Annotated in this window: 54 protein-coding genes (1 of these 54 only partly in view); 20 read left to right on the top strand and 34 right to left on the bottom strand. The window is 66.0% G+C overall.

Going from position 1 to position 56,060, the window contains the following annotated elements:
• Positions 1-608: the 5' portion of a sulfate adenylyltransferase subunit CysD gene (gene cysD, locus HMPREF2886_RS06225; protein WP_033970541.1), read on the bottom strand. It extends 310 nt beyond the left edge of the window; only the first 608 of its 918 coding nucleotides appear in the window; its start codon is at positions 606-608; the stop codon falls past the left edge of the window.
• Positions 609-951: 343 nt separating this feature from the next.
• Here cysD and mltB point away from each other — a divergent pair, with 343 nt between their 5' ends.
• Positions 952-2,055 carry a lytic murein transglycosylase B gene (gene mltB / locus HMPREF2886_RS06220; RefSeq protein ID WP_033970539.1) on the top strand — a complete coding sequence of 368 codons (1,104 nt, stop codon included), beginning with the start codon at positions 952-954 and terminating at the stop codon, positions 2,053-2,055.
• On the opposite strand, the gene HMPREF2886_RS06215 is transcribed toward mltB, so the two are convergent.
• A complete protein-coding gene (locus HMPREF2886_RS06215) occupies positions 2,042-2,800 on the bottom strand; it encodes a Nif3-like dinuclear metal center hexameric protein (RefSeq protein ID WP_033970537.1) in 759 nt (252 codons plus the stop codon). The genes mltB and HMPREF2886_RS06215 overlap by 14 nt on opposite strands.
• Positions 2,801-2,916: 116 nt before the next feature.
• Between HMPREF2886_RS06215 and algW the strand changes: the two genes are divergently transcribed.
• Positions 2,917-4,086: a Do family serine endopeptidase AlgW gene (gene algW, locus HMPREF2886_RS06210; protein WP_033970535.1), complete on the top strand. Its 1,170-nt coding sequence runs from the start codon at positions 2,917-2,919 to the stop codon at positions 4,084-4,086.
• A 42-nt stretch (positions 4,087-4,128) separates the two neighbouring features.
• On the opposite strand, the gene hisC is transcribed toward algW, so the two are convergent.
• From hisC to HMPREF2886_RS06160, 10 genes are all read right to left on the bottom strand, one after another.
• Positions 4,129-5,184, bottom strand: a complete 1,056-nt coding sequence (gene hisC / locus HMPREF2886_RS06205) for a histidinol-phosphate transaminase (protein ID WP_033976418.1) — start codon at positions 5,182-5,184, stop codon at positions 4,129-4,131.
• A gap of 2 nt (positions 5,185-5,186) precedes the next feature.
• Positions 5,187-6,509 carry a histidinol dehydrogenase gene (gene hisD, locus HMPREF2886_RS06200; RefSeq protein ID WP_033970531.1) on the bottom strand — a complete coding sequence of 441 codons (1,323 nt, stop codon included), beginning with the start codon at positions 6,507-6,509 and terminating at the stop codon, positions 5,187-5,189.
• 125 nt (positions 6,510-6,634) lie between these two features.
• A complete protein-coding gene (hisG, locus tag HMPREF2886_RS06195; protein WP_003094331.1) occupies positions 6,635-7,270 on the bottom strand; it encodes an ATP phosphoribosyltransferase in 636 nt (211 codons plus the stop codon).
• A gap of 17 nt (positions 7,271-7,287) precedes the next feature.
• Complete coding sequence (gene murA / locus HMPREF2886_RS06190; RefSeq protein WP_003094332.1) at positions 7,288-8,553, bottom strand: UDP-N-acetylglucosamine 1-carboxyvinyltransferase; 1,266 nt, start codon at positions 8,551-8,553, stop codon at positions 7,288-7,290.
• A gap of 20 nt (positions 8,554-8,573) precedes the next feature.
• Positions 8,574-8,813, bottom strand: a complete 240-nt coding sequence (locus HMPREF2886_RS06185) for a BolA family protein (protein ID WP_003094334.1) — start codon at positions 8,811-8,813, stop codon at positions 8,574-8,576.
• A 116-nt stretch (positions 8,814-8,929) separates the two neighbouring features.
• Complete coding sequence (locus tag HMPREF2886_RS06180) at positions 8,930-9,238, bottom strand: STAS domain-containing protein (RefSeq protein WP_033970530.1); 309 nt, start codon at positions 9,236-9,238, stop codon at positions 8,930-8,932.
• A complete protein-coding gene (locus HMPREF2886_RS06175) occupies positions 9,235-9,882 on the bottom strand; it encodes an MlaC/ttg2D family ABC transporter substrate-binding protein (protein ID WP_003094337.1) in 648 nt (215 codons plus the stop codon). The genes HMPREF2886_RS06180 and HMPREF2886_RS06175 overlap by 4 nt, the downstream gene beginning before the upstream one ends.
• 11 nt (positions 9,883-9,893) lie before the next feature.
• Positions 9,894-10,367 (bottom strand): outer membrane lipid asymmetry maintenance protein MlaD, encoded by a 474-nt coding sequence (mlaD, locus tag HMPREF2886_RS06170; protein WP_003094339.1) that lies wholly within the window; start codon positions 10,365-10,367, stop codon positions 9,894-9,896.
• On the bottom strand, positions 10,368-11,165 hold the full coding sequence (gene mlaE / locus HMPREF2886_RS06165; protein ID WP_003094341.1) for a lipid asymmetry maintenance ABC transporter permease subunit MlaE: 798 nt from the start codon (positions 11,163-11,165) through the stop codon (positions 10,368-10,370).
• Positions 11,165-11,974, bottom strand: a complete 810-nt coding sequence (locus HMPREF2886_RS06160; protein WP_003094343.1) for an ATP-binding cassette domain-containing protein — start codon at positions 11,972-11,974, stop codon at positions 11,165-11,167. The genes mlaE and HMPREF2886_RS06160 overlap by 1 nt, the downstream gene beginning before the upstream one ends.
• Before the next feature lie 413 nt (positions 11,975-12,387).
• Here HMPREF2886_RS06160 and kdsD point away from each other — a divergent pair, with 413 nt between their 5' ends.
• The 10 genes from kdsD to HMPREF2886_RS06110 all read left to right on the top strand — a co-directional run bounded on the left by kdsD (position 12,388) and on the right by HMPREF2886_RS06110 (position 19,474).
• Positions 12,388-13,368, top strand: coding sequence for an arabinose-5-phosphate isomerase KdsD (gene kdsD / locus HMPREF2886_RS06155; protein ID WP_170868904.1), 981 nt, complete (start codon positions 12,388-12,390; stop codon positions 13,366-13,368).
• The gene (locus HMPREF2886_RS06150; RefSeq protein ID WP_003094350.1) at positions 13,368-13,907 is read left to right on the top strand and encodes a KdsC family phosphatase; all 540 of its coding nucleotides are present in this window, start codon (positions 13,368-13,370) and stop codon (positions 13,905-13,907) included. Before kdsD ends, HMPREF2886_RS06150 begins: the two co-directional genes overlap by 1 nt.
• An 8-nt stretch (positions 13,908-13,915) precedes the next feature.
• A complete protein-coding gene (gene lptC / locus HMPREF2886_RS06145) occupies positions 13,916-14,488 on the top strand; it encodes an LPS export ABC transporter periplasmic protein LptC (RefSeq protein WP_003094353.1) in 573 nt (190 codons plus the stop codon).
• Positions 14,475-15,002 carry a lipopolysaccharide transport periplasmic protein LptA gene (lptA, locus tag HMPREF2886_RS06140; RefSeq protein WP_003120916.1) on the top strand — a complete coding sequence of 176 codons (528 nt, stop codon included), beginning with the start codon at positions 14,475-14,477 and terminating at the stop codon, positions 15,000-15,002. Before lptC ends, lptA begins: the two co-directional genes overlap by 14 nt.
• A complete protein-coding gene (gene lptB, locus HMPREF2886_RS06135; RefSeq protein ID WP_003094355.1) occupies positions 15,002-15,727 on the top strand; it encodes an LPS export ABC transporter ATP-binding protein in 726 nt (241 codons plus the stop codon). Before lptA ends, lptB begins: the two co-directional genes overlap by 1 nt.
• A 225-nt stretch (positions 15,728-15,952) precedes the next feature.
• Positions 15,953-17,446, top strand: a complete 1,494-nt coding sequence (locus tag HMPREF2886_RS06130; protein ID WP_033970527.1) for an RNA polymerase factor sigma-54 — start codon at positions 15,953-15,955, stop codon at positions 17,444-17,446.
• Positions 17,447-17,523: 77 nt separating this feature from the next.
• Entirely contained in the window at positions 17,524-17,832 is a 309-nt protein-coding gene (hpf, locus tag HMPREF2886_RS06125) for a ribosome hibernation-promoting factor, HPF/YfiA family (protein ID WP_003094359.1), read from the top strand.
• A 13-nt stretch (positions 17,833-17,845) separates the two neighbouring features.
• Positions 17,846-18,310 carry a PTS IIA-like nitrogen regulatory protein PtsN gene (ptsN, locus tag HMPREF2886_RS06120; protein WP_003098853.1) on the top strand — a complete coding sequence of 155 codons (465 nt, stop codon included), beginning with the start codon at positions 17,846-17,848 and terminating at the stop codon, positions 18,308-18,310.
• A 1-nt stretch (position 18,311) separates the two neighbouring features.
• Positions 18,312-19,172 (top strand): RNase adapter RapZ, encoded by an 861-nt coding sequence (gene rapZ / locus HMPREF2886_RS06115; RefSeq protein WP_003094361.1) that lies wholly within the window; start codon positions 18,312-18,314, stop codon positions 19,170-19,172.
• Between the two features lie 29 nt (positions 19,173-19,201).
• Positions 19,202-19,474: an HPr family phosphocarrier protein gene (locus HMPREF2886_RS06110; protein ID WP_003094362.1), complete on the top strand. Its 273-nt coding sequence runs from the start codon at positions 19,202-19,204 to the stop codon at positions 19,472-19,474.
• 96 nt (positions 19,475-19,570) lie between these two features.
• Here HMPREF2886_RS06110 and HMPREF2886_RS06105 read toward each other — a convergent pair whose 3' ends face one another.
• The 6 genes from HMPREF2886_RS06105 to pmbA all read right to left on the bottom strand — a co-directional run bounded on the left by HMPREF2886_RS06105 (position 19,571) and on the right by pmbA (position 24,884).
• Entirely contained in the window at positions 19,571-20,503 is a 933-nt protein-coding gene (locus tag HMPREF2886_RS06105) for a ZIP family metal transporter (RefSeq protein WP_003120918.1), read from the bottom strand.
• Positions 20,504-20,521: 18 nt separating this feature from the next.
• Positions 20,522-21,133 carry a superoxide dismutase gene (locus tag HMPREF2886_RS06100; protein WP_033970525.1) on the bottom strand — a complete coding sequence of 204 codons (612 nt, stop codon included), beginning with the start codon at positions 21,131-21,133 and terminating at the stop codon, positions 20,522-20,524.
• Between the two features lie 12 nt (positions 21,134-21,145).
• Positions 21,146-21,595, bottom strand: a complete 450-nt coding sequence (locus HMPREF2886_RS06095; RefSeq protein WP_003094369.1) for a hypothetical protein — start codon at positions 21,593-21,595, stop codon at positions 21,146-21,148.
• A 27-nt stretch (positions 21,596-21,622) separates the two neighbouring features.
• Positions 21,623-22,999 (bottom strand): class II fumarate hydratase FumC, encoded by a 1,377-nt coding sequence (fumC, locus tag HMPREF2886_RS06090; protein ID WP_033970524.1) that lies wholly within the window; start codon positions 22,997-22,999, stop codon positions 21,623-21,625.
• Positions 22,992-23,387 (bottom strand): hypothetical protein, encoded by a 396-nt coding sequence (locus HMPREF2886_RS06085; protein WP_003094374.1) that lies wholly within the window; start codon positions 23,385-23,387, stop codon positions 22,992-22,994. Before HMPREF2886_RS06085 ends, fumC begins: the two co-directional genes overlap by 8 nt.
• Positions 23,388-23,534: 147 nt before the next feature.
• Complete coding sequence (gene pmbA, locus HMPREF2886_RS06080; protein ID WP_033970523.1) at positions 23,535-24,884, bottom strand: metalloprotease PmbA; 1,350 nt, start codon at positions 24,882-24,884, stop codon at positions 23,535-23,537.
• 98 nt (positions 24,885-24,982) lie between these two features.
• On the opposite strand from pmbA, the gene yjgA reads away from it, so the two are divergent.
• Positions 24,983-25,507 (top strand): ribosome biogenesis factor YjgA, encoded by a 525-nt coding sequence (gene yjgA / locus HMPREF2886_RS06075; protein WP_033976414.1) that lies wholly within the window; start codon positions 24,983-24,985, stop codon positions 25,505-25,507.
• 30 nt (positions 25,508-25,537) lie between these two features.
• On the opposite strand, the gene tldD is transcribed toward yjgA, so the two are convergent.
• The 8 genes from tldD to mreB form a co-directional block, all read right to left on the bottom strand.
• Positions 25,538-26,980 (bottom strand): metalloprotease TldD, encoded by a 1,443-nt coding sequence (gene tldD / locus HMPREF2886_RS06070; protein ID WP_003098866.1) that lies wholly within the window; start codon positions 26,978-26,980, stop codon positions 25,538-25,540.
• Between the two features lie 2 nt (positions 26,981-26,982).
• Positions 26,983-27,831: a carbon-nitrogen hydrolase family protein gene (locus tag HMPREF2886_RS06065; protein ID WP_070746974.1), complete on the bottom strand. Its 849-nt coding sequence runs from the start codon at positions 27,829-27,831 to the stop codon at positions 26,983-26,985.
• Between the two features lie 49 nt (positions 27,832-27,880).
• Entirely contained in the window at positions 27,881-31,711 is a 3,831-nt protein-coding gene (locus tag HMPREF2886_RS06060; protein ID WP_070746994.1) for a YhdP family protein, read from the bottom strand.
• A 14-nt stretch (positions 31,712-31,725) separates the two neighbouring features.
• Positions 31,726-33,183 carry a ribonuclease G gene (gene rng / locus HMPREF2886_RS06055; RefSeq protein WP_003094386.1) on the bottom strand — a complete coding sequence of 486 codons (1,458 nt, stop codon included), beginning with the start codon at positions 33,181-33,183 and terminating at the stop codon, positions 31,726-31,728.
• Between the two features lie 33 nt (positions 33,184-33,216).
• Positions 33,217-33,822, bottom strand: a complete 606-nt coding sequence (locus tag HMPREF2886_RS06050; protein ID WP_003145924.1) for a Maf family protein — start codon at positions 33,820-33,822, stop codon at positions 33,217-33,219.
• A gap of 89 nt (positions 33,823-33,911) precedes the next feature.
• A complete protein-coding gene (gene mreD, locus HMPREF2886_RS06045; protein WP_003094389.1) occupies positions 33,912-34,406 on the bottom strand; it encodes a rod shape-determining protein MreD in 495 nt (164 codons plus the stop codon).
• On the bottom strand, positions 34,406-35,446 hold the full coding sequence (mreC, locus tag HMPREF2886_RS06040) for a rod shape-determining protein MreC (protein ID WP_083318527.1): 1,041 nt from the start codon (positions 35,444-35,446) through the stop codon (positions 34,406-34,408). Before mreC ends, mreD begins: the two co-directional genes overlap by 1 nt.
• 31 nt (positions 35,447-35,477) lie before the next feature.
• Complete coding sequence (mreB, locus tag HMPREF2886_RS06035; protein ID WP_003094393.1) at positions 35,478-36,515, bottom strand: rod shape-determining protein MreB; 1,038 nt, start codon at positions 36,513-36,515, stop codon at positions 35,478-35,480.
• 239 nt (positions 36,516-36,754) lie between these two features.
• Here mreB and gatC point away from each other — a divergent pair, with 239 nt between their 5' ends.
• The 5 genes from gatC (at position 36,755) to HMPREF2886_RS06010 (ending at position 40,919) form a co-directional block, all read left to right on the top strand.
• Complete coding sequence (gene gatC / locus HMPREF2886_RS06030; protein ID WP_033970520.1) at positions 36,755-37,042, top strand: Asp-tRNA(Asn)/Glu-tRNA(Gln) amidotransferase subunit GatC; 288 nt, start codon at positions 36,755-36,757, stop codon at positions 37,040-37,042.
• Positions 37,043-37,057: 15 nt separating this feature from the next.
• The gene (gene gatA / locus HMPREF2886_RS06025) at positions 37,058-38,512 is read left to right on the top strand and encodes an Asp-tRNA(Asn)/Glu-tRNA(Gln) amidotransferase subunit GatA (protein WP_079387597.1); all 1,455 of its coding nucleotides are present in this window, start codon (positions 37,058-37,060) and stop codon (positions 38,510-38,512) included.
• A 91-nt stretch (positions 38,513-38,603) separates the two neighbouring features.
• Positions 38,604-40,064: an Asp-tRNA(Asn)/Glu-tRNA(Gln) amidotransferase subunit GatB gene (gatB, locus tag HMPREF2886_RS06020; RefSeq protein WP_256562490.1), complete on the top strand. Its 1,461-nt coding sequence runs from the start codon at positions 38,604-38,606 to the stop codon at positions 40,062-40,064.
• Between the two features lie 59 nt (positions 40,065-40,123).
• A complete protein-coding gene (locus HMPREF2886_RS06015; RefSeq protein ID WP_003116225.1) occupies positions 40,124-40,501 on the top strand; it encodes a septal ring lytic transglycosylase RlpA family protein in 378 nt (125 codons plus the stop codon).
• Positions 40,502-40,532: 31 nt separating this feature from the next.
• The gene (locus tag HMPREF2886_RS06010; protein ID WP_033970516.1) at positions 40,533-40,919 is read left to right on the top strand and encodes a carboxymuconolactone decarboxylase family protein; all 387 of its coding nucleotides are present in this window, start codon (positions 40,533-40,535) and stop codon (positions 40,917-40,919) included.
• Between the two features lie 125 nt (positions 40,920-41,044).
• On the opposite strand, the gene HMPREF2886_RS06005 is transcribed toward HMPREF2886_RS06010, so the two are convergent.
• From HMPREF2886_RS06005 to HMPREF2886_RS05970, 8 genes are all read right to left on the bottom strand, one after another.
• Positions 41,045-41,836 carry a YfaP family protein gene (locus HMPREF2886_RS06005; RefSeq protein ID WP_042165360.1) on the bottom strand — a complete coding sequence of 264 codons (792 nt, stop codon included), beginning with the start codon at positions 41,834-41,836 and terminating at the stop codon, positions 41,045-41,047.
• Positions 41,837-41,840: 4 nt separating this feature from the next.
• Positions 41,841-43,490, bottom strand: coding sequence for a YfaQ family protein (locus HMPREF2886_RS06000; RefSeq protein WP_079394937.1), 1,650 nt, complete (start codon positions 43,488-43,490; stop codon positions 41,841-41,843).
• Positions 43,487-48,037, bottom strand: a complete 4,551-nt coding sequence (gene magD / locus HMPREF2886_RS05995) for an alpha-2-macroglobulin MagD (protein ID WP_070746970.1) — start codon at positions 48,035-48,037, stop codon at positions 43,487-43,489. Before magD ends, HMPREF2886_RS06000 begins: the two co-directional genes overlap by 4 nt.
• Positions 48,038-48,063: 26 nt before the next feature.
• Complete coding sequence (locus HMPREF2886_RS05990; protein WP_079752150.1) at positions 48,064-48,702, bottom strand: DUF1175 domain-containing protein; 639 nt, start codon at positions 48,700-48,702, stop codon at positions 48,064-48,066.
• Entirely contained in the window at positions 48,699-50,468 is a 1,770-nt protein-coding gene (locus HMPREF2886_RS05985) for a DUF2138 domain-containing protein (protein ID WP_070746967.1), read from the bottom strand. Before HMPREF2886_RS05985 ends, HMPREF2886_RS05990 begins: the two co-directional genes overlap by 4 nt.
• A 38-nt stretch (positions 50,469-50,506) precedes the next feature.
• Positions 50,507-51,316 (bottom strand): YfaP family protein, encoded by an 810-nt coding sequence (locus tag HMPREF2886_RS05980; RefSeq protein WP_033970511.1) that lies wholly within the window; start codon positions 51,314-51,316, stop codon positions 50,507-50,509.
• A 162-nt stretch (positions 51,317-51,478) separates the two neighbouring features.
• A complete protein-coding gene (locus tag HMPREF2886_RS05975) occupies positions 51,479-52,039 on the bottom strand; it encodes a response regulator transcription factor (protein ID WP_003094419.1) in 561 nt (186 codons plus the stop codon).
• A 25-nt stretch (positions 52,040-52,064) separates the two neighbouring features.
• The gene (locus HMPREF2886_RS05970; RefSeq protein ID WP_003094421.1) at positions 52,065-53,333 is read right to left on the bottom strand and encodes an ATP-binding protein; all 1,269 of its coding nucleotides are present in this window, start codon (positions 53,331-53,333) and stop codon (positions 52,065-52,067) included.
• A 276-nt stretch (positions 53,334-53,609) separates the two neighbouring features.
• Here HMPREF2886_RS05970 and HMPREF2886_RS05965 point away from each other — a divergent pair, with 276 nt between their 5' ends.
• On the top strand, positions 53,610-54,320 hold the full coding sequence (locus HMPREF2886_RS05965) for an SIMPL domain-containing protein (RefSeq protein ID WP_003094423.1): 711 nt from the start codon (positions 53,610-53,612) through the stop codon (positions 54,318-54,320).
• 252 nt (positions 54,321-54,572) lie between these two features.
• Positions 54,573-56,060 (top strand): ABC transporter substrate-binding protein (locus tag HMPREF2886_RS05960; RefSeq protein ID WP_070746965.1); only part of this gene is annotated, 1,488 nt, incomplete at its 3' end.

Below are 56,060 nucleotides of genomic sequence, written 5' to 3'. Positions count from 1 at the left end.
GGGATGCCTTCCAGGTAGATGTATTGCCAGATGTCCAGCTCGGTCCAGTTGGACAGCGGGAAGACGCGGATCGACTCGCCCTTCTTCACCTTGCCGTTGTAGATGTTCCACAACTCGGGACGCTGGTTCTTCGGGTCCCAGCGGTGCTTGCCGTCGCGGAACGAATAGACCCGTTCCTTGGCCCGCGACTTCTCCTCGTCGCGGCGCGCGCCGCCGAAGGCAGCGTCGAAACCGTACTTGTCCAGGGCCTGCTTGAGTCCCTCGGTCTTCATCACGTCGGTGTGCTTGGCGCTGCCGTGGGTGAACGGGTTGATGCCCTGGGCGACGCCGTCCGGGTTGACGTGGGTGATCAGGTCCAGGCCCATTTCCTCGACCATTCGATCACGGAACCTGTACATCTCCTGGAATTTCCAGCGGGTGTCCACGTGCATCACCGGGAAGGGCAGCTTGCCGGGGAAGAAGGCCTTGCGGGCCAGGTGCAGCATGACCGCGGAATCCTTGCCGATCGAGTACAGCATCACCGGGTTATCGAACTCGGCGGCCACCTCGCGGATGATGTGGATGCTTTCCGCCTCCAGCTGTTTCAGGTGCGTCAGTTTGTCGACCATGGCTACTCACGGAATTGCTTATGGACGGCCGTCGGGCCGTAGACGAACGCGCACTCTATCACAGCGCAAGGCTCTAAAAGATTCGCCATTTATACCGAAAAAATATACCCATATAGCCATCCGCGCTCAGCCTCGCAGCCGGCGCAAACACTGATGTCGAGAGGTTTTCCAGGGGCGTTTCGCAGACCGGGCGGACAAAGCTGTGACGGCGTCGTCCCGGACCGGACAAAGCCGTCGCCGCGACCGCGAGCAGACGGTCCGCCCCCTTTCGGCGGCTCGACTTGTACGCCAGCGGCACTGCGCTAGCATAGCGGGCATCGTCATTCCGCCAAGAAGACCCCAGATGCGCCGTACCGCCCTCGCCCTGCCCCTGTTCCTTCTGGTCTCAGCATGCAGCAGCGAACCGACGCCACCACCGAAATCCGCCGCCAAACCCCAGGCCCGCACCGTCATTTCACCCCGCCCCGTACGCCAGTCGGTGCAACCGATACTGCCGTTGCGCGGCGATTACGCGAACAATCCGGCGGCACAGCGCTTCATCGACAGGATGGTCAGCCAGCACGGTTTCAACCGCCAGCAACTGCACGACCTGTTCGCCCAGACCCAGCGCCTGGACTGGGTGATCCGCCTGATGGACCGGCAAGCCCCGACCTATACCCCACCCAGCGGACCGAACGGCGCCTGGCTGCGCTACCGGAAGAAGTTCGTCACGCCGGGCAACGTACAGAACGGCGTGCTGTTCTGGGACCAATACGAAGCCGACCTGCAACGGGCATCGCGCGTCTACGGCGTGCCGCCGGAGATCATCGTCGGCATCATCGGCGTGGAAACCCGCTGGGGGCGTGTGATGGGCAAGACACGGATCATCGATGCGCTGTCCACCCTGTCCTTCTCCTACCCTCGCCGCGCGGAATTCTTCAGCGGCGAACTGGAGCAATTCCTCCTCCAGGCGCGCAAGGAAGGCACCGACCCGCTGGCCCTGCGCGGTTCCTATGCCGGCGCCATGGGTTACGGCCAGTTCATGCCGTCTTCATTCACCAAGTACGCGGTGGACTTCGATGGCGATGGGCATATCGACCTGTGGAATCCGCGTGACGCCATCGGCAGCGTCGCCAACTATTTCAAGCAGCACGGCTGGGTCAGCGGCGATCGCGTGGCGGTTCCCGCCAGCGGCCGGGCGCCCTCGCTGGAGGATGGCTTCAAGACGCTGTACCCGCTGGACGTGCTCGCTTCCGCCGGACTGCGCCCGCAGGGTCCGCTCGGCGGCCACCGGCAAGCCAGCCTGCTGCGCCTGGACATGGGCAGGAACTACCAGTACTGGTACGGCCTGCCGAACTTCTACGTGATCACCCGCTACAACCACAGCACCCACTACGCGATGGCCGTCTGGGAACTGGGCAAGGAAGTCGACCGGGTGCGTCACCGCTCCGTCGTCAGGCAGGATTAGGACAGTCGATGAACAAGTGCTCGATGGCGAAGCGCTTGCCCAGGTAGTCGCCCAGCGCCTGTACCCCGTAGCGCTCGGTGGCATGGTGTCCGGCGGCGATGAAGCTGATGCCGTTCTCCCGCGCGCTGTGCACGGTCTGCTCGGAAACCTCGCCGGTCAGGTAGGCATCGACGCCAGCGGCGATCGCCTGGTCGATATAGCCCTGGGCGCCGCCGGTGCACCAGGCAATGCGCCGGATCGGCTGCCCGGCGTCGACCAGAAGCGGCTCGCGCCCCAGCGCATCACGCACATGGCGGGCGAAATCGGCAGGCTGCATCGGCTCGGCAAGCGAACCGAGGAGAACGATGGAGCGCGGATCGCCCGGTTCCAACGGCCCTTCCACGTCGAAGCCGAGCTGCCGGGCGAGCTGCACGTTGTTGCCCACCTCCGGGTGCAAATCCAGCGGCAGGTGGTAAGCGAGCAGACTGATATCGTTGTTCAGCAGGGTCTTCAGGCGCCGCTGCTTCATGCCGACCAGACACGGGTTCTCGCCCTTCCAGAAGTAGCCGTGATGCACCAGCACCACGTCCGCGTCGGCCTCCACGGCAGCATCCAGCAGCGCCTGGCTGGCAGTGACCCCGCTGACGATCCGCCGCACCTGCGGCCGGCCTTCGACCTGCAGGCCGTTCGGGCAGTAGTCCTGGATGCGCGCGGCATCCAGATAACGGTCGGCCTCTTCGACCAGGGTGTTCAGGGCGATAGCCATGCAAATTCCTCTTCATTCAGGCAGGGCGCGCCGCTCCTCTAATGGACGGCTTCCCCCTATAATGGGCGCCACCTTATCGGCCGCTTTTCGGCCTCGCAACCCCAAGGACTTTCCCGATGCCCAAGGCCCTGCGTTTCCTCGGCTGGCCCGTGCTGGTCGGCGTGCTGCTGGCCCTGCTGATCATCCAGCACAACCCCGAGCTGGTCGGCCTGCCACGCCAGGAGGTGCACGTCGAGCAGGCGCCTCTGCTCAGCCGCCTGCAGGAAGGCCCGGTGTCCTATGCCAACGCGGTGAGTCGAGCGGCTCCGGCAGTGGCCAACCTGTACACCACCAAGATGGTCAGCAAGCCCTCCCACCCCCTGTTCGACGACCCGATGTTCCGCCGCTTCTTCGGCGACAACCTGCCACAACAGAAGCGCATGGAGTCGAGCCTCGGCTCGGCGGTGATCATGAGCGCGGAAGGTTACCTGCTGACCAACAACCACGTGACCGCTGGTGCCGACCAGATCATCGTGGCCTTGCGCGACGGCCGCGAGACCATCGCCCAGTTGGTCGGCAGCGACCCGGAAACCGACCTGGCCGTGCTGAAGATCGACCTTAAGAACCTGCCGGCGATGACCCTCGGCCGCTCCGACGGCATTCGCACCGGCGACGTCTGCCTCGCCATCGGCAACCCGTTCGGCGTCGGCCAGACCGTGACCATGGGCATCATCAGCGCCACCGGACGCAACCAGCTCGGCCTGAACACCTACGAAGACTTCATCCAGACCGACGCGGCGATCAACCCCGGCAACTCCGGTGGCGCACTGGTGGACGCTGCCGGCAACCTGATCGGCATCAACACGGCGATCTTCTCCAAGTCCGGCGGTTCCCAGGGTATCGGCTTCGCCATCCCGACCAAGCTGGCCCTGGAGGTCATGCAGTCGATCATCGAGCACGGCCAGGTGATCCGCGGCTGGCTCGGCGTCGAGGTCAAGGCGCTGACCCCGGAACTGGCGGAGTCGCTGGGCCTCGGCGAAACCGCCGGGATCGTCGTCGCCGGTGTCTATCGCGACGGCCCGGCGGCGCGCGGCGGCCTGCTGCCGGGCGACGTGATCCTGACCATCGACAAGCAGGAAGCCAGCGACGGCCGCCGCTCGATGAACCAGGTGGCGCGCACCCGTCCGGGACAGAAGATCAGCATCGTGGTGCTGCGCAACGGACAGAAGGTCAACCTGACCGCCGAGGTCGGCCTGCGTCCGCCGCCGACACCGGCTCCACAGCAGAAACAGGACGGCGGCGAGTGATCCCCGCCATTGAAAACGGCGCCCTCGGGCGCCGTTTTCGTATCACTTCAGGAAGTGCAGGGCGTCCAGTAGCGCCTGGTTCTGCTCCGGACTGCCGATGGTGATACGCAGGAACTGGTCGATCCGCGCCTGCTTGAAATGGCGGACGATCACTCCCTGCTCGCGCAGGGTCGAGGCGATCTGCCCGGCATCGTGCCGCGGATGACGGGCGAAGACGAAGTTGGCGGCCGACGGTAGCACCTCGAAGCCCAGCGCCTGTAAAGAGGCGCTCAACGCCTCGCGGCTATCGATCACTGCCTGGCAGGTCCGACGGAAATAGGCGTCGTCCTCGAAAGCCGCCGCCGCGCCGGCGATCGCCAGGCGATCCAGCGGGTAGGAATTGAAGCTGTTCTTGATCCGCTCCAGCGCCTCGACCAGATCGGCATGGCCGACCGCCAGGCCGACCCGCAGGCCGGCCAGGGAGCGCGACTTGGACAGCGTCTGGGTGACCAGCAGGTTCGGGTAGCGATCGACCAGGGCGATGGCGCTCTCCCCGCCGAAGTCGACATAGGCCTCGTCGACCACCACCACCGAATCCGGCGACGCCTTCAGCATCGCTTCGATGGCGTCCAACGGCAGCAGGCAGCCGGTCGGCGCGTTCGGATTGGGGAAGATGATTCCGCCGTTGGGCCGCGCGTAGTCTTCGACGCGGATGCGGAACCTTTCATCCAGCGCGATCTTCTCGTGCGCGATCCCGTACAGGCCGCAATAGACCGGGTAGAAGCTGTAGGTCACGTCCGGGAACAGCAGCGGCAGGTCGTGTTGGAACAGGCCATGGAAAATGTGCGCCAGCACCTCGTCGGAGCCGTTGCCGACGAACACCTGGTTGGCCTGTACGCCGTAGTGCGCGGCGACCGCCTGCTTCAACCGCTCGCCGTTGGGATCGGGATACAGGCGCAGGTCGTCGTTGAGTTCCGCCTGCATCGCGGCGAGCGCCAGTGGCGACGGACCGTAGGGATTCTCGTTGGTGTTCAGCTTGACCAGCCGCGACAGCTTCGGCTGCTCGCCCGGCACATAGGGCACCAGGTCCTTGACGAAGGGACTCCAGAATTTGCTCATGCTCAGGCCTCCTTCTCGTCGAGGATGCGGTATTCGGCACTACGCGCGTGGGCGGTCAACGACTCGCCGCGAGCCAGCACCGAGGCGGTGCGACCGAGGACCGAAGCGCCCTCGGCCGAGCAGTTGATGATCGACGAACGCTTCTGGAAGTCATATACCCCCAGCGGCGAAGAGAAACGCGCGGTACCGGAGGTCGGCAACACGTGGTTCGGGCCGGCGCAGTAATCGCCCAGGGCCTCGGCAGTGTAGCGGCCCATGAAGATCGCGCCGGCATGGCGGATCTCCGGCAGCCAGCTTTCCGGATCGGCCACCGACAGCTCCAGGTGTTCCGGGGCGATGCGGTTGGCGACCGCACAGGCCTGGGCCTGGTCGGCGACCTGGATCAGCGCGCCGCGCCCCTCCAGGGAGGTGCGGATGATCTCGGCGCGCTCCATGGTCGGCAGCAGGCGAGCGATGCTGTCCGCGACGCGGTCCAGGAACGCCGCGTCCGGACTGACCAGGATCGACTGGGCGTCTTCGTCGTGTTCGGCCTGGGAGAACAGGTCCATGGCGATCCAGTCGGGATCGGTCTGGCCATCGCAGACCACGAGGATTTCCGAGGGACCGGCGATCATGTCGATGCCGACCTGGCCGAACACGTGACGCTTGGCGGTAGCCACGTAGATGTTGCCGGGGCCGACGATCTTGTCCACCCGCGGCACGCTTTCGGTGCCGTAGGCCAACGCGGCCACGGCCTGCGCCCCGCCGATGGTGAAGACACGGTCGACGCCGGCGATGCAGGCGGCGGCGAGGACGATCTCGTTGATCTCGCCGCGCGGGGTCGGTACGACCATGACCACTTCGGACACCCCGGCAACCTTGGCCGGGATCGCGTTCATCAGCACCGAGGACGGGTAGGAGGCCTTGCCGCCCGGCACATAGAGCCCGGCGCGGTCCAGCGGGGTGACCTGCTGGCCGAGTACCGTGCCATCGGCCTCGGTGTAGCGCCAGGAACCCTGCTTCTGCTTCTCGTGGTAGCTGCGCACGCGCTCGGCGGCGACTTCCAGGGCTTCGCGCTGGGCTACGGTGATACGGGTGAGAGCCAGCTCCAGGCGCTCGCGCGGCAGGATCAGGTCGGCCATCGAGGCGGCCTGGAGGCCGTCGAAGCGCTGGGTGAACTCCACCACGGCGGCGTCGCCACGGCTGCGTACGGCGGCGATGATGTCGAGGACGCGCTGGTTGACCGAGTCGTCGGAGACACTTTCCCAGCTCAGCAGATGATCCAGATGACGCCCGAAGTCCGGATCAGCGGCATTGAGTCGACGGATAACGAAGGGAGCGGTCATAGCGAGCCTCTTTTATGGATGGCGTTGTCTCGGGCGCCGCTAGACTACCAAGCCCACCGTGCGGGCACCCGAGAAAATTTGGCTATGACACGGATAGGCAGGTGCGGCGCGGAGCCGCACGGGTATCAGTGACGGTGTCGCGCCTCGACGGCGTCGCGCAGGGTATCGATCAGCGACTGGATGCGGCCGTGCTGCATCTTCATCGAGGCCTTGTTGACCACCAGGCGCGAGCTGATCGTGGCGATCAGCTCCTGGGGCTCCAGGCCGTTGGCGCGCAGGGTGTTGCCGGTATCCACGACGTCGATGATCTTGTCGGCGAGCCCGACCAGCGGCGCCAGCTCCATCGAGCCGTACAGCTTGATCACGTCGACCTGGCGGCCCTGCTCGGCGTAGTAGCGCTTGGCGACATTGACGAACTTGGTGGCCACCCGCAGGCGTCCCTTGGGTTCAGGCGCGCCAATGGCGCCGGCGGTCATCAGCTTGCAGTTGGCGATACGCAGGTCCAGCGGTTCGTAGAGTCCCTGGCCGCCGTACTCCATCAGCACGTCCTTGCCGGCCACGCCGAGATCGGCGGCACCATGCTCGACGTAGGTCGGTACGTCGGTGGCGCGTACGATGAGCAGGCGCACATCGGGCAGGGACGTCGGGATGATCAGCTTGCGGCTCTTGTCCGGGTTCTCCGACGGCACGATGCCCGCCGCTGCGAGCAGCGGCAGGGTATCGTCGAGAATCCGGCCCTTGGACAAGGCGATGGTCAGCATTTGCGCGACAGCCTCCGCTAGCCCGGTACGCGGCGGATCTTGGCGCCGAGCAGCTGGAGTTTCTCTTCGATGCACTCGTAGCCACGGTCGATGTGGTAGATGCGGTCGATCAGGGTGTCGCCTTCGGCCACCAGGCCCGCGATCACCAGGCTCGCGGATGCGCGCAGGTCGGTCGCCATGACCGGAGCGCCCTTGAGCTTGGGTACGCCGGTGACGATGGCGGTGTTGCCTTCGACGAGGATTTGCGCGCCCATGCGGTTCATTTCGTAGACATGCATGAAGCGGTTCTCGAAGACCGTCTCGATGACCGCGCCGGTGCCTTCGGCAACCGCGTTCATGGAGATGAACTGGGCCTGCATGTCGGTGGGGAACGCCGGGTACGGCGCGGTGCGCACGTTGACCGCCTTCGGCCGGTTGCCCTTCATGTCCAGCTCGATCCAGTTGCTGCCGGTGCTGATGTGGGCACCGGCCTCTTCCAGCTTCTGCAGGACCGCCTCGAGGATGGTCGGGTCGGTATCCTTCAACTTCACCCGGCCGCCGGTCGCGGCCGCGGCCACCAGGTAGGTGCCGGTCTCGATACGGTCGGGCAGTACGTCGTAGCGAGCGCCGCCGAGGCGCTTCACGCCCTCGATGACGATGGTATCGGAGCCAGCGCCCTGGACGTTGGCGCCCATGGCGTTCAGGCAGTTGGCCAGGTCGACCACCTCCGGCTCGCGAGCGGCGTTCTGCAGCACGGTGCGGCCGTTGGCCAGCGCGGCGGCCATCATCAGGTTCTCGGTGCCGGTCACGCTGACGGTATCGAAGAAGAAGTGACCGCCACGCAGGCCGCCGGCCGGCGCCTTGGCCTTGATGTAGCCGCCTTCGACCTCGATCTGCGCGCCCATGGCCTCGAGACCGCGGATATGCAGGTCGACCGGACGCGAACCGATCGCGCAACCGCCCGGCAGGGCCACTTCGGCCTCGCCGAAGCGCGCCAGCATCGGGCCCAGCACCAGGATCGAGGCACGCATGGTCTTCACCAGTTCGTACGGCGCGACCAGGGTCTTGATGCTGCTGGCGTCGACTTCGACGTTGAGCTTCTCGTCGATGATCGGCTGCACGCCCATGCGGCCGAACAGTTCGATCATGGTGGTAATGTCGTGCAGGTGCGGCAGGTTGCAGACGGTGACCGGAGTATCGGCCAGCAGGGTCGCGGCCAGGATCGGCAGCGCCGAGTTCTTCGCGCCGGAAATGCGGATTTCGCCATCGAGGCGGTTACCGCCGGTAATAATCAGTTTATCCATTGCAATGATCCCCCGTGGGCTCAGGAACGCTCGGCCCAGGCGGCGCGGCTGAAGAATTTCATGGTGACGGCATGGATGCTGCCATCGGCGATCCAGGCGTTCAAATGGGCGTAGACCTGCTGCTGACGCTTGACCGGGCTCTGGCCGGCCAGTTCGTCGCTGATCAGATTCAGTTGGAAATTGCACCCTTCGCCCTCGACTTCCACCTGGGTGCCGGGGAGTTTCTCCTGGAGAAGGCTCTTAACGTCTTCGGCCTGCATGCTCAACCTCAATCGGGCGCCCTACGCGCACGGTCGGCCATCATACAAAAAAGCCCCCCGCCTGCGAACCCCAGGAAGGGACGCGCAGACGGAGGGCCGCTCGTTCCGCCGGCCGGTCATTCCTGCAACGGCAGGATCTCCAGAAGGCTGCTGACCTTGGCAATCTCCCGCATGTCGTCCGGCAACGCCCTGACGCTCAGGACCTTGCCGGCCTTGCGCGCGTCGCGCATGAAGGCCAGCAACAGGGAAATGCCCACGCTGCTGGAGCGCTCCACCGCCGAACAGTCGACAACCAGTTCCGCCGCCGGGCTGGTGCGGATCAGCCGACCGCCCTGCTCGCGCAACGCCGGCCCGCTGCTGTAGTCGAGCACGCCGGCGAGCTGCAGTTCGCCGGCCGCGCCTTCGCGCAGGCTGGCCTGGCTCATTTCGCCCCGGCCTCTTCCGCTTTCGCGGTTTCCTTGGCCTTGGCGACCACCTCGCCCCAGCCGGCGATGGTCTTCTCGAGGTCGTTGCGGTTCTTCTGCATGGTGTCGGCGAACTGGTCGCGGAACAGCTTGCCGATGTTGATGCCGTTGATGATCACGTTGCGGACCTTCCAGCCACCGGCCAGGTTGGTCATGGTGTAGGAGACGGGATAGACCGTGCCCTTGCTGTCACGGATCTCCATGTTGACGCTGGCACGATCGTCGCTCGGCTTGGCCGAGCTGGGCAGCACGCGGATGTCCTGGTTGTCGTATTCGAGCAGCGCGTTACCGTAGAACTGCATCAGGCTGTTCTTGAACACTTCCTCGAAGCGCTTGATCTGCTCGGGAGAGGCCTGGCGCGAGTACTTGACGGTCATCACGCTCTTGGCGATGCCCTCGGCATCGACCACCGGCCCGAGGATACGGTCGAGAGTGGCGTAGAGCTTTTGCGGATCGGCCTTGTAGGCGGCCTTGTTGGCCTTGATGTCGGAAAGCAGTTCGTCGACCGTGCCCTGCACCACCTGTTGCGGGGTCGGCGCCGCCATGGAAAGCAGCGGGAAAGCCGCCAGGAACACCAGCAGGCCGCGACGCAGAAGAGTCAGCATGGAAGAAAACCTCACTTTTTGGCTTCGTCTTTGTTAACCGAGTTCAGCAGGAACTTGCCGATCAGGTCTTCCAGCACCAGCGCCGACTGGGTGTCGTGGATGGTGCTGCCATCCTTCAGAACATCCTCGTCGCCACCGACGCTGATGCCGATGTATTTCTCGCCCAGCAGGCCGGCGGTCAGGATCGACGCCGTGGAATCGACCGGCAGGTTGTTCACGTTCTGGTTGATCTCCATGGTCACGCGACCAGTGTAGCTGTCGCGATCCAGGTCGACCGCCGTCACCTTGCCGATCGTCACGCCGGCCAGGGTGACCTTGCCGCGCACGGTAACACCGGCGATGTTGTCGAAGTAGGCGTAGACCTTGTAGGTGTCGCCGGCGTTGCCCACGCTCAGGCCGCTGACCCGCAGGGCCAGCAGCAACAGGGCCAGGAGGCCGGCCAGGAGGAACAGGCCGACACCGATTTCCAGGGTGCGGGTTTGCATTCAGAAATCTCCAAACATCAAAGCAGTCAGAATGAAGTCGAGCCCCAGCACCGCCAGGGAGGCATAGACCACGGTCCGAGTCGTCGCCCGGCTGATTCCTTCCGAGGTCGGCTCGCAGTCGTAGCCTTGGTAGACCGCGATCCAGGTCACCACGAAGGCGAATACGATACTTTTGATCACGCCGTTGAGCACATCCTCGGTGAACTGCACGCTGTTCTGCATGTTCGCCCAGAACGACCCCTCGTATACGCCCAGCCAGTCGACCGCGACCATCGCCCCGCCCCAGATGCCGACCACGCTGAAGATCGCGGCGAGCAACGGCATGGAGATGAAACCGGCCCACAGGCGCGGCGCGACGATGTACTTGAGCGGGTCGACACCGATCATTTCCAGGCTGGAAAGCTGTTCGGTGGCCTTCATGTTGCCGATTTCCGCGGTAAGCGCAGAGCCGGCGCGGCCGGCGAACAGCAGGCCGGTCACCACCGGCCCCAGTTCACGCAGCAGGGTCAGGGCCACCATCTGCCCGACCGCCTGCTCGGAACCATAGGAAATCAGGATGTTGTAGCCCTGCAGGGCCAGCACCATGCCAATGAACAGGCCCGAGACGACGATGATCGCCAGCGACAGCACGCCTACCGAATAGAGTTGCTTCACCAGCAGGTGCAAACCGGTGCCTGGAGTGCGCCGGCCGAGCAGGGCATGGCCGAGGAACAGGGTCGAGCGGCCGAGCGCGGCGACCACGTCCAGGCCGGCGCGGCCGAACAGGCGGATACGCTCGAGGGGAGAGACTCTACGCATCAGCGCTCTCCCAGCAGGTCGGCCCGGTAGTCGCGGGCCGGATAATGGAACGGAACGGGGCCATCCGGGATTCCCTTGACGAACTGGCGGATACGAGGATCGTCGGTTTCCTTGAGGACATCCGGCGTCCCATGGCCAAGTACCCGGCCGTCGCCGACGATATAGATGTAGTCGGCGATACTGGCGGTCTCGGCCAGGTCGTGGGAAACCACGATGCTGGTGATGCCGAGGGCATCGTTGAGCAGGCGGATCAGGCGCACCAGGACGCCCATGGCGATCGGGTCCTGCCCCACGAACGGCTCGTCGTAGAGCAGGATCTGCGGGTCCAGGGCGATCGCCCGGGCCAGGGCGACGCGGCGCTTCATGCCGCCGGAAAGCTCGTCCGGCATCAGTTCCACGGCGCCCCGCAGGCCGACGGCCTGAAGCTTCATCAGGACGATGTCGCGGATCATCTCTTCCGGCAGCTGGGTATGCACGCGCAGCGGAAACGCGACGTTTTCGAAGACGTCGAGATCGGTGAACAGCGCCCCGCTCTGGAACAGCACGCCGAACTGCTTGCGCATGTCGAACAGGTCGCCGCGCGAAAGCTGCGGCAGGTTCTGCCCGTTGACCCAGACCTCCCCCTTCGATGGACGCAACTGGGAGGCGATCAGCCGCAGCAGCGTGGTCTTGCCGCAACCGGACGGGCCCATGATGCCGGTCACCTTCCCGCGCGGGATACGCACATCGATGTTGTCGAAAATCGCCCGCGATCCGCGCTTGAAGGTCAGGCCCTTCAACTCGACCGCGTAGGCACTATCGGTGCTCATCAGGACTCCTTGCGATGCGGCCCGTCCATGCTGGACGCCTTGCCCCGTTGCCGAGGCACGCATCCCGGAGGGGCCGAATGGGCGCGGACTATAGCACTGCGGCGGGTTCTGGCCCAAGGCCTGGCACCGTGCCGTTCAGCTTGGATTCAGCTTGTTCGGAGCGTTCTCTCAGCCCTTTAGGACATATCGCACACTTCAGGTTCACCGCGGACAGAAAAAAATCGCGCCGATGTCGAATATATCGACATTTATGCAGTCATAGCGCGGAGTGCAGATAACGGCGGCGTAACAGAGCATTGCAGTCCATACAACATTGCGCCGCGGGGGATGCGGACCGACTTCACAGCATGGCTGGTGTAAGCGGGGCACGCTTTCCCGTTATAATCCCGCCTTTAATCCAGGCGCCACATTCGTTGAACATGAGCCAGAACCTCGATTTCATCCATTCCGCCCAGCGCACCATCGGCCTCGAGCGCGACGCGGTAGACAGCCTGTTGGCGCGGATTGGCGACGATTTCGTCAAGGCCTGCGAACTGCTGCTGGCCGGCAAGGGCCGGGTCGTCGTCGTCGGCATGGGCAAGTCCGGTCACATCGGCAAGAAGATCGCCGCTACCCTGGCCAGCACCGGCACCCCCTCCTTCTTCGTGCATCCGGCCGAGGCCAGCCACGGCGACATGGGCATGATCACCAAGGACGACGTGGTCCTCGCCCTGTCCAACTCCGGCTCGACTGCCGAAATCGTCACCCTGTTGCCTCTGATCAAGCGCCTGGGCATCACCCTGATCAGCATGACCGGCAACCCCGAGTCGCCCCTGGCCAAGGCTGCGGAAGTGAACCTGGACGCCAGTGTCGGCCAGGAAGCCTGTCCACTGAACCTGGCCCCGACCTCCTCCACCACCGTAACCCTGGTCCTCGGCGACGCCCTGGCGATCGCCCTGCTCGAAGCCCGTGGCTTTACCGCGGAAGACTTCGCCTTCTCGCACCCGGGCGGTGCGCTGGGCCGCCGACTGCTGCTGAAGGTGGAAGACGTCATGCACATCGGCGAAGGGCTGCCGCAGGTGCTGCTCGGCACCTCGCTGACCGGCGCGCTGATGGAGATGACCCGCAAGGGCCTGGGCATGACCGTAGTGCTCGACGAACACGGCAAGCTTGCCGGCATTTTCACCGATGGCGACCTGCGTCGCGCCCTGGATCGGGGCATCGACGTCCGCCAGGTCACCATCGACCAGGTGATGACCGTCCACGGCAAGACCGTCCGCGCCGAGATCCTCGCCGCGGAAGCCCTGAAGATCATGGAAGACAACAAGATCGGCGCACTGGTGGTGGTCGACGCGGACGATCGTCCGGTCGGCGCCCTGAACATGCACGACCTGTTGCGCGCAGGAGTGATGTAATGAGCGATACCCATTCGGCCGCGGAACTCCCGGTCCGGGCCCGCCGGATACGCCTGGCGATCTTCGACGTCGACGGCGTGCTGACCGACGGCAAGCTGTATTTCCTCGTCGACGGCAGCGAGTTCAAGACCTTCAACACCCTGGACGGACATGGCATCAAGATGCTCATCGCCTCCGGCGTGCGCACCGCCATCATCACCGGCCGCGACACTCCGGTGGTCGAACGACGCGCGCGCAACCTGGGCATCCAGCATCTCTATCAGGGCCGGGAAGACAAGCTCGCCGTCCTCGACGAACTTCTCGGCGAACTCGGACTAGGCTATGAGCAAGTCGCCTACCTTGGCGACGACCTGCCCGATCTGCCGGTGATCCGCCGCGTCGGCCTGGGCATGGCGGTAGCCAGTGCCGACCCGTTCGTGCGCCAGCATGCCCATGGCGTCACCGCGGCCCGCGGCGGCGAAGGCGCCGCCCGCGAGTTCTGCGAACTGATCATGCGCGCCCAGGGTACGCTCGAAGCCGCCCAGGGCGCCTATCTGTAGAGCCGACCATGCCGAAGACACTACGCCAGAAACTGCTGCTCGCCCTGATCGCCCTGTTGCTGATCGTCGCGGGCTACTACTGGAACGTCGGGCTCGAGCTGTTCAACGAACAGCCGACCCGCCCCGGCCAGGACAATACCATCGACTACTATGCCGAGAATGCCCATAGCCTCCAGTACCAGGAGGACGGCAGCCTCGACTACGAGATGACCGCGGTGAAGCTGGAGCACCAGAAAGCCACGGACATCACTTTCGTCACCACCCCCGACCTGCTGCTCTTCCGTGGCAACGTGCAACCCTGGCACATCCAGAGCGCCCGCGCCGAAGTCGGACCGAAAGGCAAGGAGGTCGAACTCATCGACGACGTGCGCGTCGCACGTACCGATGCCAAGGGCCAACCAAGCATCCTGACCACCACTCGGCTGACCGTATTCCCCGACAAGAATTATGCACAGACCGAGCAAGCCGTTAAAATCGACGCGGCCAATGGAGTGACGACGGCTGTTGGAATGAAAGCGTATCTGAAAGACAGCCGGATGCACCTGCTGTCCAACGTAAGAGGTCAGCATGAGGTTCGTTAATACCCTCCCCCTTATTTTCGGTCTGACTGCCGCCCTTGGCAGCTCCATGGCCTTGGCCCTGCCTTCGGACCGCGAACAACCGATCCGCGTCCAGGCCGATAGCGCCGAACTGGACGACAAGCAGGGCGTCGCGGTCTACCGCGGCGACGTCGTGGTGACCCAGGGCAGCACCAAGCTGACCGGCAACACCGTGACCCTGAAGCAGGACAAGAACGGCGACATCGAGGTCGTGACCTCGGTCGGCAAGCCTGCCTACTACGAGCAGAAACCCGCTCCGGACAAGGACGTGACCAAGGCCTATGGCCTGACCATCCAGTACTTCGTCACGCAGAACCGGGTCGTGCTGATCGACCAGGCCAAGGTGATCCAGGAAGGCAACACCTTCGAAGGCGAGAAGATCGTCTACGACACCCAGCGCCAGATCGTCAACGCGGGTCGTGCCACCGGCTCCCAGGTGACCAGCCCGCGCCCGCGCATCGACATGGTCATCCAGCCGAAGAAAAAGGCCCAGTAATGGCAACGCTCAAAGCCCAGCACCTGGCCAAAAGCTATAAAGGCCGGCAAGTCGTCCGCGACGTCAGCATGTCCATCGATAGCGGGCAGATCGTCGGCCTGCTCGGTCCGAACGGTGCCGGCAAGACCACCTGCTTCTACATGATCGTCGGCCTGGTCCAGGCCGACCAGGGCGTGGTCCGCATCGACGAGCAGAACGTCACCCACCTGCCGATGCACGGGCGCGCCCGGGCCGGCATCGGCTACCTGCCGCAGGAAGCCTCGATCTTCCGCAAGTTGTCGGTATCCGACAACATCATGGCGATCCTCGAGACCCGCAGCGACCTCGATCGCAACGGCCGCAAGGAAGCCCTGGAAGGCCTGCTGCAGGAGTTCCACATCCACCACATCCGCGACAACCTCGGCATGAGCCTGTCCGGCGGCGAACGACGCCGGGTGGAAATCGCCCGCGCCCTGGCCAGCGCGCCGAAATTCATCCTCCTCGACGAGCCCTTCGCCGGCGTGGACCCGATCTCGGTCGGCGACATCAAGCAGATCATCCATCACCTCAAGGCGAAGGGTATCGGCATCCTCATCACCGACCACAACGTCCGCGAGACCCTGGACATCTGTGAAACGGCGTATATCGTCAATGATGGGCAGTTGATCGCGGAGGGGGATGCCGAGAGCATCCTCGCCAACGACCTGGTCAAGGAAGTCTACCTGGGGCACGAGTTCCGCCTCTGAAGAAATCTCCTAGCGCGCCCTCCGGCCCCGCCGGAGCGGTTCCGCTCGCCCGCGGTTTCGCAACCGCGAGTGCCGCCTGGAGCGGATGATTTATTCAGAGCAACCCTAGGCAAAGTACGAAAATTCAGGCATATAATTTGCTTCCTGGCGGTGCCGCCACCTCGGCACCCGTAGTAGTGGATGGTGCCATCCGGTACCAGCGAATAAGGTACTAAGCCCTCAGCCATGAAACCATCGCTAGTCCTCAAGATGGGCCAGCAGCTGACGATGACGCCGCAGCTGCAACAGGCCATACGCCTCCTCCAGCTATCCACCCTGGACCTCCAGCAGGAAATCCAGGAAGCGCTGGAATCCAACCCCATGCTCGAACGCCAGGAAGACGGCGACGACTTCGATAATAGCGACCCCCTCGCCGATGGCGCCGAACAGGCGGCCAGCGCGCCCCAGGAGAGCCCCCTCCAGGAAAGCGCCACGCCCAGCGTCGAAAGCCTCGACGACGACCAGTGGAGCGAACGCATTCCCAGCGAGTTGCCGGTGGATACCGCCTGGGAAGACATCTACCAGACCAGCGCCAGCAGCCTGCCCAGCAACGACGATGACGAATGGGACTTCACCGCGCGCACCAGCAGCGGCGAGAGCCTGCACAGCCACCTGCTCTGGCAGGTCAACCTGGCACCGATGTCGGACACCGACCGGATGATCGCGGTGACCATCATCGATAGCATCAACAACGATGGCTATCTCGAAGAGTCCCTCGAAGAAATCCTCGCCGCCATCGATCCGGAACTGGACGTCGAGCTCGACGAAGTGGAAGTCGTGCTGCGCCGCATCCAGCAACTGGAACCCGCCGGCATCGGCGCTCGCAACCTGCGCGAGTGCCTGCTGCTGCAACTGCGCCAGTTGCCGTCCACCACGCCCTGGCTGAACGAAGCGCTGCGCCTGGTATCCGACTACCTCGACCTGCTCGGCGGCCGCGACTACAGCCAATTGATGCGGCGCATGAAGCTCAAGGAAGAGGAACTGCGCCAGGTCATCGAGCTGATCCAGTGCCTGCATCCCCGGCCCGGTTCGCAGATCGAATCGAGCGAAGCCGAATACATCGTCCCCGACGTCATCGTGCGCAAGGACAACGAGCGCTGGCTGGTCGAGCTGAACCAGGAGGCGATGCCGCGCCTGCGCGTCAACGCCACCTACGCCGGCATGGTCCGCCGCGCCGACAGCAGCGCCGACAATACCTTCATGCGCAACCAGTTGCAGGAAGCCCGCTGGTTCATCAAGAGCCTGCAGAGCCGCAACGAAACGCTGATGAAGGTCGCCACCCAGATCGTCGAGCACCAGCGCGGTTTCCTCGACTACGGCGAAGAAGCCATGAAGCCGCTGGTCCTGCACGACATCGCCGAAGCGGTGGGCATGCACGAATCGACCATTTCGCGGGTCACCACGCAGAAATACATGCATACGCCGCGCGGCATTTTCGAGCTGAAATATTTCTTTTCAAGTCACGTCAGCACCGCCGAAGGCGGGGAATGCTCGTCCACCGCAATCCGCGCGATCATCAAGAAACTGGTGGCCGCGGAAAATGCGAAAAAGCCATTGAGCGACAGCAAGATCGCTGGTTTACTGGAGGCACAGGGCATTCAAGTGGCTCGCCGCACCGTCGCCAAATACCGCGAATCCCTGGGCATAGCCCCTTCGAGCGAGCGCAAGCGACTGGTGTGACGTTGATCCACGCCAAGGTGTTCCGGAGGCAGGTTGCTAACCTGCCACTTACACACGGGCAACAAGGAGAACGCGGTATGCAAGTCAACATCAGTGGCCATCAACTGGATGTGACCGACGCCCTGCGCGACTATGTCGGCGAAAAACTGAGCCGTCTGGAGCGCCATTTCGACAAGATCACCAATGTTCAGGTGATCATGGAGGTCGAGAAACTGAAGCAGAAGATCGAAGCCACCCTGCGCATCGCCGGTGGCGAGATCGTAGCCAATGCGGAACATGAGGACATGTACGCGGCCATCGACCTGCTGATCGACAAACTCGACCGTCAACTGATCAAACACAAAGAGAAGTATCTCGAACGGCAGCAAGGCGTAGGCGCCCGCTGATCTCCCCTCCCCTATGATCCGACTTGAGCAAATCCTGACCCCCGGCCGTTCCCTCGTGAACGTGCCGGGCGGCAGCAAGAAACGCGTACTCGAACAAATCGCCAACCTGGTAGCCAGGGAGCTGCCGGAGTTCGACGCCCAGACCATCTTCGAAAACCTGGTGGCCCGGGAAAAACTCGGTTCCACCGGCTTCGGCAATGGCATCGCCATTCCGCATTGCCGCCTGTCTGGCTGCCAGAGCCCCATCAGCGCCGTGCTGCACCTGGATGCCCCCGTGGACTTCGACGCGCTGGACGGCGCGCCGGTCGACCTGCTCTTCGTCCTGCTGGTACCGGAGGCCGCTACCGAAGAACATCTCGAACTGCTCCGGCAGATCGCCGCCATGCTCGACCGTGCCGACGTACGCGACCGCCTGCGCAGCGCTCCCACTGCCGAAGCGCTTTATCAGATCGTGGTAGACGTACAGAACGGGCAATGACATGCGCCTGATCATCGTCAGTGGCCGCTCGGGCTCGGGCAAGAGCACCGCCCTGAACGTCCTCGAAGACAACGGCTTCTATTGCATCGACAACCTTCCCGCCAGCCTGCTTCCCGACCTGGCGCAGCGCGCCCTGTTGCACACGGAGCTACTGCAGCCACAGGTGGCGGTGTCGATCGACGCCCGCAACCTGCCCAGCCAGTTGCAGCGCTTCCCCGAACTGTTGCAGGAAGTGCGGGACAACCACATCAACTGCGATGTGCTGTATCTCGACGCCGACGACGAGACGCTGCTCAAACGGTTCTCGGAAACCCGCCGGCGCCACCCGCTGACCACCGACACCCGTTCGCTGGCGGAGGCGATTGGCGACGAGAGCCAATTGCTCGGACCGATCGCCGACCTCGCCGACCTGAAGCTGGACACCACCAGCCTCAACCTCTATCAACTGCGCGACACCATCAAACTGCGCCTGTTGAACAAGCCGGAACCGGGCACCGCGTTCCTCGTCGAATCCTTTGGTTTCAAGCGCGGTATGCCAGTCGACGCCGACCTGGTGTTCGATGTGCGCTGCCTGCCGAACCCCTACTGGAAGCCCGAGTTGCGCGATCATTCGGGGCTGGAGCCGGAAGTCCGCGAGTATCTGGCCGCCCAGCCGGACGTCGAGGAAATGTACCAGGACATCGTCGGCTACCTGAACAAATGGCTGCCGCGCTTCGCCGCCAGTAACCGCTCATATGTAACAGTTGCGATAGGCTGTACCGGCGGGCACCATCGTTCGGTCTACCTCGCCGAGCGGATTGGCGCTGCACTCAGGGATTCCCTGAAGAACGTGCAGATTCGCCACCGCGATCTCAGCAGCTAGCCCATAACAAGAAGGACAGACTCCCCAAGATGCCCGCCCTCGAGATCACCATCATCAACAAGCTCGGTCTGCACGCCCGCGCGGCGGCCAAGTTCGTCGGCGTCGCGGGGCGCTACCCCTGCCAGGTCCGGGTCGGCCGCAATCCTGAAAGCTGCGTCGACGGCAAGAGCATCATGGCCGTGATGATGCTGGCTGCCGGCAAGGGCACCAACCTGCACCTGCATACCGAAGGCGAACAGGAAGACGAGGCGTTGAACGCGCTGGTCGAACTGATCAACAACAGGTTCGACGAGGGCGAGTAGGCTCTTCCCAGCGACAACGAAAAAGCCGCCAACTGGCGGCTTTTCTTTTCCGGCGATTGCGGCCGGCGTCAATTCAGCGCGGTTCGGATGAGTTCCCTAGCCCAGCGCGGTATCCAGCACCATCATCAGGCAGAAGCCGAACACCAGGCCCAGCGTAGCCTCGGCGGCATGTCCCTGGCGGTGGGACTCGGGAATGATCTCGTGGGTGACCACGAAGAGCATCGCTCCCGCCGCGGCGGCCAGCCCCCAGGGCAGGAGCAGCGCGGAGAGGCCGACCAGCCAGGCGCAGAGCACCGCGAACAGCGGCTCGACCAGGCCCGACGCGGCACCGACCAGCATCGCCTTGAAACGCGACATACCGACTCCGGCCAGCACCAGCGCCACCACCAGCCCTTCCGGCACATCCTGCAGAGCGATGCCCAGGGCGAGGCCGTTGGCCTCGTCCAGGCCGGCACCGGCCGATACGCCAACCGCCATGCCTTCGGGGATGTTGTGCAGGACGATGGCCGTGACGAACAACAGGATGCGCGGGGGAATGCCACCGGACAGTGGCGCGCCCTCGCAACCGGGATGGACGTCCGGCATCAGCCGGCCGAGGATGAACAGCCCCATCACGCCGACCGCCAGGCCGAAGCTGACCAGGAACCCCGCGCCGAACTTCGAGTAGCCGAGGTCGCCGGCCGCGGATAGCGCCGGCATGATCAACGAGAAGGCCGTCGCCGAAAGCATCACGCCGGCACCGAAGCCTAGCAGCGCATCCGACAGGCGCGCCGGCATGGTCTTCACCACCAGCACCGGCATCGCCCCGAGAGCGGTACCGAAGGCGCAGAGCAGGCCGCCTTTCAACGCCAGCACGATGGGCGCCGGCAGGTTGAGCTCGGCCAGCAACAGCGCGTGGCGGCCGAGCAGGTAGCCGCCGCCGATGAAGATCAGCAGGCCCAGCAGGTTGCGCAGCGTCCGCCCGTTACCTTCGGCGATGCCATGGAGCAACGCCTTCATCGCTGCACCGCCAGGCTGCCGGCCAGCCATCTCGCATCGCGGGTAACATCAGGCCAGGGCTTGCGCATAGCGACGCGCGACCTCCCGCCAGTCGATCACGTTGTAGAAAGCGCCGATGTATTCCGGGCGGCGGTTCTGGTACTTCAGGTAATAGGCGTGCTCCCATACGTCCAGGCCGAGGATCGGCGTATTGCCGTTCATCAGCGGGCTGTCCTGGTTGCCGCTGCTCTCCACCAGCAAGCTGCCCCGGGGAGTCACGCTGAGCCAGGCCCAGCCGCTGCCGAAGCGGGTCAGCGCAGCCTTGGTGAACGCATCCTTGAACGCCTCGAAGCCCCCGAGCTGCTCATCGATGGCCCGCCCCAGGTCGCCATCGGGACGGCCACCGCCCTGGGGCGACATCACGGTCCAGAACAGCGAGTGGTTGGCATGCCCACCGCCATTGTTGACAACCGGGGTGCGCAGCTTCTCCGGCAGACCAGCCAGTTGCCGCAACAGGCTTTCCACCGGCTGCTCGGCATAGGGCGTGCCTTCCAGCGCGGCGTTCAGGTTGTTCACGTAGGTCTGGTGGTGCTTGCTGTGGTGGATCTCCATGGTCAGCGCATCGATGTGCGGTTCCAGGGCATCGTAGGCGTAGGGCAAGGGCGGCAAGGCGTGGGGCATGGAAACTCTCCGTCAGTGATAGCGAAGTGAGGGGGGCGGAGCAAGGAACTCGGGTCGGACCTCCGCGTTCGGCGGTCCCTTGAGCAGGCGCTCGGTACGCGGATAGGCACCGTGTTCGCCGATGAACGACAGCAATTCGACATAGGTGCGCCGGCTGTGATGCTGGGCCGCCTGGCGCAGGGCCAACGGCAGCTTCTGATCGGCGCTGACCCGCAACAGGCGCTCGTGGCAGGCGCAGAGGTATTCGGCGGTCTCCTCCGGTTGCTCCAGTTGCAGGTGCAAGTCGGCCAGGTTGTGATGGGAAATGACGAACGCCATCACCGCCTCGTCGGCGTCGCCCCAGCGTTCCAGCAGCACCTGGGCCAGGGCCAGGGCATGGAGGTAGTGCTCACGCGCATCGATCAATGCGCCGGTGACGAAACAGCGGTTGCCCTGTTCGATCGTTCGTTGCCAATGACGCATGGCCGTACCTCCAGTGGTGGGGCAGCCTCAGAGGCCACCAGCCGTGAGTTTTTCCGGATCCAGCAACACCTCCAGGCGCGCACGGTCCAGATCGGTGTTTTCCAGCGCCACATCGATGATCGGCCGTCCCTCGCGATAGGCCTGCTTGGCGATTTCCGCAGCCTTCTGGTAGCCGATGATCGGGTTCAGCGCAGTGACCAGGATCGGGTTGCGCGCCAACGCCTCGCTGAGCTTGCCCTGGTTGACCTTGAAGCTGGCGATGGCCTTGTCCGCCAGCAGCCGGCTGACGTTGGCCAGCAACTGGATACTGTGCAACAGGTTGTCCGCCACCAGCGGCAGCATCACGTTCAGTTCGAAGTTGCCCGATTGGCCGGCGACGGCAATGGCGGCGTCATTGCCGATCACCTGGGCGGCGACCATCGCGGTGGCCTCCGGGATCACCGGGTTGACCTTGCCGGGCATGATCGAGGAGCCTGGTTGCAGCGCTTCCAGCTCGATCTCGCCGAGCCCGGCAAGCGGCCCGGAGTTCATCCAGCGCAGGTCGTTGGCCAGCTTCATCAGGGTCACGGCCAGGGTTTTCAACTGGCCGGACGCAGCGACCGCGGTGTCCTGCGAACCGATCAGGGCGAAGAAGTCGTCGCCGGGGCGGAACGCCAACCCGGTCAGGTCGTTCAGCTCCTGGCTGAAACGCTCGGCGAACCGCGGATGGGCGTTGACCCCGGTGCCCACCGCGGTGCCGCCCTGTGCCAATTGCTGCAAGGCAGGAAGTACGCTCTCGATGTGCGCGCCGGCCTGTCGCACCTGCTGCGCCCAGCCACCGAGCACCTGGCTCATGCGTACCGGCATCGCATCCATCAGGTGGGTGCGGCCGGTCTTCACATAGGCATGCACTTCGCCGGCCTTGCGCTGGATGGTCTGCTCCAGGTGGCGCAGCGCCGGCAGAAGGCGTTCGCTGATCTCGAGGGCGGCACTGATGTGGATGGTCGAGGGAATGATGTCGTTGCTGCTCTGCCCGCAGTTCACATGGTCGTTCGGATTGACCTTGCCGCCCAGGCGACGACTGGCCAGGGTCGCCACCACTTCGTTGGCGTTCATGTTGGAACTGGTGCCGGAGCCGGTCTGGAACACATCCACCGGGAAATGCTGCATGAAATCCTCCTGCAGCAGTTGCAGGCAGGTCTCGGCGATCGCCTCGCCCATCGGTGCATCCAGTTGCTGCAGGGAGACGTTCGCCCGCGCCGCCGCGGCCTTGGCCAGCAGCAGGGCGCGGACGAAGGCCTGGGGCATGCGCTGGCCGCTGACCGGGAAGTTGTTCACCGCGCGCTGGGTCTGGGCGCCGTAGAGGGCGGTCGCCGGGACCGCCAGTTCGCCCATGCTGTCGCGTTCGATGCGGGTGTCAGTCATCTTGGTTTCCTTGTTGCGGGTGATCGAAGCTCATCGACGGCGCCAGGTCCTGCCTGGCCATTCGTACGGAGAGCTGGCGCAGCCGGCGCCGCTGGCTGCCGTTGGTGGTCAATCGCTGAAGTTCGCAGAGGGGCCGGTAGGCGTAGTCGAGGCAGAGGCTGCGCCAGTGCCAGGGCAATATCGGATCGCGACCGGTATCGAGCAGGAGGTTGTAGGCTTTCTCGAACAGCGGCCAGGCGGCCACACCTTCCCAACCGGCGAGATAGCGCGCCTCGCCGAGGTACTGGTCGAGCAGGCGCGGTTCGTCGGGATCGAGCGCGCAGCGGATCTGCGTGCCCAGCCAGTACCAGTGATCCAATGCTTGCGGGTCGTGCGCCTCGAAGGACATGGCAACCTCACCAGACGATAATGAGATTGATTATTGTTTTCTTCTTGGCAAAAGACAAGCATGGTCCCCATAGAGGCGGACAATCGAACAGGCGGAAACGAAAACGCCAGCGACGAGCGCTGGCGTTCTACAGTGGGAAACCCGGCCTCAGCGCCCGGCTACCATCATCGACTCGACCAGTACAGAACCGGTATGCAGGTTGCCGCGCCGTTCGATGTCCTTGCCGACCGCGACGATACGGCGGAACAGGTCGCGCAGGTTGGCGGCGATGGTGACTTCCTGGACCGGGAACTGGATCTCGCCGTTCTCGACCCAGTAGCCGGCGGCGCCGCGGGAATAATCGCCGGTCACCAGGTTGACGCCCTGCCCCATCAACTCGGTGACCAGCAGGCCACGCCCCATCCGGCGTATGAGAGCGGCCTGGTCCTCGTCGCCATGGCTGACGAACAGGTTATGCACGCCGCCGGCGTTGGCCGTGCTCGGCAGGCCGAGCTTGCGCCCGGAATAGGTGCCCAGGACATAGGACACCAGTTCGCCGTTCTCGACGAATGGCTTGGCGTAGGTCGCCAGGCCGTCGCTATCGAAGCTGGCGCTGCCGAGCGCGCCGACCAGGTGCGGCCGCTCGTCGATGCTCAGCCACTCGGGAAACAGGCGCTGGCCCAGCGCGCCTTCGAGGAAGGATGACTTGCGATACAGGCTGCCGCCTGAGATCGCCCCGAGGAAATGGCCGAACAGGCCAACAGCGATTTCCGGAGCGAACAGCACCGGCACTTCGGCGGTCTGCACCGGCCGCGCGCCCAGTCGGCTGGCGGCGCGCTCGGCGGCGCGCCGGCCGATCGACTCGGCGCTGGCCAAGGCCTCGCCACGGCGGTTGACGTCATACCAATAGTCACGCTGCATCTGTCCTTCGCCCTCGGCGATCATCACGCAGCTGAGGCTGTGCCGGGTGCTGGCGTAGCCACCGATGAAACCGTGGCTGTTACCGTATACCCGGCAGCCTTGGTGGGTATTCAGGGTGGTGCCGTCGGCCTTGGTCACCCGCTTGTCGGCGGCGAACGCCGCTGCCTCGCAAGCCAGGGCACGTTCCACGGCCTGCTCGGGACTCAGGCTCCATGGATGATAGAGGTCCAGCTCGGGCAACTCGCGGGCCATCAACGCGGCATCGGCGAGCCCGGCGCAGTCGTCCTCGGAGGTATGGCGGGCGATCGCCAATGCCGCCGCCACCGTCTCGCGGATGGCCGCCTCGCCGGTCGCCGAGGTGCTCGCCGAGCCCTTGCGCTGGCCTGCGTAGAGGGTGATGCCGAAACCTTGGTCACGGTTGAACTCGACGGTTTCCACCTCGCCCTGGCGCACGCTGGTGGACAGGCCCTGCTCCAGCGACACCGCCACTTCGCAGGCACTGGCGCCCTGGCGGCGGGCCTCGGCGATGATCTGCTCGACCTGCTCGCGAAGGTCCGGAAGCACGGAGGGACCGACTGCCGCGGCATGTAGACTCATCTGTTGACTCTCCTGTTGACGTGGCCGCCCACGCGGCCGGGCCGGACAAGCGGCCCCTGACTCGTTATCATGGCGGCGTTTTCCACTGGACCACCACCATGGCTGAATTTCACGACGACGACTCGCAATTCGAAGAGAAGAGCAAGTCGCAGATCAAACGCGAGCTGCATGCCCTGCAGGACCTCGGCGAGCGCCTGACCACCCTGCAACCGCAGTTGCTGGAGCGCCTGCCGCTCACCGACCCGCTGCGCAAGGCGCTGCTCGAGGCGCCCAAGCACAAGGCGCACATTGCCCGCAAACGGCATATCCAGTACATCGGCAAACTGATGCGCGACCAGGACGTAGACGCCATCGTCGCCCTCATCGACCAGGTGGACTCCTCCACCCGCCAGTACAACGAACGTTTCCATGCCCTCGAACGCTGGCGCGACCAGTTGATCGCCGGCGGCGACGCAGCGCTCGACACCTTCGTCGGAGAGTTCCCCGAGTGCGACCGCCAGCACCTGCGCGGCCTGGTCCGCCACGCCCAGCACGAGGCCGCGCACAACAAACCGCCGGCCGCCGCACGCAAAGTGTTCAAGTACATCCGCGAACTGGACGAAACCAGGCGCGGCCTGCGCTAGGTTTCGCCGCGCCGGCGCCCGGGCCATGCCTCAGGCGCCGGTGCCGCCGACGGTGATCGCATCGATCTTCAGGGTCGGCTGGCCGACGCCGACCGGCACCGACTGACCGTCCTTCCCGCAGGTTCCCACGCCACTGTCCAGGGCCAGGTCGTTACCGACCATGGACACCCGGCTCATCGCTTCCGGACCGTTGCCGATCAGGGTGGCGCCTTTCACCGGGGTGGTGATCCTGCCGTTCTCGATCAGGTAGGCCTCGCTGGTGGAGAACACGAACTTGCCGCTGGTGATATCGACCTGGCCACCGCCGAGGTTGGCGCAGTAGATACCCTTCTCCACCGAGGCGATGATTTCCTGCGGATCGCTCTCGCCGGCCAGCATGTAGGTGTTGGTCATGCGTGGCATCGGCAGGTGCGCGTAGGACTCGCGGCGGCCGTTACCGGTGCGCGCCACGCCCATCAGGCGGGCGTTGAGCTTGTCCTGCATGTAGCCCTTGAGCACGCCGTTCTCGATCAGCACGTTGCAGTTGCTCGGCGTGCCTTCGTCATCCACGCTCAGCGAGCCGCGACGCCCGGCCAGGGTGCCGTCGTCGACGATGGTGCACAGGCTCGAGGCGACCTTTTCGCCAACCCGGCCGCTGTAGGCGGAGCTGCCCTTGCGGTTGAAGTCGCCCTCCAGGCCGTGGCCGACCGCTTCGTGGAGCAGGACCCCGGACCAACCCGCACCCATCACCACCGGCAGGGTGCCGGCCGGCGCGGGAATCGCCTCGAGGTTGACCAGCGCCTGGCGCAGGGCCTCGCGGGCGTAGCCCATGGCGCGATCCTCCTGGAGGAAATAGCGATAGTCGGTGCGACCGCCGCCGCCGTGGCCGCCGCGTTCGCGTCGGCCGTTCTGTTCGACGATCACGCTGACGTTGAAACGCACCAGCGGACGAATGTCGGCGGCCAGCGAACCGTCGCTGGCCGCTACCAGGATCTGCTCCCAGACGCCGGCCATGCTCACCGTGACCTGCTGAATGCGGGGATCGAGCGCGCGGGTAGCGGCATCGATCTGCTTCAGCAACTCGACCTTCTCGGCGCGGCTGAGCACGTCCAGCGGGTTCTCGCCGGCGTACAGGCGAGCCGGCACCACGGCCTTGAACGCCTGCACGCTGCCGTTCTGTCCCGCACGGGAAATCGAACGGGCCGCCACCGCGGCCTGTTTCAACGCCTCGGCGGTGATCGCATTGCTATAGGCGAAGCCGGTCTTCTCGCCCGACTGTGCACGTACCCCGACACCCTGGTCGAGATTGAAGCTGCCTTCCTTGACGATGCCGTCCTCGAGCATCCACGACTCGGAGACCTGGCTCTGGAAATACAGGTCGGCGGCATCGATACCCGGGCCGTTCAGTTCATGAAGAATGCCGGGCAGGCTGTCCAACTCCAGACCACCGGGGGCCAGCAATTGCTGGCTGACGGATGACAACAACTCGCTCATATTCACTCCGTACGCGCCGGCCGCGGTTCGGCCGGCGGGAAAAATCGTCTGTGCGCCACCACCGGCATGCGCCGGCGGATATCCGCCTGTTCTGCGGCGTCGCGCGCCGCCAGCAGCACCGCTTCGCCCTGCGGCCGCTCGGCCAGGATCCGGCCCCAGGGATCGACGATGGCCGAATGGCCGAACGTCTCCCGGCCCCGTGGGTGAACGCCACCCTGTCCGGCCGCCAGCAGGTAGCACTGGGTCTCGATGGCGCGGGCGCGGACCAGCACCTGCCAGTGCGCCGCGCCGGTCACCGCGGTGAACGCCGACGGCGCCGTGATCAGCTCTGCGCCGGCCTCGCGCAGCGCGGTATAGAGTTCCGGAAAACGCAGGTCGTAGCAGACCGTCAGGCCGAGGCGACCGACCGGCGTATCCGCCACCACGATCTTCTGACCGAAAGCATAGTCGTCGGATTCACGATAGCGGCCCCGCGCATCGGCTACGTCCACATCGAACAGGTGCAGCTTGTCGTAACGGGCAACCCGTTCTCCATGCTCGTCGATCAGCAGCGAACAGGCATTCGCCTTCGCCTCGGGTTGCCCCTCCGGCGGCAGCGGCAGCGTTCCGGCGACTATCCACAACCTGAGGTCGCAAGCGGCGGAATTCAACCACGGCAGGATAGGCCCGTTCCCCCGCGCCTCGGCGCGCCCCAGCTCGGCCAGGTCGCGCCGGCCCATGGCGGCGAAGTTTTCCGGCAGCACGGCGAGCCGCGCCCCGCCCTCGGCGGCCTGTTCCAGCAGGCGACGGGCGGCGGCCAGGTTGGCCGTCACGTCGTCCTGGCTGACCATCTGGATCACGGCGATGGACATGGTTTCCTCCTCGCGGACGAAAGCGCCGCGTCGCGGCACCGGGCGCCGCTCAGCGGGGCTTCTCGAATGGCTTGTCGAAGCTGATCTTCGGATCCTGCCAGGGGCCCTTGACGCTGTATTGCACGCTGGCGAAGCGCGAGACCCGGTCGCCGAGCAGCTTGTCGACGACGAAGACCGCGCCGCCGACCGCCGGACCGCCGACTATCAGTGCCGCCAGGGTCAGGTTGTTGGTCAATGGCAAGGTCACCAGCAGCTTGGCGTCGATCCGATCGTGAGCCAGGTCCAGGGTACCGTTCAACTCCAGGTTGCTCGACGGCCCTTCCAGCTTCAGCGGCTCGCGGGTGACGTAGACGCCGTCGGTGGCGGAGAGAACCCCCTTCACCCGGTCATAGCTCAGTCCCTTGCCGAGGATGTCCGAGAAATCCAGGCGCAGCCGGCGGTTGATCGCATTGAAATTGAGCAGGCCAAACACTCGCAGCGCCTGGGCGCTGCCTTCGACCTCGACGAACTGCCCCTTGCGCAGCGATGCATCCATGCTGCCGCTGAAGCGCTTCAGGGCCATGTAGGCCGGCGATCCCGGCCACTGGCCGTTGATATCCATGCGGAAACGTTCGCTGGTGGCGCTCGGCGCAAAATTCCAGGCCTTGAGCACATCCGCCAGGTTCTTGCCCTCGATCCGGCCCTGATAGGTGCTGCGGGTATTGCCCGGACTGCCGTCCCAGCGCAGGCTGCCGTTGACGTGCAGGCCACGCAGGTCGAGGTCCAGGTCGTTGAACGCCACGCCGTTGCTGCCCGGCCGTACCTTCAGGCTCCAGGCGCCCAGCGGCTGGCCGCCGAGGGCGACCTGGCCGATCTTCACGTCTACCGCCGGCAGGCTGCGCGGATCGACGGCGGCCAGCGGGTCCGAATCCTCCACCTTGTTCTCGTCGGGAAGGGTCGACTTCGGCAGGTTCAGGCGGTCCAGATCGACCACGATCGGCGCGCCCCTGGCATCCGGCAGGACCAGGCGCCCCGATGCGAGGTCGCTGACCAGCACCAGTTGCCAGGCCCGCTCCTGGCGGGCCAGGTCGACGGTCAGGTTCTTCAGCTCCTGGCCGAAGCCCTTGAAGCTGTCGATCCGCAGGTCGGCGCCGCGCAGCAGACCCGCAGCGCTATTGGCGGCCTGGTCGCCGTTGCCGTAGCGCTTCAGGGTGGCCTGCCAGGCGTCCCAGTCCAGTTCCGCCAGACGCCCGCGCACCCGCAGCCCCTGTGCCGAGGGCAGCAACGCCGGGTCACCGCCCAGGCGCAGGGCGCCGCGTCCGTTCAGCGGCTTGTCCGCCGGGGCCGCATAGGCCAGGCTGGCGAGACCGTCGTAACGCGCCCAGTAACGCCGTTCGGCGCCATCCAGGGTCATCCGCCATTGGGTCGGCCGCGCCTGGGCGGCCGTCTTGCCGAACGGCGCCGGCAGGTCGACGACGGCGCCCTTGAGATCCGAATCGATCTGCAACTGGCTGTCCTTGCCATCCAGCAGCAGGTTGAGCTGGAACGGCAGGCGTCCCGAGACCGGCAACGGACGCTGGCCAGCGCCGAGCCAGTCGCTCAGCGACTTGACCGCCACCTGGCCGTTGAGCAGCAAGCGCGTGCGCGCATCGCCGCGCCCCTCGGCGACGATCCGCCCGCGTACCTCGCTGCCCAGCACCCGGGCCTGCACCGCCGGGGCGCTCAGGCCCTTGGCCAGGTCGAAACGGAAGTCGCCCTTCACTTCGCTCATATCCAGCTTCGGACTGGGCATCTTCAGGGTCGCGCCCACGGTGGAGAAATCCACGACCACCCCGGTCTTGCCGGCCTCGTCGTGGTCCAGCGGAATATCCAGCTTCAGGTGGCCCTGCAAGGGCCCATCGCCCTCCCAGCCGGCGAAGATCTTGCGGGTCGGGATCGGCGCTTCCTGGAGCAGCTTGATGCCGTCCTTCAGGTTACTGTCGACGGCCCCATCCACATACAGGTGCGGCGTCTGTCCCGGACGGCCGAGGGGAATGTCGACCTTGACGTCGCTGACCCGGGAATTCAGCAGATTCCCGCTGGAGGCCAGCACGCGGACTCCGGAATCCTCGACGAACACCTCGCCGACCGTTTTGCTCAAGGCGGGCCAGCCGGGCTGGTAGGCCAGCTCGCCGTCGCGGACCTTGAAGTAGAGGTTCATCACATGGGCTTCGGCCGCCGCGCCTCGGTTCAGCGAGCCCTGCCACTGGAAATAGCCCTGCTCGACATGGCCACCGCGGATCGCCGTCTTCAGCCAGTTCGCCAGGCTTTTGTTCATTCCCGGCAACTGGGTCGGCAGGTACTTGGCGGTGAAGCGAGCGTCGCCGTCGCTGAGGCCGACCTGGAGGTCCATGTAGTCTTCAGCGCCGGGATCGCGCATCAGGCGGATCAGCATGTCGCCGGCCAGGCTGCCCTCTTCGCCCTCGACCCGCATCAGGTGGCTGCCGAGGGTGAAGGCGCGGTCGTCCAGGCTCCAGAACATCCGCGTGCGGGCCTCGCGGTAGCGCCACGGCTCGGGAAACACCTTGGCCAGGTGCAGCATGAAATCCTGCGCCGACGCGTCGAGCTGGCCTCCGGCCAGGGTGCCGGTCAAGGTGCCGCTGACATTTTCCACTGCCGGGACCTCATGGAACGCCGAGATACCGACCTTTTCCAGGTTGGTCGCGTAGTTGACCCGCTCGGGCACCTCCCGCTGCGGCCAGAAATCGGCGTTCAGGTTGTGCAGGATGCCCTTCGGCTTCAGGCCCGCCACCCACTCCGCCGCCACGTCCGGCAGCGGCGCCAGCGCTTCTATCGCCGGCACCAGGGGCGTCAGGTCGACGCGGTCGGCCTGCAGCTTCCAGTGTGGCTCGTTGTTCTGCTGGTCGCGACGCAACAGCAACTCCACCTCGCCCCAGCGCTGCTCGCCGAAATTCGCCGCCAGGTCGCCGACCCGAACCTTCCAGCCCTGCGCTTCGCGATCGAAGAACAGGTTCATGCCCAGGTCGTTGATTTCCACCGGCTTGCGCGCGGCATACGACGCCTTCAACTGCGGCGCCAGCAGCCGTGCCACCAGCCGTTGCGCCTTGCCGTCGCGCCAGTCGAACCAGAAGTCGCCGCCGGCCTTGGCCCGGACGATCTTCCATTCCCGGGTCAGACCGGCCGGCAACCATTGCGCCCAGTCGCTCTGCGGCAGGCTGAGATAGAACCTGGCGCTGCTGCGCAGCCAGTCCCCGCTGTCGATCCGCCCTTCGGCGTGCAGCGCCAGGGGTTGGCCATCCGGCAGTTGCAGGCGGGCATCGAGACTCTGCCCACCGACCGATGAACTGCGCAGGGTCGCGCCGACCGCCCTGAGCGACAGCGCTGCGCTTCCCCGCGGCGCCACCTCCAGTTGGCTGTCCAGCAGCGAGATGCGTTGGGTCTGCAGCAGGAATTGCAGGAGTTTCCGGGGATCGCTGGGCTTGTCGCTGTGCGGCAGGCCATCCAGGCTCCACTGGCCATCCTCGCCTTCGCGCAGGGTCAGCCTGAGGCCCTCCAGCTCCAGGCTGCCGATCCGCACCTGGCGCGCCAGCAGGCTGCCGAGCAGGTCCGGCGCCAGCCGCACCCGCGCCAGGCGCAGACTCTGTTCGCCGTCGCCGACCTGGATGTCGCGCGCCACCACCAGAGGCTCGAAGCCGCGCCAGGAGCCCGTCAGCTCGGCAATCCGCACCGGTATGCCGAGCTGCTTGCCAGCTTCGTCCTCCAGCTGCTGGCGGTATTCGGCCACCAGCGGCACCAGTTGCCGGCCAAGGCTGACGTAAAGCGCCAGCAGCACCAGTACCAGGGCGCACAGACCCAGGACGATCCGTAGCAGTCGCGTTCCGAGGCTTCCCACATCCGCCATTTCAGCCATACGCCTCAGAGCAGGACCACGTCATATTGCTCCTGCGAGTACATCGCCTCGACCTGGAACTTGATGGTGCGGCCGATGAACGCCTCGAGATCGGCGACGTTACCCGACTCCTCGTCGAGCAGCCGGTCCACCACCTTCTGGTTGGCCAGCACCAGGTAGGAGTCGGCCTGGTAGGCACGCGCCTCGCGGAGGATCTCGCGGAAAATCTCGTAGCAGGTGGTTTCGGCGGTCTTCAGCATGCCGCGCCCCTGGCAGCAGGGGCACGGCTCGCAGAGGATCTGCACCAGGCTTTCGCGGGTGCGCTTGCGGGTCATCTGCACCAGGCCCAACTCGGTGATGCCGATGATGTTGGTCTTCGCGTGGTCGCGCTCCAGTTGCTTTTCCAGGGTGCGCAGGACCTGCCGGCGATGCTCCTCGTCCTCCATGTCGATGAAGTCGATGATGATGATCCCGCCCAGGTTGCGCAGGCGCAGCTGGCGGGCGATCGCGGTGGCCGCCTCGAGGTTGGTCTTGAAGATGGTTTCCTCGAGGTTGCGATGGCCGACGAAGGCGCCGGTGTTCACGTCGATGGTGGTCATCGCCTCGGTCGGATCTACGATCAGGTAGCCGCCGGACTTCAGCAGCACCTTGCGCTCCAGGGCTTTCTGGATTTCGTCCTCGACGCCGTAGAGATCGAAGATCGGTCGCTCGCCCGGGTAATGTTCGAGGCGGTCGGAAATCTCCGGCATCAATTCTTCGACGAAGGAAGTGATCTTCTGGAAGTTCTCTCGCGAGTCGATGCGGATCTTCTCGATCCGCGGGTTCACCAGGTCGCGCAGGGTGCGGATCGCCAGGGACAGGTCTTCGTAGATCACCGAAGGCGCGCCGACGGTCTGGATCTGCGCGGCGATCTGGTCCCATAGCCGGCGAAGGTAGCGGATGTCGGCGAGAATCTCGTCCTCGCCCGCACCTTCCGCGGCGGTGCGCAGGATGAAGCCGCCCTGCCCCTCGATGCCTTCCGCCGCCACGCAGTCGGCCACCACCTTCTTCAGGCGCTCGCGCTCGACTTCGTCCTCGATCCGCAGGGATATCCCGACATGACTGGTGCGCGGCATGTACACCAGATAGCGCGAAGGAATCGACAGGTGGGTGGTCAGCCGTGCGCCCTTGGTGCCGATCGGATCCTTGGTCACCTGCACCACCAGCGCCTGCCCCTCATGGACCAGGGCACTGATGCTTTCCACGGCACTGCCTTCGCGATTGGATATCTCGGCGGCATGGATGAACGCGGCACGTTCCAGGCCGATGTCGACGAACGCCGCCTGCATTCCCGGCAGTACCCGTACCACCCGCCCCTTGTAGATATTGCCGACGATGCCGCGCCGCTGGGTGCGTTCGACATGCACTTCCTGCAGGACGCCGTTTTCCACCACCGCCACGCGCGACTCCATCGGCGTGATATTGATCAGGATCTCTTCGCTCATGCGTCCACTGTCCTTATTTCGGCGCGTTAGGCGTTACGGCGGGTTGCCACCCACGGGCTGCCAGCAAGGGATGCCGAATTCCCTCAACAGTTCCGCAGTTTCACACAAAGGCAGCCCGACCACCGCACTGTAACTGCCTTCGATGCGGCTGACGAATATCGCCCCGAGGCCCTGGATCGCATATCCGCCCGCCTTGTCCGCCGGCTCGCCGCTCTGCCAGTAGCGCAGCGCTTCTTCCGGGGCGACCTGGCGGAAGCGCACCCGGCACTCCACCACCCGCGCCTCGACGCCGCCAGCGGCGGCCAGGGCCACGGCGGTGAGAACCTGGTGTTCGCGCCCGGACAGTGCAGCCAGCATGGCCAGCCCATCGGCCTGGTCCACGGGCTTGCCGAGAATTCGCCCGTCGATCACCACCGAGGTATCCGCGCCCAGGACACAACCGTCCTCGCCGCGCCCTTCCAGCATAGCCAGCCCGGCGGCCGCCTTGCCGCGCGCCAGGCGCTCGACGTAGGCGGCGGGCGCTTCGTTCGGCAAGGGGGACTCGTCGATAGCGGTGGCGAGCACGGACAGCGGAACGCCGATCTGGGTCAGCAGTTCACGGCGACGGGGCGAGGCGGAGGCGAGATACAGCGACGGCATGGAGGCTCCCGGGAAACGCGTCGGGCGATGCGCCGATCACCCGTTTCGAAGAATGACGATATCCGCCGCAGCATAGCTGCGAAGCGGACCTACCTCACGTTGAGACGCAGGCGGACAAACTGCAGCAGGGCGTACACCCAGGGCCAGAGCAGCGCGCTGACCAGGGCCGGGAGCAGGAAGGTCAGGGTCGGCGGGCGATTGCCGGTCAGGGCGTTGAGCCAGAGCTGGAGCAGCTGCGCCAGGCCGTAGACCACCACCAGCACCAGGCACTGCTGCCAGGCCGGGAACATGCGCAGGCGCTGGTGCAGGGACAGCACGAGGAAGGTGATCAGGCCGAGGATCAGCGCGTTCTGCCCGAGCAGGTTGCCATAGAGCACGTCCTGGGCCAGGCCGAGCAGCCAGGCGGTGACCATCCCGACGCGCTCGGGCAGCAGCAACACCCAGTAGGTCAGCAGCATCGCCAGCCACAGCGGGCGGCCGATCTCGGTGAAGGTCGGCATCGGCGCTACGGCCAGTACCAGCCCGACCAGCAGGCTCAGCCAGATCACCCAGACATTGTTCGAACCCTGGGTCGCGCGAGCCATCAGCGGCGCCCCCCGTTGGCCGCCGGAGCGGCAGGCTGCCCGGGAGTTGGCGCGGGCGTGGCGGCGGGCTGCTGCGCAGCGCCCTGGGCTGCCGGGGTGGCCGGCGACGGCGCGGCGGCCGGTTGCGCGGCAGGCTGGGGCGCCTGGGCGCCGGCGGCGGCTTTCTTGTCCGCCTCCTCCTGGGCCTCGGCGGCGTCGTTGGCGCGCTGTTCCGGGGTGCGGCTGTCGCTGAACACCAGCAGCACGTAGCGGCTACGGTTCATCTTCGCGGTCGGCACCGCGCGCACCACGGCGAACGGCTGGCCGGAATCGTGGATCACTTCCTTGACCGTGGCCACCGGATAGCCGGCGGGGAAGCGTTGCCCCAGGCCGGAGCTGACCAGTAGGTCGCCTTCCTTGATGTCGGCGGTGTCGGCGACGTAGCGCAACTCCAGGCGCTCGGGATTGCCGGTGCCGACGGCAATGGCGCGCAGGCCGTTGCGATTGACCTGCACCGGGATACTGTGGGTGGTGTCGGTGAGCAGCAGGACCCGCGCGGTATAGGGCATCACCTCGACCACCTGGCCCATCAGGCCGCTGGCATCGAGCACCGGCTGGCCGACGAAGACACCGTCGTTCTCGCCCTTGTCGATCATGATGCGTTGGGTGAAGGGGTTCGGGTCGACGCCGATCAGCTCGCTGACCAGTACCTTGTCGTCGACCAGCGCGGCGGAATTGAGCAGCTCGCGCAAGCGCACGTTCTGCTCGGTGAGCGCGGCGAGCTTCTGCACCCGGCGCTGCATCAGCAGGGACTCGGCCTTGAGGCGTTCGTTCTCGGCGATCAGCTCGCTACGGCTGCTGAACTGGTCGCGCACGCCTTCCCAGGCGCGTACTGGCATTTCCGCCAGGCCGTAGAAAGGCGTGAGCACCATCCCCAGCTTGCTGCGGACGGGCTCCAGATAGTCGAACCGGGCGTCCACCACCATCAGGCTGACCGACAGCACGGCCAGCACCAACAGGCGAACGCCCAGCGACGGGCCTTTGGAGAATAGCGGTTTGATGATCCGCTCCTAGGCGACGATGCTCGCCACCTTACTCGGTGGAGAGCAGGTCCATGGAGTGGCGGTCCATCATCTCCAGCGCGCGGCCACCGCCGCGAGCCACACAGGTCAGCGGCTCCTCGGCGACGATCACCGGCAGGCCGGTTTCCTGTGCCAGCAGCTTGTCCAGGTCGCGCAGCAGCGCGCCACCGCCGGTCAACACCAGGCCGCGCTCGGCGATATCCGAGGCCAGCTCCGGCGGCGACTGCTCGAGGGCGCTCTTGACCGCCTGGACGATGGTCGCCAGGGACTCCTGCAGGGCCTCGAGGACCTCGTTGGAGTTCAGGGTGAAGCTGCGCGGTACGCCTTCGGCCAGGTTGCGGCCGCGGACGTCGACTTCGCGAACGTCGCCGCCCGGGAAGGCGGTGCCGATCTCCTGCTTGATGCGCTCGGCGGTGGATTCGCCGATCAGGCTGCCGTAGTTGCGGCGCACGTAGGTGACGATGGCTTCGTCGAAGCGGTCGCCGCCGACGCGGACGGATTCGGCGTAGACCACGCCGTTGAGGGAAATCAGGGCGATCTCGGTAGTGCCGCCGCCGATGTCTACGACCATCGAGCCGCGGGCCTCTTCGACCGGCAGGCCGGCGCCGATGGCGGCAGCCATCGGCTCTTCGATCAGGAACACCTCGCGGGCACCGGCGCCCAGGGCGGATTCGCGGATGGCCCGGCGCTCGACCTGGGTGGACTTGCACGGTACGCAGATCAGCACGCGCGGGCTGGGCTGCAGGAAGCTGTTCTCGTGAACCTTGTTGATGAAGTACTGCAGCATCTTCTCGCAGACGCTGAAATCCGCGATCACGCCGTCTTTCATCGGACGGATGGCGGCGATGTTGCCCGGGGTACGGCCGAGCATGCGCTTGGCCTCGGTGCCCACGGCGACGACGCTCTTCTGGCTGCCATGGCTGCGAATGGCGACCACGGACGGTTCGTTCAGGACGATGCCGCGCTCGCGCACATAAATAAGGGTATTGGCAGTACCCAGGTCGATCGACAGATCGCTGGAAAACATGCCACGCAATTTTTTGAACATGGGAAAGAAACCCTAGGCGAAGCGTGGGTGAAAAATACGCGGGTAAAAAAGTGCGGCAAACTCTAACAACGACGGGGATTTTGGGCAAGGCGGGCAATATGCTAAATTGCAGGCTTTTCCCGGCCCCACGAGGCCCGTCCAGGCGGAATTAGACCGCCGACCGCGGCATCCGTTCCCTGCCTTATATAACGCATGGCGCCCCGCCGCCCTTCCAAGGCCGCTTTTGCTGGAGACTCCCGATGGCGCTTGAACGCTCCGACGTGGAAAAAATCGCCCATCTCGCCCGCCTGGGCCTGAGCGAGGCCGATCTTCCGCGCACCACCGAGACCCTGAACAACATCCTCGGCCTGATCGACCAGATGCAGGCGGTCGACACCAGCGGTGTCGAACCGCTCGCCCACCCGCTGGAAGCCACCCAGCGCCTGCGCCCGGACGCGGTCACCGAGACCGATCACCGCGACGCCTACCAGGCCATCGCCCCCGCCGTGGAAGAAGGTCTGTACCTGGTTCCGAAAGTCATCGAGTAATAAGGACGCGGACACATGCTGCATCAATTGACCCTCGCCGAGATCGCCCGCGCCCTCGCCGACAAGCAATTTTCCGCCGAAGAGCTGACCCGCACCCTGCTCGGTCGCATCCGGCAGCTGGATCCCCAGCTCAACAGTTTCATCAGCATCACCGACGACCTGGCCATCGCCCAGGCCAAGGCAGCCGACGAACGGCGCGCCAACGGCGAGCACGGCGCCCTGCTCGGCGCGCCGATCGCCCACAAGGACCTGTTCTGCACCCAGGGCGTACGCACCAGCTGCGGTTCGAAGATGCTCGACAACTTCGTCTCGCCCTACGACGCCACCGTGGTCGAGAAGCTCGCCGCCGCCGGCACCGTTACCCTCGGCAAGCTGAACATGGACGAATTCGCCATGGGCTCGTCGAACCAGTCCAGCCACTACGGCGCGGTGAAGAACCCCTGGAGCCTCGACCGCGTGCCGGGCGGCTCCTCCGGCGGTTCCGCCGCGGCAGTCGCCGCGCGCCTGCTGCCGGCCGCCACCGGCACCGATACCGGCGGCTCGATCCGCCAGCCGGCGGCGCTGACCAACCTCACCGGGATCAAGCCAACCTACGGCCGGGTTTCCCGCTGGGGCATGATCGCCTACGCCTCCAGCCTCGACCAGGGCGGCCCGCTGGCGCGCACCGCCGAGGACTGCGCGCTGATGCTGGGGGTGATGGCCGGATTCGATCCGAAGGACTCGACCAGCGTCGAACAGCCGGTGGACGACTACCTGGCCGCCCTGCAGAAGCCGCTGAGCGGCCTGCGCATCGGCCTGCCGCGGGAATACTTCGGCGCCGGCCTCGACAGCCGCATCGCCGACGCGGTGCTGGCCGTGGTCGAGGAGCTGAAGACGCTCGGCGCCACGGTGAAGGACATTTCCCTGCCGAACATGCAGCACGCCATCCCGGCCTACTACGTGATCGCGCCGGCCGAGGCGTCCTCCAACCTGTCGCGCTTCGACGGCGTGCGCTATGGCTATCGTTGCGACGCCCCGCAGAACCTGGAAGACCTGTACAAGCGCTCGCGCGCGGAAGGCTTCGGCAGCGAAGTGAAGAACCGCATCATGGTCGGCACCTACGCACTCTCGGCCGGCTACTACGATGCCTATTACCTGCAGGCTCAGAAGATTCGCCGGCTGATCAAGAACGACTTCGTCAGCGCCTTTGCCGAAGTGGACGTGATCCTCGGCCCGACCACGCCGAACCCGGCCTGGAAGATCGGCGAGAAGAACGACGACCCGGTTTCCCAGTACCTGGAAGACATCTACACCATCACCGCCAACCTCGCCGGCCTGCCGGGGCTGTCCATGCCCGCCGGCTTCGTCGACGGCCTGCCGGTGGGTGTCCAGTTGCTCGCGCCCTACTTCCAGGAAGGCCGCCTGCTCAACGTCGCGCACCAGTACCAGCAGGTCAGCGACTGGCACACCCGCACCCCGGCCGGCTTCTAAGCCATGGCAACGCCACGCAGTCCCCTCCCCTCTCCCGGCGCGGAGAGGGCGACCCGCAGGGTCGGCAGCGGGACTGCGCAGGCACAGAAGGATTGAGGAACACCACATGCAATGGGAAACCGTGATCGGGCTGGAAATCCACGCACAGCTCGCCACCCAATCGAAGATCTTCTCCGGCAGCTCGACCGCCTTCGGCGCCGCGCCGAATACCCAAGCCAGCCTGGTCGACCTGGCCATGCCGGGCACCCTGCCGGTGCTCAACGAGGAGGCCGTACGCATGGCCTGCCTGTTCGGCCTGGCGATCGACGCACGGATCGACCGGCAGAACGTGTTCGCCCGCAAGAACTACTTCTACCCCGACCTGCCGAAGGGCTACCAGACCAGCCAGATGGACCACCCCATCGTCGGCAAGGGCCATCTCGACATCACCCTGGAAGACGGCACCACCAAGCGCATCGGCATCACCCGCGCGCACCTGGAGGAGGACGCCGGCAAGAGCCTGCACGAAGACTTCCAGGGCATGAGCGGCATCGACCTGAACCGCGCCGGCACGCCGCTGCTGGAGATCGTTTCCGAGCCGGACATCCGCAGCGCCAAGGAAGCCGTGGCCTACGTCAAGGCGATCCACGCCCTGGTGCGCTACCTGGGCATCTGCGACGGCAACATGGCCGAGGGCTCGCTGCGCTGCGACTGCAACGTCTCGGTGCGACCGAAGGGCCAGGCCGAATTCGGCACCCGCGCCGAGATCAAGAACGTCAACTCCTTCCGCTTCATCGAGAAGGCGATCAACCATGAGATCCAGCGCCAGATCGAGCTGATCGAGGACGGCGGCAAGGTGGTCCAGGAAACCCGCCTGTACGACCCGAACAAGGACGAGACCCGCTCCATGCGCGGCAAGGAAGAAGCCAACGACTACCGTTACTTCCCCTGCCCCGACCTGCTGCCGGTGGTCATCGAGCCCGAGTACCTGGCGAAGCTGCGCGAGCAACTGCCGGAACTGCCGGTGCAGAAGCGCGAACGCTTCGAGAGCCAGTACGGCCTGTCCGCCTACGATGCCAGCGTGCTGTCCGCCAGCCGCGAGATGGCCGACTACTTCGAGAAGGTCCAGGGCATCTGCGGCGACGCCAAGCTCGCGGCCAACTGGGTGATGGTCGAGCTGGGCAGCCTGCTCAACAAGGACGGCCTGGAGATCGAGCAGTCTCCGGTGTCCGCCGAGCAACTGGGCGGCATGATCCTGCGCATCAAGGACAACACCATCTCCGGCAAGATCGCCAAGATGGTCTTCGAAGCCATGGCCAACGGCGAGGGTTCCGCCGACCAGATCATCGAGGCCAAGGGCCTGAAGCAGGTCACCGACAGTGGCGCCATCGAGAAGATGCTCGACGAGGTGCTGGCGGCCAACACCGAGCAGGTCGAGCAGTACCGCGCCGCCGACGAGGCCAAGCGCGGCAAGATGTTCGGCTTCTTCGTCGGCCAGGCGATGAAGGCCTCGAAAGGCAAGGCCAACCCGCAGCAGGTGAACGAGTTGCTGAAGAAAAAGCTCGAAGCGTGAGTCAAAGCCAGACGCCGGGTTCGCCCGGCGTCTTCTTGTCCGCCAGGAGCCTGTTGTCCATGCCCACCCCATCCGCCGCCGCGCGCCTCGCCCTCGCCGTCCTGCCCCTGTTCCTCGCCGGCTGCTCCAGCCTCGCCGGCAGCGGTTCCGCGGATACCGGCGAAGCCTCCTACTACGGCAGCCGCCACGCAGGCCTGCGTACCGCCAGCGGCGAGCGCTACAACCCCAACGCAATGACCGCTGCCCACCGCACGTTGCCGTTCGGTACCCGCGTGCGGGTAACCAACCTCGACAACCGCCGCAGCGTAGTGGTGCGGATCAACGATCGCGGGCCGTTCCGCCGCGGACGGATCATCGATGTATCGCGCAAGGCCGCCGAAGGCCTGGGTATGATCCGCAGCGGCGTGGCGCCGGTTCGGATAGAGTCGCTGGATTGAGCCACCTTCTACCCACGACAGGAACCTTCCGATGAGCGAACAAGGCAAGACCGGCCTGGAGATCCGACGTGAAGTCATGGGCGACGCCTTCGTCGAGCGCGCCATGGGCAACGCCACCGCCTTCACCCAGCCGTTGCAGGACTTCGTCAACGAACATGCCTGGGGCTCGGTCTGGGCCCGCGATACGCTGCCGCGCAAGACCCGCAGCCTGATCACCCTGGCCGCCCTGACCGCCCTGAAATGCCCGCAGGAGCTCAAGGGGCACGTGCGCGGCGCGCTGAACAACGGCTGCACGGTGGAGGAAATCCGCGAAGCGCTGCTGCACTGCGCGGTCTATGCCGGGGTGCCGGCGGCGATCGATGCGTTCCGTGCGGCGCAGGAAGCGATCGATACCTGGCAGGACGAACAGCCCGCCTGAGCCCAGGAGCCATTCGCAGCGGCATGAGCGCCGCCGTCATGCCACGCGGTTGGTAACGCCGATGCCTGAGCGACGGCGAATAACGCCAGGGGCGTTATCCGCCCTACGGGACCGAGCGCAGGCGCCTACGGATAACTGAAGCGCTTCACCAGCGTCAGCTCGCCAGGCTTGCGCATCGGCACCAGGAAGGTTTCCTGTTTCTCGTTCGGCGTGCCCTCTTCGGTGACCAGGGTGATGCGCGCCGTGGTCAGGTCCTGGGCGGCCTGTTCGGCGCCATCCTCGCTGCTGCCGTAGCCACCGCCGAAGTAGTTGACGTAGACCAGGTAGGGCCCCTTCTGCGGCGTCGGCGTGGCGATGATTTCCGGTCCGTAGCCGGTGGTGACGTCGACATCCAGGGTCGCGCCGTTGGCCAGCGAACGGTTGCCGTACCAGACATGGTCGCCGTCCGGGGTCACCAGGTGCAGATCGAGGTCGGTGTTGTCGCTGTCCCAGGACAGCAGCACGCGCAGCTTGGCCGGCACTTCCCCGCCGCCGCCACCGTGATAGAACTGGACCCGTCGCGACTGCCCGGCGGCGTTGCGCACCTCGACGCTGTTGCTGCCGGACGGGAAGGCGAACGGGCGATCGAAGCTGCCATCGGCATCCACCTTCAGCGGCATGCTCACACCGTTCACCACCAGCGTCGCCGGACGATCCTTGGGTTGGGCCTCGATCGCGCCGCGAATGCGCGCGGTGGTCGCCTGGTCGGCGGCGACGTTGACCGAGGACGCCGGGTAGTTCACCACCTGCCGGTAATTGGCGGCGGAACCGTCGCCGGCGCGCCAGCCGGAGACCGGCGTATCCAGTTTCACGGGGTTGTCCGCCCAGGCGACGAGGGGAAGGCAACTGAGCAGGGCGGCAAGGGACATTCGGTTCATGGAGTCATTCCAGTAGCAGGCGCCGGGCCAGGCTTTCGACATAGTTTTCGTCCTGGCCGCTGGGATGGGCGCGGAAGGCCAGGTGCAGGTATTCGTGGGTAAGGTCCAGGCGTTCCTGTAGGGAATACAGGCCGCGGACGAAGATGCGTTCGCGCTCGCGATCGACATAGGGCCGCCCGGAAGCCAGGCGGCACACGGAAAAACTCGGAATCTCCTCGTAGCCGGGCTCGCGGTCGAGGCGCTCGCGCCACTGCCGGCGCTGCTTGCGCAGCCAGTCTTCGGCAGCCGGCAACGGCTGGCAGGCGGCCACCGGGTTGTCCCAGCGGCTCAGGCTGCTGCGCGGGAAAGCCTGGGCGAGGATGCTGTCGTAGCCCAGTCCCTGCCCGGCTTGCTCCACCGCGTGCTTCCAGGACAGGCGCGCCGGGCCTGGCTGGTCGGAGTGATAGTTGACGGTCGCCCCGGCCAGCACCAGGTCGGCGCTCCAGGCGGCGATCCGCCGCGTCGGCGCGCTGGCCGGGCGCGGCGCCACGCGCTGGCGCTGGCTGCTGTCATCGATGGCCAGGCACTCGCCGCGCGGCGCGGCGTTTTGCAACAGATAGGTGCGAATGGTCACCGCCAGCGCGCGAGCGGCTTCCTTCGGCTGCGCCGAGGCTTCGCGCTCCAGCACCCGCGCCACGTACTCTTCGCGCGAAACCCGCGCGACCAGGCGCGGCACGCCATCCACCCGTTGCAGGAAGAGGTCGCCGGCGCTGGCGATGTCCAGGCGATTGCCGTTGGCGAAGAGCACTTGCTGCGGACCATTCAGCAGGCCTTCGGAGGCCGGGTGGCCGGCGGGATCGCTGACCGAACGCAGCGGATAGCGGCTGAACAGGTTCACTTCCACGCAACGGCCCGGATCGGCCGGCCACGGACTCGGCAGGAAGCGCCCGAGCACCTCGGCGTAGCGGTCCAGGATCACCTTGCTGGTTCCCGGGCCGCCGAGCCAGAGCGGCGTTCCATCGACCAGCCAGCCGGCGAAACCGCCCTGGCGCGCCTGCGGGTCATGGTCGTCGAGCCAGCTCCAGGTCTTCACCCGCAGGCGGCCGCCAAGGCTGGCCACGGCATGGCCATCGTCGGCCTGCAACGCCACGTCGAGCAGTACCCGCCGCGCCTCGCCCTGGGCCGGCAGTTGCTGCAACTGTTCCAGAAGCTCCTTAACCGGCACCCGCGTCTGCGGTTGCAGCCGTTCCAGGTCGAGCAACCAGGCCGGTGCCTGGCGCGCCTGCCAGTAGTCGCGCCAGGCCTCCGGCCGCAAGGCGAGGCGCTGCGGCTCGAAATACAGCCCGCAGGAGCGCACCAGGGCGCGGTCACGACCGATCGTCTGGCCATTCTCGCAGCAGTAGACCTCCTCGCGGCTGCGCCCCTGGCAGGCATAGGGCGGCTCGGCCTGGCCAGTGTCGCTCAGCCAGGCGAAGACGAACAGTTTCCACAAGCTGCCCAGCGGAGCCTGCAAATCGGCCGGCAACGGCCGGCGCTCGAGCACCCGCTGGCGATCCAGGCTCACCAGTTCGTAGCCCTGGGTCGTGCGCCAGGCCAGCTGGACCGGCGCCTCCGCTGCGCGAAGCAGCAACGGCACGGCGCACAGCAGGACCAGCCAGGCGCGCAACGCAATCACTCGACCTTGACCTTGGCCAGCGCCGGCTTGGCTTCCAGGGCCTGCTGTTCCGGCGCGTAGAGACGCAGGTAGCGGGCCGGTGGCAGGTTGAAGCTGCCTTTCTGGGAGAAACGCACCAGGTGACGGAAACGCTGCTCGCCACTCAGGCTGTCCACCGGCACCCCATAGAACAGATCGCCCGGTTCGTTGCGCGCGCGCTCCAGGGTGGTCGCCTCGTCGCCAGCCAGGCCGCTGATCTTGATGCCCCAGGTGGTGCGCTCGACATCCGCGCCGGGCGGCAGCGGCAGTTCCAGCATGCCGTAGCGTAGAGCGGTGTCTTCCGGAACGTTCAGGGTCACTTCGTCGAGATACAGTTCGTCGCTGGAAAGCGGCTTGTCGCCGACCTCCTCGACCTTGAACTCGAACGCCTCCTCTCCGGGTACCAGGCGCAGCAGACGACGGCTGATCTGCACCGGCAGTTGCCCGCTCGGCGCCTGGGCGCTGCGGTAGCTGAGCGCAACCGGCAACGGGCGGGCCGGCGCCTCGTCCAGGTCGACCCAGCTCGGAATGCCGCGGCCGCGCCATTGCCAGTAGGTTTCGCCGGTGGCGCCGCGCTGCGCCTGCCAGTCCTTCGGCGGCTGCGGCAGCTTGCCCTGCGGCGCCTGGGCCAAGGCACCCTGCAGCCAGGTCAGGGCCAGGGCGCGTTCCAGGGTCGATTGCGCCGGCGCCAGGCGTTGCAGCAGAGCGCTGGCCTGCTGGCCGTCCACGGCCGAGCGAGAGGCCAGCAAGGCATCGGTGAACGGCCAGCCGGCCTCACGCAGGCGTTGCGTCGCCGTCTCGGCCTGCGCGGCCAGCGGCGCGGGCACCGCGACCCGCAGTTGCCGTGCAAGGTCCACCGCCAGCACTCGCGCCGCGGCCAGGCCGACGGGCGAGTCCGGGTCGCCCAGCACCAGGCCGTCGTCGGCCTCGAGCGGCTCCGCACGCGCCTGCCCTTCGCCGGCGCTGGACAGATCGTTGAGCAGGCCGCCGAGCAGGGTGTTCACCGGCAACTGCATGTCGCGGGCGAAAGCCAGGATCAGCGCTCGCTGCAGCAGCGGGGTCTGCGTCGCCTGCTTGGCGTAGGGCTCGAGGATGCGCTGCCAGTGTTCGGCGGGCAGTTGGATCTCCAGTGCGCGGCTGGCGTACCAGTCGGCGTAGTAGGCGTAGGCGGTGAGGAAAGCGTCGCCATCGACGTCGCCGCCCCACCAGGCGAACCAGGCGTCCGGGCCGGCCATTTGCACCAGGCGCAGGCGACTGTTCTGCATGATCAGGCGCAGGCGGTCGCGAATCCGCGGCTCGCCGCCGGCCAGCGCCGGATAGGCGATGCTCAGCGGCAGCAGTTGGCTGGCGGTCTGCTCGACGCCGCCGTAGGGATACTCCAGCAGATCATCGAGATTGCCCAGGTAGGCCGCGGCCGGGCCATCGGCCAGGCGCAGGCGTACGTCGCGGGCGTCCGCCGGCAATTGCAGCGGGTTGCTCGCCGCCGCCAGGCTGAGGTTCTGCGCCTGCTCCACCTGCCAGCCGTCGGCCAGCAGGTTGAAGCGCACCGCCAGGCGGTCGCGGACCTGCCCGTCCTGGCGCAGCTCGGCGCTCCAGTCGCCATCGCTGAGCGGCTGTTGCGCCAGCGGAATGTAGTTGACTCCCTTGGCCAGCTCCAGGGTCTGGCTGCGCTGGCTGCCAGGCGGCCCGCTGAGCAGCTCGGCCTTGACCGGCTGTTCGCCCTGGTTGAAGACGAACAGGCCGAGGTCGGGCTGGTCACCCTGGCGGAAGCGGGTCGGCCCACTCCACTTCAGGTACAGCGGCTTCTCCGAGCGAAGGAACTGCTTCTTCTGGCCGACCTGGCCGTTGTCGTCGATGGCCCGTGCGGTGATCCGCCAGCGGGTCAGCGAGTCGGGCATGCGGAAGCTGAAGCTGGCCTTGCCCTGGGCGTCGGTGACCAGCTCCGGCTGCCAGGCGGCGGTGTCGACATCCTCGCGGCGTGGCCGCTCCAGTACCTTGACGCCGCGCTCGCTGCGGTTCGCCCGTCCGGGTACGCTGGTGCTGCCGGGCAACGCCACGTCGTAGCTGATGAAGGCCAGGCTGGCGCTGGTGCGTACGTTGTTGCGCCGTGGATGGTAGAAGAACTGGTCGATGCCGGGGGCGATCTCCGCCTGCAGGGCATAGACCATCTCATCCACCACGCTGACGGTCAGGTGGCTGGAAACCGGTTTGCCGGCGAAGCGCGTGGCCAGGGTCACGGTCACCGTCTCGCCCGGTTCGTAGCGCTCCTTGTCGGTGGCGATGTCGATCTCCACCTGGGGCATGCCGACCTTGATCCCGGCGTTCTGGAAGCTGTAGTCGCCGCCCTTGGTGTAGAGCACCGAGAAGGTCAGGTTCGGCGAGAACTCCTCGCGCACCGGGATCCGCACGCGGTACTGGGTCGGATTGAGCTTTTCCAGGCGCAGCCAGTCGGCGCCCTTGGACAGCAGGGCGGTGGCCTCGACCTTGTCGCGCTCCAGGGACAACAGTGCATCCTCCACCGGCTCGGGGAAGGTGATCAGTGCGGAGGCTTCCTCGCCCGTGCGGTACTCGGGCTTGTCGAACACCACCTCGACGGTGCCCGGCACCGACTTCACGCCCTCGCCGCTCACCGAGTGGCCGGTGGCGCCAAGGAGCTGGCCCTTGTCGTCGCGCAGCTCCACGGAATAGGTACCGGGGCGCTCGAAGGTCAGCGCGAAGCGGCCGTCGGCGACCGGACCGCTGTCGGTGGCGCGGTCCTCCAGGCGGATCCACTGGTAGCTGCTCGGCTTGAGCGGAGTCGGCTGTTCGCTGGCATAGCTGAACCCGACCTTCTCGCCGGCGGCGCTGAAGCGCTGCGGCGCGCTCAGGCGGTAGCGCGCGGCACCGCGCTCGATGAGGATCTCCTTGCTGGTCTTGACCCGGTAGGCGGCGCCGTCGCTGGCGAAGATGGTCAGCATGTAGCGACTGGGTTTCTCGGCCGCCGGCAATTCGATGGCGGCACGGCCCTTGCCGTCGGTGGTCAGTTCGGTGCTGCTCAGTTCCACCGGGAACTGGCCGAGATACTGCAGTTCGTTGTCCACCATCGACAACTGCTGGGCGCGCAGGCTCAGTTGCAGGCGCGCGTTGGCCACCGGCTTGCCGTCCGGATAGAGCAGGACGATCTCGCCCTTCACCGGCTCGGCGGTCTTGAAGTCCGGCTTGGCCAGGTCAAGGGCGACTTCGAAGTGCGGCTTGATGTATTCGGCGACGCGGAAGGCGCTGCTGTAGGTCTGCCCGCGGTAGTCGAAGCGCAACTCGTAGCCGCCGGCGACGGCGTTCTCCGGCAGTTGGAAGCGGCCATTGGCGCCGCTCTTCGCGTCGAAGCGGAGGTCCAGGCTTTGCAATACCGTGCCGCTGGCGTCGATCACGCTCAGGCGCACCGGCGCGCTGGCGGCGGCCTGGGATTGACGGGCGTCCTTGAACTCGCGGCCGACCATCTTCAACGAGACCCAGTCGCCCGGCCGGTACAGCGGACGGTCGGTGAAGGCATAGATCTTGGTGTCGTAGATCTCGCTGTCGTAATAGAAATTCTCGGAGACGAAGACCCCGCCCTCGCGGTCCTCGCCGATCACGTAGGAACGCTCCGGACTGGCGTGCTTGAGCCGCAGCAGGCCGTCGGCGTCGGTGTTGCCGCTGCTCATCACGCCCAGGCCGTCGGTCCACAGCACCTTGGTGTCGGGCACCGGGGTGCCTTCGTGCTTGCGTGCGGTCCAGACCAGCAGCTCGTCGCCGGCGACCTTGCTCACCGCCACGCTGTTGGAGACGAACACCACGGTGGTGGCGCGGTACTTGCCGACCAGCGCCTCGACCAGGTACAGGCCCGGCTTCAGCTTGCCCAGCGGGATGTAGACATTGCCCGGCACGACGTTGATGAACTCGCTGGAGGAACCGGCCAGCTTGACGTCCTGCGGCGGCTCGATGGGCTTGGCGTCCCACAGCGGATAGCGGAACTGGCTGACCAGCGGCAGGCCGGGAATCGGCGCGTATTGCGGCTGCGCGTCGTAGGGCGTCGGCGCGGTCATGGCGTTGCCCATCTTCAGCTCGGGCACCGCCTCGGTGACCTGTTGCCGCGACTCGTAGGAGAAGGCGCGCTGCATCACCCGGCGCGACTTGCGATACCAGTTGTCCCAGAGATAGGCCAGGGTGTTCGACAGACCTTCGCCCTTGAACTGCCCCTCGGCCAGTACCCGGTGCAGGTTCTTCTGCCGCTTGAGGAACTCCAGCGGCTGTTCGATCCGGTACAGGCGCACGTCGACCCCGCCATAGGGCTCCATGCGGTAGCGCCGGTAGTCGCGGCCGGGCGCTTCGAGACGGACCCGCGCTTCCTCGTCGGTGGCGAAGCTGCTGTCGGCGAGCAGGAAGAAGGATTCGCCGGCCATCGGCGTGTAGCCGCTCGGTTCCACCGTGTCTTCCGCCTGGACGGCGGCGAACGGCAGCAGGACCAGGGCGGCGACCGCCAGGCTACGGCTGAAACGGCGCAGGTTGCTCATTGCTGTGGTCTTCACTGGGACGCGATTCATTGAGAGAGGAAAGCCAGCCGATAGATGCCGATAAAGTTGGGATTGGATTCGTCGGGGATCCATCGGGTGTCCTTCCATGTCATGAGTTGTTGCAGGCTGACCGAGCGCATGCCGTTGTCGGTCGGGGTACTGCTGCCGGTGTGATAGGCGATGGAGCGACCCATCCAGATCATCAGGTGCTGGTCGTCGCCCTGGTCGTAGAACATCAGGTCGCCGGGGCGCGCCTGGTTGAGGTCGCGACCGACCAGCCGGCTGTTGAACTGCACCAGCTTGATCGCATTCACGTAGGGCCCGACCTGGCCGCCCCCCTGCTGCCAGTTCTGCGCCAGGCGCCGTTGCTCGGGACTGAGCACCAGCTCCGGGGGCAGGTAGCGGTTGGACAGGCCGTTGGCGCGCAGCCACTTGCCATCGTGGACTTTCAGCGCCTCGTTGGCGGCGAAGCGCACCAGGCCGGCGCAGTCCTGCTGGTGCCAGCGCGGACTCGGCCCTTGGCGCAACTGTTCCTGGGCGATGCGCACGAACCAGGCGCGGAACACCTGCGATTGCTGCGGGTCGAGCGCTACCGCGGGCTCGCCGCGGGCAACGCCACTGGCCAGCAGGAACAGCGCCAGGCCGAAGGCAGTCAGGCGTCTCACAGTGACCGCCATTCCAGCGGCAGCCATTGCCACGGCGCGTTGGCCTGGCTTCCGGCAGGCAGGCCGAGGGCGTAGCTGCCCTTGCCGGCCAGGGTTTTCAGGCGCGGCATCAGGTAGGTGTCGGCGGCATTGCGGAATACCGGCTCCATGTCCTGCGGCAGGCTGTCGAGGGTTTCCCGCTGCAGCAGTTCGGAGAGCGGCTGCGGCGCCAGGTAGGCTGGCACCAGCGCATCCTTCGGCAACACTTCGGCGAGCGGCGGATAGCGCTTGTCGAGGGTGTCCAGGGCCTTGCCGAGCAACTGGTCGTCGAGGGAGAACAGCAGGGTCTGGCCATGGCGCGCCATGCCGATGCGGAAGAACGCGCGGCCGCTGATGCTGTCCGGGTTGTCCGCCTGGCTGGCCGGATAGGCGCCGAAGTTCGAGCTGACCTGGCGGGTCCAGCGGCGGGTCTGGCCATCCACCCGGTCGTCCACCGGGAAGCTGCCACCCTCGACCTTGGCTTCCTTCGCGCCGATCACGCGGCCGAACAGCTTGCCCAGCTCGTCGTCGAGTTCGGCACTCGCCGGCGCGCTCAACTGGCCCACCAACAGCGGCGAATGCAGCCGCGAACTGGCGTACCAGCAGAGACCGGCGGCGCCGCTGAGATGCTCGGAGAAGGCCTGGGCCATCTTCTGCTCGGCCCCCAGGCGCTCCAGCATCACCCCGTACAGGCCGGGGGTGACCGGCAGCGCCACGCAGGCGCTGGCGCCCATCGGCATGGCCTGCCAGACCGGGGCGAAGTCCAGCGGCGGCTGGCGTTCCACCTCGTTCAGCGCCAGGTAGCTGCTCCAGCCCTGCTCGCCCTTCTCGAAGCGCACCCCGGCGAAGCTCGGGATGAAGCGCTGGTAGCCCATGGCCAGGACGCTTGCATCGAGGGTGATGCGCTGGCGCAGCTCACCGCGGCCCGGCAGGCCGAAGCGCTCGGGGAACAGCTCGTCGCCGTCGAGCAGTGCCTCCAGGTCTTCGCTGGCCGGTCCGTTCAGCGGGCTGTCGTCGCTTTCGCCACCATCGTCGAAGAGCATCCGTGGGTTCGACAACAACAACAGCCGGTCACCCTTGGACAGGAACAGCATCGCCTTGTCGTTGCCGTAGCGCAGGCGATAGACCGAGGTTCCCGCCAGCTCGCCGACCTTGCGCAACTGCTGGTCGTCGGCGGCGATATGGGCCAGCGGCTCGAGCACCCGCGCCAGGCCGCCGCGCTTGAGCACCACCACGAAGTCGCGCAGGCGGCCGTCGGCGCCGCGCCAGAGGGCGACCTGGGCCGGTTGGTCGAGCAGTTCCTCGACCAGGCTGTCCTTCAGGGTCAGGTCGTGCTCGTAGATGATCCGCCGCAACGTACCGGTCAGGCCGAGGCGGTCGCCATTGTTCTCGTAATAGAAGACGAAGTCCTCGGTCAGGGTGTCGCGCAGCAACGGCACCTCGAGGATTTCCTTCGGCAGGCGGCTCAGCGACACGCTCTCGATCAGCGCGTCGGGCTTGCGCAGGTCGCGGTAGGCACGCGGCGCGTCGGCGTCCGCGGGTGCCTGGGCGCCGATCGGCTGGCCGAGGTCCTCTTCGGCCGGGCGCCCTCCGCCGAGCTGCTCCAGCCAGCCCATCTGCCAGGCCAGCACACCGCCGGCGGCCAGCGCGGCGACGATCCCCAGCACCGGCCACAGGGCGCTTCGGGTGCGCGCAGCGGCGGGCGCAGGGGTTCCGTTGGCAGGGCTGGGGGTGTTGTTCTCGCTCATGGTTCGCTAATCCCGTGTCATCCGTACGAGGGGATGCTTCAGTAGGTAAAGGTCTTGACCAGCACCAGGTCGCCGATGGTGCGCAGGGGCACGACGAAGGTCTCGTGCTTCTCGTCGACGCTGTTTTCGTTGAACACCAGGTTGACCTGCGCGGTGATCACGTCCTGTACGTTGCTGCCGGCCTGGAAGTTGTAGCCCTGGTTGTTGAGGTTGCCCCAGTAGTTCACGTAGATCAGGTAGGTGCCGTGCAGCGGCGCGCCCATGGTGAACATCTCCGGGCCGGGCCCGTCGACGCCGTCCGGATCGAGGCCGCCGCTGTTGCTCAAGCGCGGATGCGCCCAGTAGGCGTGCTGGCCATCGGGGGTGACGATATGCAGGTCAAGCTCGGCCTTCGGATCGTCCCAACCCAGCACCACGCGCACGCGCGGCGGCAGTTGGGAGCGATTGGCCTCGTAGAACTGTACGCGCTTGAGGATCTTGCCGTCGGCGCTGCCGACCTGGACGCCGTTGGAGCCGTGGCCGAACGCATAGGGGCGGACGAAGCGCCCGGCGCCGTCGGTATAGAGAGGGAGAGGATTGCCGTTGACCACCAGGCGCTGGGCGCGCTCGGTGCCGACCAATTCGCGCAGGTGTCCTTCGATCAGGCTGCGGCCGCGCTGGCCGCCGCGATCGATGGGCGGAGTCGGATAGGCGACACGCGGGGCATCGGGCTGTTCGAGCAGGCCGGAATAGCGCCAGCCTGCCGTCGGACCATCCAGGTCCACCGAAGGCTCGGCTAGTGCAGGCAGCCCGAAGGCCAGTCCGAACAACACCGACAGGCAGCCGGAACTCGAACCGAAGATACGCATGATCAATCCCTGGTCGTGCGATTCATGAAAGCTGCATCTTAACGATTGCGCTGTCCGCTGGATATCCCCGGCGACCGGCGGAATGTGCGAAATCCACCGCGATTCGACGGAAAGCGGAAAGCTCAGGGGGCGCCATGCGGCGCCCCCGGCGTCATTTACGCTTCAGCGCCGTACCGGCCGCTTCTGCAGCTTGCGCTGCAAGGTCCGTCGATGCATGCCCAGGGCGCGGGCGGTGGCGGAGATGTTGCCCTCGTGCTCGGCGAGCACGCGCTGGATGTGCTCCCATTGCAGGCGATCCACCGACATCGGGTTTTCCGGCACCAGGGTGTCCAGGTCGGCGTGCTCGGAGAGCAGCGCGGCCAGCACGTCATCGGCATCCGCCGGCTTGCACAGGTAGTTGCAGGCGCCGCGCTTGATCGCCTCCACCGCGGTGGCGATGCTGGAATAGCCGGTGAGGATCACCACCCGCATGTCCGCGTGCAGCTCCAGCAGCTTCGGCAGCAGCACCAGGCCGGAGTCGCCTTCCATCTTCAGGTCGAGCACGGCATAGTCCGGCGTATCCTGCTGGGCCAGCGCCAGGCCTTCCTCGGCGGAGCCCGCGGTGCTGACCCGCAGGCCGCGACGGCTCATGGCCCGCGCCAGGACCCGGGTAAAGGTGGGATCGTCGTCCACCAGCAGGAGATGGGGATGTTCTTCCCCTTCGAAGAGCAGCTCTTCAGACATAGGCAGGGCCTCTCAGACGGATCACTCAAGCCATTCCGTAGCTGCGCGGCAAGCGCAGTTCGGTCAGAGTGCCGCCATCTTCGTGGTTATACAACTTCACCGTTCCACCAGCGCGGGTCACGCTGGCCTGACTGAGAAACAGGCCGAGGCCGAAGCCCTTGCCCTTGGTGGTGAAGAACGGTTTGCCGATCTGTTCGGCGATCGCCAGGGGCACCCCGACGCCGTGGTCGCGGATACTCAGGCAGATACTGCTGCTGTCCCAGTCCAGGCGGATGTCGAGGTCGTCGGGACAGGCGTCCGCCGCATTGTTCAGCAGGTTCAGCAGAGCCTGGCTGAGGTCGGTCGGCGGGGTCAGGCGCGGCGCGGAGCCGAGGCCCAGGCACTGGTAGCGGTAGGAGGCCTCCGGACGCATCAGGTGCCAGCGGCGCAGCACCGATTCCAGCCATTCCGCGGCGCTTTGCTCTTCGATCGCCTGGCGACGGTCGGCCTCGGCCGCCCGTACCAGTTGCTGGAGGGTGTGCTTGCACTGCTTGACCTGTTCCTGGAGCAATGCCAGGTCTTCCTGCAGGGTCGGGTCCTGCGGGCGCTCCTGGCGCAACTCGTTGAGCAGCACGCTCATGGTCGCCAGCGGCGTACCCAGTTCGTGCGCGGCACCGGCCGCCTGGGTGGCCACCGCGAGCAACTGCTGGTCGCGCATGCTTTCCTCGCGCCGCTCGGCCTGCATGTGCGCCTGCCAGCGCAGCGCCTCGGACATCTTCACCACGAAGAAGGTGATGAAGGCCGCCGACAGGGCGAAGTTCAGCCACATGCCGAACAGGTGCAGGTTGATCAGCATCGCCTCGTGCTGAACCGCCTGCAGGTGCAGCGGGTGGTACCAGATCAGCAGCAGGGTGTAGCCGGTCAGGGCCAGGCCGGAGAGCACCATGGAGTAGATCCAGGGCAGGGTCGCAGCGGCGATGGTCAGCGGTACCAGGTAATAGGAGACGAAGGGGTTGGTCGAGCCGCCCGAGTAATACAGCAAGGTGCTGTGGATGATCAGGTCGCAGGCCAGTTGTACCGCGTATTCCTGGTCGGTCACCGGCCACGGCGCGCGCAGGCGCAGCGCGGTGAACAGGATCAGGCAGGCGGACAGGCCAAGGGTCAGGCCGAGCGCCAGCCACGGCAGCGGCAACAGGTCGGAGAGCCAGGCGAAACCCACCGAGCCGGCCTGCGCGGCCAGCACGAGAATACGGATGAGGAGCAGACGGCCAAGGTTCTGGCGACTGGCGGAGAGCAGGAAAACCGGTGCGCGCATGTTTTCTTCCGGAATAAGCGCGAGTATAGCCAAGACGCTGTCGGCAACTCTGCGGCAAAGTGACTCAGAAACCTCGCAGATCGCCATCCTGCCCTGTTTCGCCGACCGCTGTCAGGGCTCAGATCAGTAAATTTCGCGTTTTTCCCGAAATCGCCTAACCCGTTCCGGGAAAAGCCTTCGTCTCATGGTCCAAGACTGGCGTATAGGCGTGTTTGCCGCGCCTGCCGGAACGATGCTCTACAGTGTGAATTCAGCCTTAGTACAAGGAGTTGCCCAATGTCTGCGATTTCCCGCCTGGCCGCCGCCGTCACCCTCTGCGCCGCCAGCCTCTCGGCCGTCGCCGAGGAAGCGCCGCGCTACAACCAGGTCTCGCTGCACGCCGAAGTCAGCCAGCAGGTGGCCCACGACCTGATGCAGGTCACCCTCTACAGCGAAAACCAGGGCAGCGATCCGGCCAAGCTCGCCGCCGAGACCACCAGCGTCCTCAACGCCGCCGTCGCCGACGCGCGCAAGGTCAAGGGCGTGACCATCAGCCTGGGCAGTCGCAACAGCTATCCGGTCTACGACGACAAGGGCCAGAAGATCACCGGCTGGCGCGAGCGCGCCGAGCTGCGCCTGGAAAGCTCCGACTTCGCCGCCCTCGGCCAGCTTTCCGCCGACCTGCTGGGCAAGCTGAAGATGGGCGGCATGGACTTCAGCATCGCCGATGCGACCCGCAAGAAGAACGAGGACCAATTGATGAAAGGCGCCGTGGACGCGTTCAAGGAGCGCGCCCAGTTGCTCACCGAGGCGCTCGGCGGCAAGGGCTACAAGCTGGTCAGCCTGAGCGTGAACAGCGCCGGCGCACCGCGCCCGTACCCGGTGATGCGGATGGCGGCGATGAAGGCCGACGCCAGCTTCGGTGGCGCCCAGGCGCCGGAGATCGAGGCAGGAACCAGCCAGGTCACGGTCAACGCCGACGGCGTGATCGAGGTGCAGATGCCCTGATCCGGCCGGCGCGCACCACAAGAGGCAGCCTCCGGGCTGCCTCTTGCGTTTCCACTGTCTCTCGCGCAGCAAACGCGGCCTGCGTCGCGTTTGCGGAAATTCGAAAATGCGACATTCCCTTTCAATCGGATAACAACATCTACACTGAACCGACCTCGACGCTTGCGGCCGGCACACGCCCTGCATAGCTTCGCGCAAGACAGCTCACGAGGCTGTCCCTCGCAGACAATCAAAATAACCAGAGGTCACTCCATGCGTAGAAACGCCGTCATCCGCTCCGCGATCATGCCCTCGCTGCTCGGCGCAGCGCTGGTCGCCGCCGTTCCCCAGGCCTTCGCCAGCAACCTGATCTTCTGCTCGGAAGGCAGCCCGGCCGGCTTCGATCCCGCCCAATACACCACCGGTACCGATTTCGACGCCGCGGCGGAAACCGTCTTCAACCGCCTGACCCAGTTCGAGCGCGGCGGCACCAAGGTCCTTCCCGGCCTCGCGGAAAGCTGGGACGTCAGCGACGACGGCAAGACCTATACCTTCCACCTGCGCAAGGGCGTGAAGTTCCACAGCACCGACTACTTCAAGCCGACCCGCGAATTCAACGCCGACGACGTGCTGTTCACCTTCGAACGCATGCTCGACAAGGATCATCCGTTCCGCAAGGCCTACCCCACCGAGTTTCCCTACTTCACCGACATGGGCCTGGACAAGAACATCGCCAGGGTCGAGAAGCTCGACGAGCACAGGGTGAAGTTCACCCTCAACGAGGTCGACGCCGCCTTCATCCAGAACCTGGCGATGCCCTTCCCATCGATCCAGTCCGCCGAATACGCCGCGCAACTGCTCAAGCAGGGCAAGGCCAGCGACATCAACCAGAAGCCGATCGGCACCGGCCCGTTCGTGTTCAGCCGCTACCAGAAGGATGCGCAGATCCGTTTCAAGGGCAACAAGGACTACTGGAAGCCGGACGAGGTGAAGGTCGACAACCTGATCTTCGCCATCAACACCGACGCCTCGGTGCGCGCGCAGAAGCTCAAGGCCGGCGAGTGCCAGATCACCCTCAACCCGCGCCCCGCCGACCTCGACGCGCTGAAGAAGGACCCGAACCTGAACCTGCCGTCGCAGGCCGGCTTCAACCTCGGCTACATCGCCTACAACGTCACCCACAAGCCCTTCGACAAGCTGGAAGTACGCCAGGCGCTGGACATGGCGGTGAACAAGAAGGCCATCATCGACGCCGTCTACCAGGGCGCCGGCCAGTTGGCCAGCAACGGCATGCCGCCGACCCAGTGGTCCTACGACGAGACCATCAAGGACGCGCCCTACGATCCGGCCAAGGCCAGGGAGCTGCTGAAGAAGGCCGGCGTCGCCGAAGGCACCGAGATCACCCTGTGGGCCATGCCGGTACAACGCCCCTACAACCCCAACGCCAAGCTGATGGCGGAAATGCTGCAGAACGATTGGGCGAAGATCGGTATCAAGGCGAAGATCGTCACCTACGAATGGGGCGAATACATCAAGCGCGCCAAGGGCGGCGAGCATGACGCCATGCTGATCGGCTGGAGCGGCGACAACGGCGACCCGGACAACTGGCTCGGCACCCTCTACGGCTGCGACGCGGTGGACGGCAACAACTTCTCCAAATGGTGCGACGCCGGCTACGACAAGCTGGTCAAGGATGCCAAGCGCACCACCGACCAGGGCAAGCGCACCGAGCTGTACAAGCAGGCCCAGCACATCCTCAAG

This window comes from Pseudomonas sp. HMSC066A08, from assembly GCF_001813025.1.
Classification (GTDB): domain Bacteria; phylum Pseudomonadota; class Gammaproteobacteria; order Pseudomonadales; family Pseudomonadaceae; genus Pseudomonas; species Pseudomonas aeruginosa.
Note: the sequence above shows the minus strand (reverse complement) of the source record. Positions and strands in the feature narration are given on the sequence as shown.

Excerpts from the sequence above, each read along its gene's own strand:
- HMPREF2886_RS06085 (WP_003094374.1), bottom strand. The coding sequence starts at position 23,387 with ATGTCCTTCGAGGCGCACGACCCGCAAGCATTGGATCACTGGTACTGG.
- murA (WP_003094332.1), bottom strand. The coding sequence starts at position 8,553 with ATGGATAAACTGATTATTACCGGCGGTAACCGCCTCGATGGCGAAATC.
- HMPREF2886_RS05975 (WP_003094419.1), bottom strand. The coding sequence starts at position 52,039 with ATGTCTGAAGAGCTGCTCTTCGAAGGGGAAGAACATCCCCATCTCCTG.
- mlaD (WP_003094339.1), bottom strand. The coding sequence starts at position 10,367 with ATGCAAACCCGCACCCTGGAAATCGGTGTCGGCCTGTTCCTCCTGGCC.
- HMPREF2886_RS05970 (WP_003094421.1), bottom strand. The coding sequence starts at position 53,333 with ATGCGCGCACCGGTTTTCCTGCTCTCCGCCAGTCGCCAGAACCTTGGC.
- HMPREF2886_RS06065 (WP_070746974.1), bottom strand. The coding sequence starts at position 27,831 with ATGTCCATCGCCGTGATCCAGATGGTCAGCCAGGACGACGTGACGGCC.
- mlaE (WP_003094341.1), bottom strand. The coding sequence starts at position 11,165 with ATGCGTAGAGTCTCTCCCCTCGAGCGTATCCGCCTGTTCGGCCGCGCC.
- ptsN (WP_003098853.1), top strand. The coding sequence starts at position 17,846 with ATGATCCGACTTGAGCAAATCCTGACCCCCGGCCGTTCCCTCGTGAAC.
- mreB (WP_003094393.1), bottom strand. The coding sequence starts at position 36,515 with ATGTTCAAAAAATTGCGTGGCATGTTTTCCAGCGATCTGTCGATCGAC.
- hisG (WP_003094331.1), bottom strand. The coding sequence starts at position 7,270 with ATGCTGACCATCGCCTTGTCCAAGGGCCGGATTCTCGACGATACCCTG.
- lptC (WP_003094353.1), top strand. The coding sequence starts at position 13,916 with ATGCCGAAGACACTACGCCAGAAACTGCTGCTCGCCCTGATCGCCCTG.
- hpf (WP_003094359.1), top strand. The coding sequence starts at position 17,524 with ATGCAAGTCAACATCAGTGGCCATCAACTGGATGTGACCGACGCCCTG.
- HMPREF2886_RS05980 (WP_033970511.1), bottom strand. The coding sequence starts at position 51,316 with ATGCGTATCTTCGGTTCGAGTTCCGGCTGCCTGTCGGTGTTGTTCGGA.
- HMPREF2886_RS06175 (WP_003094337.1), bottom strand. The coding sequence starts at position 9,882 with ATGCTGACTCTTCTGCGTCGCGGCCTGCTGGTGTTCCTGGCGGCTTTC.
- HMPREF2886_RS06095 (WP_003094369.1), bottom strand. The coding sequence starts at position 21,595 with ATGCGTCATTGGCAACGAACGATCGAACAGGGCAACCGCTGTTTCGTC.
- HMPREF2886_RS06110 (WP_003094362.1), top strand. The coding sequence starts at position 19,202 with ATGCCCGCCCTCGAGATCACCATCATCAACAAGCTCGGTCTGCACGCC.
- HMPREF2886_RS06100 (WP_033970525.1), bottom strand. The coding sequence starts at position 21,133 with ATGCCCCACGCCTTGCCGCCCTTGCCCTACGCCTACGATGCCCTGGAA.
- HMPREF2886_RS06050 (WP_003145924.1), bottom strand. The coding sequence starts at position 33,822 with ATGCCGTCGCTGTATCTCGCCTCCGCCTCGCCCCGTCGCCGTGAACTG.
- hisC (WP_033976418.1), bottom strand. The coding sequence starts at position 5,184 with ATGAGCAAATTCTGGAGTCCCTTCGTCAAGGACCTGGTGCCCTATGTG.
- HMPREF2886_RS06060 (WP_070746994.1), bottom strand. The coding sequence starts at position 31,711 with ATGGCGGATGTGGGAAGCCTCGGAACGCGACTGCTACGGATCGTCCTG.
- gatC (WP_033970520.1), top strand. The coding sequence starts at position 36,755 with ATGGCGCTTGAACGCTCCGACGTGGAAAAAATCGCCCATCTCGCCCGC.
- HMPREF2886_RS06005 (WP_042165360.1), bottom strand. The coding sequence starts at position 41,836 with ATGAACCGAATGTCCCTTGCCGCCCTGCTCAGTTGCCTTCCCCTCGTC.
- HMPREF2886_RS06160 (WP_003094343.1), bottom strand. The coding sequence starts at position 11,974 with ATGAGCACCGATAGTGCCTACGCGGTCGAGTTGAAGGGCCTGACCTTC.
- HMPREF2886_RS06130 (WP_033970527.1), top strand. The coding sequence starts at position 15,953 with ATGAAACCATCGCTAGTCCTCAAGATGGGCCAGCAGCTGACGATGACG.
- magD (WP_070746970.1), bottom strand. The coding sequence starts at position 48,037 with ATGAGCAACCTGCGCCGTTTCAGCCGTAGCCTGGCGGTCGCCGCCCTG.
- hisD (WP_033970531.1), bottom strand. The coding sequence starts at position 6,509 with ATGACCGCTCCCTTCGTTATCCGTCGACTCAATGCCGCTGATCCGGAC.
- HMPREF2886_RS06105 (WP_003120918.1), bottom strand. The coding sequence starts at position 20,503 with ATGGCTGGCCGGCAGCCTGGCGGTGCAGCGATGAAGGCGTTGCTCCAT.
- HMPREF2886_RS06215 (WP_033970537.1), bottom strand. The coding sequence starts at position 2,800 with ATGGCTATCGCCCTGAACACCCTGGTCGAAGAGGCCGACCGTTATCTG.
- lptB (WP_003094355.1), top strand. The coding sequence starts at position 15,002 with ATGGCAACGCTCAAAGCCCAGCACCTGGCCAAAAGCTATAAAGGCCGG.
- HMPREF2886_RS05965 (WP_003094423.1), top strand. The coding sequence starts at position 53,610 with ATGTCTGCGATTTCCCGCCTGGCCGCCGCCGTCACCCTCTGCGCCGCC.
- HMPREF2886_RS06150 (WP_003094350.1), top strand. The coding sequence starts at position 13,368 with ATGAGCGATACCCATTCGGCCGCGGAACTCCCGGTCCGGGCCCGCCGG.
- HMPREF2886_RS05985 (WP_070746967.1), bottom strand. The coding sequence starts at position 50,468 with ATGAGCGAGAACAACACCCCCAGCCCTGCCAACGGAACCCCTGCGCCC.
- HMPREF2886_RS06185 (WP_003094334.1), bottom strand. The coding sequence starts at position 8,813 with ATGCAGGCCGAAGACGTTAAGAGCCTTCTCCAGGAGAAACTCCCCGGC.
- mltB (WP_033970539.1), top strand. The coding sequence starts at position 952 with ATGCGCCGTACCGCCCTCGCCCTGCCCCTGTTCCTTCTGGTCTCAGCA.
- rng (WP_003094386.1), bottom strand. The coding sequence starts at position 33,183 with ATGAGCGAAGAGATCCTGATCAATATCACGCCGATGGAGTCGCGCGTG.
- gatA (WP_079387597.1), top strand. The coding sequence starts at position 37,058 with ATGCTGCATCAATTGACCCTCGCCGAGATCGCCCGCGCCCTCGCCGAC.
- HMPREF2886_RS06010 (WP_033970516.1), top strand. The coding sequence starts at position 40,533 with ATGAGCGAACAAGGCAAGACCGGCCTGGAGATCCGACGTGAAGTCATG.
- yjgA (WP_033976414.1), top strand. The coding sequence starts at position 24,983 with ATGGCTGAATTTCACGACGACGACTCGCAATTCGAAGAGAAGAGCAAG.
- HMPREF2886_RS06180 (WP_033970530.1), bottom strand. The coding sequence starts at position 9,238 with ATGAGCCAGGCCAGCCTGCGCGAAGGCGCGGCCGGCGAACTGCAGCTC.
- lptA (WP_003120916.1), top strand. The coding sequence starts at position 14,475 with ATGAGGTTCGTTAATACCCTCCCCCTTATTTTCGGTCTGACTGCCGCC.
- tldD (WP_003098866.1), bottom strand. The coding sequence starts at position 26,980 with ATGAGCGAGTTGTTGTCATCCGTCAGCCAGCAATTGCTGGCCCCCGGT.
- pmbA (WP_033970523.1), bottom strand. The coding sequence starts at position 24,884 with ATGAGTCTACATGCCGCGGCAGTCGGTCCCTCCGTGCTTCCGGACCTT.
- fumC (WP_033970524.1), bottom strand. The coding sequence starts at position 22,999 with ATGACTGACACCCGCATCGAACGCGACAGCATGGGCGAACTGGCGGTC.
- algW (WP_033970535.1), top strand. The coding sequence starts at position 2,917 with ATGCCCAAGGCCCTGCGTTTCCTCGGCTGGCCCGTGCTGGTCGGCGTG.
- HMPREF2886_RS06015 (WP_003116225.1), top strand. The coding sequence starts at position 40,124 with ATGCCCACCCCATCCGCCGCCGCGCGCCTCGCCCTCGCCGTCCTGCCC.
- mreD (WP_003094389.1), bottom strand. The coding sequence starts at position 34,406 with ATGGCTCGCGCGACCCAGGGTTCGAACAATGTCTGGGTGATCTGGCTG.
- rapZ (WP_003094361.1), top strand. The coding sequence starts at position 18,312 with ATGCGCCTGATCATCGTCAGTGGCCGCTCGGGCTCGGGCAAGAGCACC.